This is a genomic window from Kribbella qitaiheensis (genome assembly GCF_042657745.1).
Taxonomy (GTDB): Bacteria; Actinomycetota; Actinomycetes; order Propionibacteriales; family Kribbellaceae; genus Kribbella; species Kribbella qitaiheensis.
The window spans coordinates 111,204-166,236 of sequence record NZ_JBHSKE010000054.1 but is presented as its reverse complement, the minus strand read 5'-3'; the positions used below and the strand labels follow the sequence as shown (position 1 = coordinate 166,236).

Annotated in this window: 60 protein-coding genes (2 of these 60 only partly in view); 31 read left to right on the top strand and 29 right to left on the bottom strand. The window is 68.6% G+C overall.

Features of this window, described 5'->3' with window-relative positions:
* Positions 1 to 51 carry the 3' portion of a mycoredoxin gene (locus tag ACFPJ1_RS33290; protein WP_132289931.1) on the top strand. The gene continues 189 nt to the left of window position 1, outside the view, so only the last 51 of its 240 coding nucleotides appear in the window; its start codon lies off the left edge, out of view; its stop codon occupies positions 49 to 51.
* A 65-nt stretch (positions 52 to 116) separates the two neighbouring features.
* Here ACFPJ1_RS33290 and nudC read toward each other — a convergent pair whose 3' ends face one another.
* Complete coding sequence (gene nudC, locus ACFPJ1_RS33285; protein WP_380110091.1) at positions 117 to 1,040, bottom strand: NAD(+) diphosphatase; 924 nt, start codon at positions 1,038 to 1,040, stop codon at positions 117 to 119.
* A gap of 80 nt (positions 1,041 to 1,120) precedes the next feature.
* Here nudC and deoD point away from each other — a divergent pair, with 80 nt between their 5' ends.
* Together deoD and ACFPJ1_RS33275 are read left to right on the top strand one after the other, a co-directional pair.
* Positions 1,121 to 1,834, top strand: a complete 714-nt coding sequence (deoD, locus tag ACFPJ1_RS33280) for a purine-nucleoside phosphorylase (RefSeq protein ID WP_380110089.1) — start codon at positions 1,121 to 1,123, stop codon at positions 1,832 to 1,834.
* 20 nt (positions 1,835 to 1,854) lie between these two features.
* Positions 1,855 to 2,400: a hypothetical protein gene (locus tag ACFPJ1_RS33275; protein WP_380110087.1), complete on the top strand. Its 546-nt coding sequence runs from the start codon at positions 1,855 to 1,857 to the stop codon at positions 2,398 to 2,400.
* A 47-nt stretch (positions 2,401 to 2,447) separates the two neighbouring features.
* Here ACFPJ1_RS33275 and ACFPJ1_RS33270 read toward each other — a convergent pair whose 3' ends face one another.
* Together ACFPJ1_RS33270 and ACFPJ1_RS33265 are read right to left on the bottom strand one after the other, a co-directional pair.
* Positions 2,448 to 3,128: a GOLPH3/VPS74 family protein gene (locus ACFPJ1_RS33270; protein WP_380110084.1), complete on the bottom strand. Its 681-nt coding sequence runs from the start codon at positions 3,126 to 3,128 to the stop codon at positions 2,448 to 2,450.
* 78 nt (positions 3,129 to 3,206) lie between these two features.
* Positions 3,207 to 4,136: a sigma-70 family RNA polymerase sigma factor gene (locus ACFPJ1_RS33265; protein ID WP_380110082.1), complete on the bottom strand. Its 930-nt coding sequence runs from the start codon at positions 4,134 to 4,136 to the stop codon at positions 3,207 to 3,209.
* 145 nt (positions 4,137 to 4,281) lie between these two features.
* On the opposite strand from ACFPJ1_RS33265, the gene ACFPJ1_RS33260 reads away from it, so the two are divergent.
* The 4 genes from ACFPJ1_RS33260 (at position 4,282) to ACFPJ1_RS33245 (ending at position 8,084) form a co-directional block, all read left to right on the top strand.
* On the top strand, positions 4,282 to 4,887 hold the full coding sequence (locus ACFPJ1_RS33260) for a GNAT family N-acetyltransferase (protein ID WP_380110081.1): 606 nt from the start codon (positions 4,282 to 4,284) through the stop codon (positions 4,885 to 4,887).
* A 2-nt stretch (positions 4,888 to 4,889) separates the two neighbouring features.
* Entirely contained in the window at positions 4,890 to 6,647 is a 1,758-nt protein-coding gene (locus ACFPJ1_RS33255; RefSeq protein ID WP_380110079.1) for an IucA/IucC family protein, read from the top strand.
* A 248-nt stretch (positions 6,648 to 6,895) separates the two neighbouring features.
* Complete coding sequence (locus ACFPJ1_RS33250) at positions 6,896 to 7,435, top strand: Uma2 family endonuclease (RefSeq protein WP_380110077.1); 540 nt, start codon at positions 6,896 to 6,898, stop codon at positions 7,433 to 7,435.
* A gap of 103 nt (positions 7,436 to 7,538) precedes the next feature.
* Positions 7,539 to 8,084 carry a Uma2 family endonuclease gene (locus ACFPJ1_RS33245; protein WP_380110076.1) on the top strand — a complete coding sequence of 182 codons (546 nt, stop codon included), beginning with the start codon at positions 7,539 to 7,541 and terminating at the stop codon, positions 8,082 to 8,084.
* Here ACFPJ1_RS33245 and ACFPJ1_RS33240 read toward each other — a convergent pair.
* From ACFPJ1_RS33240 to ACFPJ1_RS33210, 7 genes are all read right to left on the bottom strand, one after another.
* Positions 8,081 to 11,302 carry a UvrD-helicase domain-containing protein gene (locus tag ACFPJ1_RS33240; protein ID WP_380110074.1) on the bottom strand — a complete coding sequence of 1,074 codons (3,222 nt, stop codon included), beginning with the start codon at positions 11,300 to 11,302 and terminating at the stop codon, positions 8,081 to 8,083. The genes ACFPJ1_RS33245 and ACFPJ1_RS33240 overlap by 4 nt on opposite strands.
* A gap of 67 nt (positions 11,303 to 11,369) precedes the next feature.
* Positions 11,370 to 14,519, bottom strand: coding sequence for an ATP-dependent helicase (locus tag ACFPJ1_RS33235; protein WP_380110072.1), 3,150 nt, complete (start codon positions 14,517 to 14,519; stop codon positions 11,370 to 11,372).
* Between the two features lie 210 nt (positions 14,520 to 14,729).
* Entirely contained in the window at positions 14,730 to 15,230 is a 501-nt protein-coding gene (locus ACFPJ1_RS33230; RefSeq protein WP_380110071.1) for a GNAT family N-acetyltransferase, read from the bottom strand.
* A 28-nt stretch (positions 15,231 to 15,258) separates the two neighbouring features.
* Positions 15,259 to 15,564: an MGMT family protein gene (locus ACFPJ1_RS33225; protein WP_132289897.1), complete on the bottom strand. Its 306-nt coding sequence runs from the start codon at positions 15,562 to 15,564 to the stop codon at positions 15,259 to 15,261.
* Positions 15,565 to 15,607: 43 nt separating this feature from the next.
* Positions 15,608 to 16,447 carry a TIGR03560 family F420-dependent LLM class oxidoreductase gene (locus tag ACFPJ1_RS33220; protein WP_380110070.1) on the bottom strand — a complete coding sequence of 280 codons (840 nt, stop codon included), beginning with the start codon at positions 16,445 to 16,447 and terminating at the stop codon, positions 15,608 to 15,610.
* A gap of 69 nt (positions 16,448 to 16,516) precedes the next feature.
* Entirely contained in the window at positions 16,517 to 16,843 is a 327-nt protein-coding gene (locus ACFPJ1_RS33215) for a hypothetical protein (protein ID WP_380110069.1), read from the bottom strand.
* 13 nt (positions 16,844 to 16,856) lie between these two features.
* Positions 16,857 to 17,123 (bottom strand): DUF2277 domain-containing protein, encoded by a 267-nt coding sequence (locus ACFPJ1_RS33210; RefSeq protein WP_132193617.1) that lies wholly within the window; start codon positions 17,121 to 17,123, stop codon positions 16,857 to 16,859.
* Between ACFPJ1_RS33210 and ACFPJ1_RS33205 the strand changes: the two genes are divergently transcribed.
* Entirely contained in the window at positions 17,122 to 17,370 is a 249-nt protein-coding gene (locus tag ACFPJ1_RS33205) for a hypothetical protein (protein ID WP_380110066.1), read from the top strand. The genes ACFPJ1_RS33210 and ACFPJ1_RS33205 overlap by 2 nt on opposite strands.
* Positions 17,371 to 17,422: 52 nt before the next feature.
* Here ACFPJ1_RS33205 and moeZ read toward each other — a convergent pair whose 3' ends face one another.
* Both moeZ and ACFPJ1_RS33195 read right to left on the bottom strand, forming a co-directional pair.
* On the bottom strand, positions 17,423 to 18,613 hold the full coding sequence (moeZ, locus tag ACFPJ1_RS33200) for an adenylyltransferase/sulfurtransferase MoeZ (protein ID WP_132289888.1): 1,191 nt from the start codon (positions 18,611 to 18,613) through the stop codon (positions 17,423 to 17,425).
* A gap of 236 nt (positions 18,614 to 18,849) precedes the next feature.
* The gene (locus tag ACFPJ1_RS33195; RefSeq protein WP_380110064.1) at positions 18,850 to 19,767 is read right to left on the bottom strand and encodes an alpha/beta fold hydrolase; all 918 of its coding nucleotides are present in this window, start codon (positions 19,765 to 19,767) and stop codon (positions 18,850 to 18,852) included.
* Between the two features lie 18 nt (positions 19,768 to 19,785).
* On the opposite strand from ACFPJ1_RS33195, the gene ligD reads away from it, so the two are divergent.
* The 5 genes from ligD to ACFPJ1_RS33170 all read left to right on the top strand — a co-directional run bounded on the left by ligD (position 19,786) and on the right by ACFPJ1_RS33170 (position 22,455).
* Positions 19,786 to 20,712 (top strand): non-homologous end-joining DNA ligase, encoded by a 927-nt coding sequence (ligD, locus tag ACFPJ1_RS33190; RefSeq protein ID WP_380110062.1) that lies wholly within the window; start codon positions 19,786 to 19,788, stop codon positions 20,710 to 20,712.
* Between the two features lie 47 nt (positions 20,713 to 20,759).
* Positions 20,760 to 20,948, top strand: coding sequence for a hypothetical protein (locus ACFPJ1_RS33185; protein ID WP_380110061.1), 189 nt, complete (start codon positions 20,760 to 20,762; stop codon positions 20,946 to 20,948).
* Between the two features lie 65 nt (positions 20,949 to 21,013).
* A complete protein-coding gene (locus ACFPJ1_RS33180; RefSeq protein WP_380110059.1) occupies positions 21,014 to 21,643 on the top strand; it encodes a TetR/AcrR family transcriptional regulator in 630 nt (209 codons plus the stop codon).
* A 144-nt stretch (positions 21,644 to 21,787) separates the two neighbouring features.
* Positions 21,788 to 22,015, top strand: coding sequence for a DUF3107 domain-containing protein (locus ACFPJ1_RS33175; protein WP_132193603.1), 228 nt, complete (start codon positions 21,788 to 21,790; stop codon positions 22,013 to 22,015).
* A gap of 164 nt (positions 22,016 to 22,179) precedes the next feature.
* On the top strand, positions 22,180 to 22,455 hold the full coding sequence (locus tag ACFPJ1_RS33170; protein WP_380110057.1) for a GlsB/YeaQ/YmgE family stress response membrane protein: 276 nt from the start codon (positions 22,180 to 22,182) through the stop codon (positions 22,453 to 22,455).
* Positions 22,456 to 22,510: 55 nt separating this feature from the next.
* Here the strand turns inward: ACFPJ1_RS33170 and ACFPJ1_RS33165 are convergent, their stop codons facing one another.
* Positions 22,511 to 23,200 (bottom strand): ferritin-like fold-containing protein, encoded by a 690-nt coding sequence (locus tag ACFPJ1_RS33165; protein WP_380110054.1) that lies wholly within the window; start codon positions 23,198 to 23,200, stop codon positions 22,511 to 22,513.
* 384 nt (positions 23,201 to 23,584) lie between these two features.
* On the opposite strand from ACFPJ1_RS33165, the gene ACFPJ1_RS33160 reads away from it, so the two are divergent.
* A complete protein-coding gene (locus ACFPJ1_RS33160) occupies positions 23,585 to 25,369 on the top strand; it encodes a DEAD/DEAH box helicase (protein ID WP_380110051.1) in 1,785 nt (594 codons plus the stop codon).
* Positions 25,370 to 25,530: 161 nt separating this feature from the next.
* A complete protein-coding gene (locus tag ACFPJ1_RS33155) occupies positions 25,531 to 26,433 on the top strand; it encodes a DUF4349 domain-containing protein (RefSeq protein ID WP_380110050.1) in 903 nt (300 codons plus the stop codon).
* A gap of 1 nt (position 26,434) precedes the next feature.
* Here ACFPJ1_RS33155 and ACFPJ1_RS33150 read toward each other — a convergent pair whose 3' ends face one another.
* Positions 26,435 to 27,193, bottom strand: a complete 759-nt coding sequence (locus tag ACFPJ1_RS33150) for a ParA family protein (RefSeq protein ID WP_380110048.1) — start codon at positions 27,191 to 27,193, stop codon at positions 26,435 to 26,437.
* Between the two features lie 189 nt (positions 27,194 to 27,382).
* Here ACFPJ1_RS33150 and ACFPJ1_RS33145 point away from each other — a divergent pair, with 189 nt between their 5' ends.
* Positions 27,383 to 27,637, top strand: a complete 255-nt coding sequence (locus ACFPJ1_RS33145; protein ID WP_380110046.1) for a hypothetical protein — start codon at positions 27,383 to 27,385, stop codon at positions 27,635 to 27,637.
* On the top strand, positions 27,634 to 28,491 hold the full coding sequence (locus ACFPJ1_RS33140; protein ID WP_380110043.1) for an alpha/beta fold hydrolase: 858 nt from the start codon (positions 27,634 to 27,636) through the stop codon (positions 28,489 to 28,491). Before ACFPJ1_RS33145 ends, ACFPJ1_RS33140 begins: the two co-directional genes overlap by 4 nt.
* Positions 28,492 to 28,547: 56 nt before the next feature.
* On the opposite strand, the gene ACFPJ1_RS33135 is transcribed toward ACFPJ1_RS33140, so the two are convergent.
* Both ACFPJ1_RS33135 and ACFPJ1_RS33130 read right to left on the bottom strand, forming a co-directional pair.
* Complete coding sequence (locus ACFPJ1_RS33135) at positions 28,548 to 29,597, bottom strand: hypothetical protein (protein WP_380110041.1); 1,050 nt, start codon at positions 29,595 to 29,597, stop codon at positions 28,548 to 28,550.
* Positions 29,594 to 30,109, bottom strand: coding sequence for an RNA polymerase sigma factor (locus tag ACFPJ1_RS33130; protein WP_380110039.1), 516 nt, complete (start codon positions 30,107 to 30,109; stop codon positions 29,594 to 29,596). Before ACFPJ1_RS33130 ends, ACFPJ1_RS33135 begins: the two co-directional genes overlap by 4 nt.
* 201 nt (positions 30,110 to 30,310) lie before the next feature.
* On the opposite strand from ACFPJ1_RS33130, the gene ACFPJ1_RS33125 reads away from it, so the two are divergent.
* Genes ACFPJ1_RS33125 through ACFPJ1_RS33115 form a run of 3 tightly spaced genes read left to right on the top strand, consistent with a single transcriptional unit; the run spans position 30,311 to position 33,077 of the window.
* Positions 30,311 to 31,132, top strand: coding sequence for a nucleotidyltransferase family protein (locus ACFPJ1_RS33125; protein ID WP_380110038.1), 822 nt, complete (start codon positions 30,311 to 30,313; stop codon positions 31,130 to 31,132).
* A complete protein-coding gene (locus ACFPJ1_RS33120) occupies positions 31,129 to 31,440 on the top strand; it encodes a hypothetical protein (RefSeq protein WP_380110036.1) in 312 nt (103 codons plus the stop codon). The genes ACFPJ1_RS33125 and ACFPJ1_RS33120 overlap by 4 nt, the downstream gene beginning before the upstream one ends.
* A gap of 59 nt (positions 31,441 to 31,499) precedes the next feature.
* Positions 31,500 to 33,077 (top strand): hypothetical protein, encoded by a 1,578-nt coding sequence (locus tag ACFPJ1_RS33115; RefSeq protein WP_380110035.1) that lies wholly within the window; start codon positions 31,500 to 31,502, stop codon positions 33,075 to 33,077.
* Between the two features lie 94 nt (positions 33,078 to 33,171).
* Here ACFPJ1_RS33115 and ACFPJ1_RS33110 read toward each other — a convergent pair whose 3' ends face one another.
* The 7 genes from ACFPJ1_RS33110 to ACFPJ1_RS33080 all read right to left on the bottom strand — a co-directional run bounded on the left by ACFPJ1_RS33110 (position 33,172) and on the right by ACFPJ1_RS33080 (position 39,228).
* The gene (locus ACFPJ1_RS33110; RefSeq protein ID WP_380110034.1) at positions 33,172 to 34,062 is read right to left on the bottom strand and encodes an ABC transporter ATP-binding protein; all 891 of its coding nucleotides are present in this window, start codon (positions 34,060 to 34,062) and stop codon (positions 33,172 to 33,174) included.
* A gap of 4 nt (positions 34,063 to 34,066) precedes the next feature.
* Positions 34,067 to 34,897: an ABC transporter permease gene (locus ACFPJ1_RS33105; RefSeq protein WP_380110032.1), complete on the bottom strand. Its 831-nt coding sequence runs from the start codon at positions 34,895 to 34,897 to the stop codon at positions 34,067 to 34,069.
* Complete coding sequence (locus ACFPJ1_RS33100) at positions 34,890 to 35,687, bottom strand: ABC transporter permease (protein ID WP_380110031.1); 798 nt, start codon at positions 35,685 to 35,687, stop codon at positions 34,890 to 34,892. The genes ACFPJ1_RS33105 and ACFPJ1_RS33100 overlap by 8 nt, the downstream gene beginning before the upstream one ends.
* 217 nt (positions 35,688 to 35,904) lie before the next feature.
* Positions 35,905 to 36,744 (bottom strand): alpha/beta fold hydrolase, encoded by an 840-nt coding sequence (locus ACFPJ1_RS33095; RefSeq protein ID WP_380110030.1) that lies wholly within the window; start codon positions 36,742 to 36,744, stop codon positions 35,905 to 35,907.
* An 89-nt stretch (positions 36,745 to 36,833) separates the two neighbouring features.
* Positions 36,834 to 37,730, bottom strand: a complete 897-nt coding sequence (locus ACFPJ1_RS33090) for a RecB family exonuclease (RefSeq protein ID WP_380110029.1) — start codon at positions 37,728 to 37,730, stop codon at positions 36,834 to 36,836.
* Between the two features lie 2 nt (positions 37,731 to 37,732).
* Positions 37,733 to 38,350, bottom strand: coding sequence for a MarC family protein (locus tag ACFPJ1_RS33085; RefSeq protein WP_132193567.1), 618 nt, complete (start codon positions 38,348 to 38,350; stop codon positions 37,733 to 37,735).
* A complete protein-coding gene (locus ACFPJ1_RS33080) occupies positions 38,347 to 39,228 on the bottom strand; it encodes a PHP domain-containing protein (protein ID WP_380110027.1) in 882 nt (293 codons plus the stop codon). Before ACFPJ1_RS33080 ends, ACFPJ1_RS33085 begins: the two co-directional genes overlap by 4 nt.
* Positions 39,229 to 39,308: 80 nt before the next feature.
* Between ACFPJ1_RS33080 and ACFPJ1_RS33075 the strand changes: the two genes are divergently transcribed.
* Both ACFPJ1_RS33075 and ACFPJ1_RS33070 read left to right on the top strand, forming a co-directional pair.
* Complete coding sequence (locus ACFPJ1_RS33075; protein WP_380110025.1) at positions 39,309 to 39,713, top strand: NUDIX hydrolase; 405 nt, start codon at positions 39,309 to 39,311, stop codon at positions 39,711 to 39,713.
* A gap of 44 nt (positions 39,714 to 39,757) precedes the next feature.
* Positions 39,758 to 40,570 carry a GNAT family N-acetyltransferase gene (locus ACFPJ1_RS33070; RefSeq protein WP_380110024.1) on the top strand — a complete coding sequence of 271 codons (813 nt, stop codon included), beginning with the start codon at positions 39,758 to 39,760 and terminating at the stop codon, positions 40,568 to 40,570.
* Here ACFPJ1_RS33070 and ACFPJ1_RS33065 read toward each other — a convergent pair.
* A complete protein-coding gene (locus ACFPJ1_RS33065; RefSeq protein WP_380110022.1) occupies positions 40,540 to 40,992 on the bottom strand; it encodes a DUF4267 domain-containing protein in 453 nt (150 codons plus the stop codon). The genes ACFPJ1_RS33070 and ACFPJ1_RS33065 overlap by 31 nt on opposite strands.
* Positions 40,993 to 41,080: 88 nt before the next feature.
* Here ACFPJ1_RS33065 and ACFPJ1_RS33060 point away from each other — a divergent pair, with 88 nt between their 5' ends.
* Positions 41,081 to 41,680 (top strand): TetR/AcrR family transcriptional regulator, encoded by a 600-nt coding sequence (locus tag ACFPJ1_RS33060; protein WP_380110020.1) that lies wholly within the window; start codon positions 41,081 to 41,083, stop codon positions 41,678 to 41,680.
* On the opposite strand, the gene ACFPJ1_RS33055 is transcribed toward ACFPJ1_RS33060, so the two are convergent.
* Complete coding sequence (locus ACFPJ1_RS33055; RefSeq protein WP_380110018.1) at positions 41,677 to 42,264, bottom strand: histidine phosphatase family protein; 588 nt, start codon at positions 42,262 to 42,264, stop codon at positions 41,677 to 41,679. The two genes, ACFPJ1_RS33060 and ACFPJ1_RS33055, sit on opposite strands and share 4 nt — an antisense overlap.
* Positions 42,265 to 42,379: 115 nt before the next feature.
* Here ACFPJ1_RS33055 and ACFPJ1_RS33050 point away from each other — a divergent pair, with 115 nt between their 5' ends.
* The 7 genes from ACFPJ1_RS33050 (at position 42,380) to ACFPJ1_RS33020 (ending at position 51,042) form a co-directional block, all read left to right on the top strand.
* Positions 42,380 to 43,435, top strand: a complete 1,056-nt coding sequence (locus tag ACFPJ1_RS33050; RefSeq protein ID WP_380110015.1) for a LacI family DNA-binding transcriptional regulator — start codon at positions 42,380 to 42,382, stop codon at positions 43,433 to 43,435.
* Positions 43,436 to 43,444: 9 nt separating this feature from the next.
* Positions 43,445 to 44,740, top strand: a complete 1,296-nt coding sequence (locus ACFPJ1_RS33045) for a sugar ABC transporter substrate-binding protein (RefSeq protein WP_380110012.1) — start codon at positions 43,445 to 43,447, stop codon at positions 44,738 to 44,740.
* 6 nt (positions 44,741 to 44,746) lie between these two features.
* The gene (locus tag ACFPJ1_RS33040; RefSeq protein ID WP_380110010.1) at positions 44,747 to 45,697 is read left to right on the top strand and encodes a carbohydrate ABC transporter permease; all 951 of its coding nucleotides are present in this window, start codon (positions 44,747 to 44,749) and stop codon (positions 45,695 to 45,697) included.
* Entirely contained in the window at positions 45,697 to 46,509 is an 813-nt protein-coding gene (locus tag ACFPJ1_RS33035) for a carbohydrate ABC transporter permease (protein WP_380110009.1), read from the top strand. Before ACFPJ1_RS33040 ends, ACFPJ1_RS33035 begins: the two co-directional genes overlap by 1 nt.
* A gap of 35 nt (positions 46,510 to 46,544) precedes the next feature.
* Entirely contained in the window at positions 46,545 to 48,137 is a 1,593-nt protein-coding gene (locus ACFPJ1_RS33030) for a glucoamylase family protein (RefSeq protein WP_380110007.1), read from the top strand.
* Between the two features lie 92 nt (positions 48,138 to 48,229).
* Positions 48,230 to 50,059, top strand: coding sequence for a GH39 family glycosyl hydrolase (locus ACFPJ1_RS33025; RefSeq protein WP_380110005.1), 1,830 nt, complete (start codon positions 48,230 to 48,232; stop codon positions 50,057 to 50,059).
* Positions 50,060 to 50,202: 143 nt separating this feature from the next.
* Positions 50,203 to 51,042, top strand: a complete 840-nt coding sequence (locus ACFPJ1_RS33020) for a methyltransferase domain-containing protein (RefSeq protein WP_380110004.1) — start codon at positions 50,203 to 50,205, stop codon at positions 51,040 to 51,042.
* Here the strand turns inward: ACFPJ1_RS33020 and ACFPJ1_RS33015 are convergent, their stop codons facing one another.
* Positions 51,043 to 51,555 (bottom strand): MaoC family dehydratase, encoded by a 513-nt coding sequence (locus tag ACFPJ1_RS33015; RefSeq protein WP_380110002.1) that lies wholly within the window; start codon positions 51,553 to 51,555, stop codon positions 51,043 to 51,045.
* A gap of 179 nt (positions 51,556 to 51,734) precedes the next feature.
* Positions 51,735 to 52,250, bottom strand: coding sequence for a YflT domain-containing protein (locus tag ACFPJ1_RS33010; RefSeq protein ID WP_380110000.1), 516 nt, complete (start codon positions 52,248 to 52,250; stop codon positions 51,735 to 51,737).
* Positions 52,251 to 52,325: 75 nt separating this feature from the next.
* On the opposite strand from ACFPJ1_RS33010, the gene ACFPJ1_RS33005 reads away from it, so the two are divergent.
* Positions 52,326 to 53,435 (top strand): magnesium and cobalt transport protein CorA, encoded by a 1,110-nt coding sequence (locus ACFPJ1_RS33005; RefSeq protein ID WP_380109999.1) that lies wholly within the window; start codon positions 52,326 to 52,328, stop codon positions 53,433 to 53,435.
* 152 nt (positions 53,436 to 53,587) lie between these two features.
* Here the strand turns inward: ACFPJ1_RS33005 and ACFPJ1_RS33000 are convergent, their stop codons facing one another.
* Positions 53,588 to 54,781 (bottom strand): acyl-CoA dehydrogenase family protein, encoded by a 1,194-nt coding sequence (locus tag ACFPJ1_RS33000; RefSeq protein ID WP_380109997.1) that lies wholly within the window; start codon positions 54,779 to 54,781, stop codon positions 53,588 to 53,590.
* Between the two features lie 173 nt (positions 54,782 to 54,954).
* Positions 54,955 to 55,033, bottom strand: the final stretch of a protein-coding gene (locus ACFPJ1_RS32995) for a serine/threonine-protein kinase (protein WP_380109996.1). It continues 1,457 nt past the right edge of the window; 79 of the gene's 1,536 nt are visible here — the last part of the coding sequence; its start codon lies beyond the right edge, outside the window — the gene reads right to left on this strand; the stop codon is at positions 54,955 to 54,957.

Genomic DNA, 55,033 nt, shown 5'->3' with positions numbered 1-55,033 from the left:
GCGATGACGAACCCGTCGCTCGCCCAGGTCGCCGAGAAGCTGGCCGCCTGAGCCGCAGTACTACGAGACGCGGCGCCGCGCCCCTCAGGGCCGGCGCCGCGTCTTGCTGTTCTGAGTTACCAGCTGCTGGTCAGTTCTTGGCCGTACCAGCCTTCGATGAGGCGGCGGGAGATCGAGATGTTGCCGGGGAGGGCCATGGAGCCGGCTTCGATCAGGGCTCGGAGGTCGTCGCGGCTGAACCAGCGGGCGTCGACGATCTCGTCCTGGTCGACGCTGATGTCGTAGCCGGTGGCCGTGGCGTAGAAGCCGAGCATCAGGCTGGACGGCAGTGGCCACGGCTGGCTGCCGGCGTACTGGATGTCCTCGCCGATCACCACACCCGTCTCCTCGAACACCTCCCGGCGTACTGCGGCCTCTAGCGACTCCCCCGGCTCCACGAAGCCCGCGAGCGTCGAGTAGCGGCCTTCCGGCCAGGCCTCGTTCCGGCCGAGCAGTGCGCGGTCCTGGTCGTCGGTGACGAGCACGATGATCGCCGGGTCGCTCCGGGGGAAGTGGCTGGTCCCGCACACCGGGCAGCGCCGTACGTGACCTGCGTCGATCACCTCGCTGTGGGCGCCGCAGTTGGCGCAGTGGGTGTGCACGCGGTGCCAGTTGGCCAGACCGACCACGTTCACCGCGATCCCGGCCTCCCTGTCGTTCAGGACGCCACCGATCTCTCGCAGCCCGGCGTACGACTCGTCCGGCTCATCATCGAGCAGTACTGCGAACACGGCCCGCCCGTCGGCGGTCTGGCCGGCCCCAGCCTCGTGGTCGATCCCCAGGAAGATGCGCTGGCCGTCCGGCGCGGCAGAGGGCGACACCAGGCGCAGGGAGGTGCGGTCGGGCTCCACTGCGAGCTTGTCGCCGGCCACCAGCGCGACCTGCGTGTCGGGAGCGGCCCACGCCTTCTCCAACCACTCATCGTCCCGCCGTCGGTCGGCGGCTCGGTCGAGAACGGAACGGGACAGTGCGAGGGAACCTGGGGTGATGGAGTAGGCCACATCCTCAACGTATCTCGATCGGCCGCACGCCCGCACCGGCGTGCCGCGCCCTGCCCACCCCTCGTGAGAGCATCCCGTCCATGAGTATTCACATCGCCGCCGAGAAGGGGCAGATCGCGCCGCGCGTGCTGTTCCCCGGGGATCCGCTGAGGGCCAAGTGGATCGCCGAGACGTACCTGTCCGACGTGAGCCTCTACAACGAGGTCCGGAACATGTATGGGTTCACCGGCACCTACAAGGGTGAGCGGGTCTCCGTGCAGGGCTCCGGCATGGGCCAGCCGTCGGCCTCGATCTACGCGAACGAACTGTTCGCGGAGTACGACGTGCAGACGCTGATCCGGGTGGGGACCTGCGGCGCGCTGACCGAGAAGGTGAAGCTCCGCGACGTGATCGTGGCGATGTCGGCGAGCACCGACTCGCAGATGAACCGGCTGCGCTTCCACGGCATCGACTACGCGCCGACCGCGGACTACCAGTTGCTCCGCGCGGCCGTGGACAACGCGGAGGCCGCCGGGCTGAACGTGCACGTCGGCCAGGTGTTCTCCGGAGACCTGTTCTACAACGACCGCCCGGACCTCGTGGCGCGGACAGCGGAGTACGGCGTGCTGGGGATCGAGATGGAGGCTTCGGCGCTCTACACGCTGGCCGCGAAGTTCGGCCGCCGCGCGCTCGGCATCATGACCGTGTCGGACCACCTGATCACCAAGGAGGAGACGACCGCCGAGGAGCGGCAGACCACCTTCTCGGAGATGATCACGATCGCCCTGGACGCGGCGATCGAGGTACCGGTCTGAACCGGGTCGCCGTAGCCCTGGTGAGCACTGCCCTGCTCGTCGGCACCACGGCCTGTTCCAGCTCCGACGACAACTCCGGCGAGACGCCGGCCCCGGGTGGAGGCAGCCCGACGGCCGCGAGCTCGCCAGGTCAACCGACCGACCAGCCGACGGAAGAACTGCTGGCGGACCTCACCGCTGCGAACGTCGTCAAGGCGATGGCCGGCGCGGGTTACAAGTGCGCCAACGACGGCGTCTACGCCATCTGCACCCAGGGGCCAGTAGCGGTCTGGGTACTCACCGGGGACCACGAGCGGCCTCCGGTCGTCTCGCTGCACTCGACCGGCCCGGCAGCGGCCGCGACGGCCAACATCTCCACAGCGCTTCCGGCCGCGTTGGAGTACGCGCACATCAACCCGCGCAAGCAGATCACCGACTGGTTCGGACAGCAGACGGGCAAGACCACCGCCCAGCTGACCGCTGGGAACTGGCAGGTCGAGTGGTCGGTCGAGGTCGACACCGACGAGCCGGGCGCGCACCTGACGCTGACGGACAAGCTCTGCAAGGCGAACTGCCAGGCGGAGTGAGTGCTCGGAGGGACCGTCGTCGCGGGTCGACGCCGGTCCCTCTTCTGCTAGGAACCGCCCGCTGTGGCGGCGGTGGAGCTGGCGACGATGGCGGCCGTGACCGCGGCCTGCATCTCCTGGACCGCCCTGCGGACTGCTTCGGCCGCCCAGTCGGACTCGGAGATCTCCTTGGCCCGGCGCTTCAACGCCCTCTTGTCGACGGCATCCGTGACCACCTTCGGTACTACGTTCAGCGCGTTGAGCAGCGCGACCAGCGAGGCGGTGCGCTCGTCGGGCTGGGTGCCGAGCTTCAGCACGTTCTCCAGCGCGGCACGGACCTGCGCCTCGTGCTGCGCGTCCTTGGCCGGCCACCGCGTGACCGGGAACAACCCGAGCACCTTGCCCTTGTCCGCCTCGAGAACGCCGCGCTCGGCCAGCCGCTGGAGCAACTGGTCGCGCAGCTTCTTCGACAGCTTGCCCATCAGGTTCTTCGGCTTCTGCCCGGCCTTGTCCGCGAGCAGGGCGAGCCGCTCGTCGAGCACCGGGTCACCGGTCGGCGAGGTGTCGAGCACCTTCAGCCGACCCTCTTTGGCCGCCTCCCCCGCGCCGGCGATGTCCACCTTGCCGAGCAGCGTCAACTCGATCAGCACGGCCCCGGCCAGCGCGTAATCCAGCCCAGGCGACCCGGTGATGGGCTTCCCGCTCTCGTCGTCATACAGGAGCAACAAGAGATCCTCTGCGATCAACATGCTCCCAACCTAGGACCGCCCGCCTACGCCTGCATCCGCCTCACGGGCTACCTCCCGCATCCTCCGCCAGACTGTTGCTCAGTAGTGGTGGCCGTTGGTCAGGACCGGCTCGCCCAGGGTTTCGGCCAGCTCGGTGAGGAAGTTCGGGGAGAAGAAGTACCAGCGGATCGAGCGGACCTTGCCGTCCTCCGTGGTGAGGCGCATGAGGTCGTTCAGAGCCGAGGTGCCGTCCTGGACCCGGCGGATGACGAGCACCGGCTCGTCCCAGACAGTCTGGACCTGCGCTGTGTAGCGGTACGGCGTGGCCGGGTCGAGGGTGTGCTCGATCGAGCCGCGGCGGATCTGGTCGGCGCCGTACTCCGTGAGCATGCCGAGGATCTCGCTGTCAGCGTCCTCCAGCAGGAGCGCGGTCAGCCGCGGTACGTCGTACGCGGTGAAGGCGTCGGCCACGGCATCGAGCAAACGTCGATCCGGCTCCGGCCGCACCGCGAGCGACCTCGCCCGGTCCTCGGCCTCGAGGCGGCCCCGACCCCTATGCAGTGCGGCCTTCACCGCGCCGGTGGTGGTCCGCAGTACTTCGGCCACCTCGGCGAGGGTGAACCCGAACAGGTCCTTCAGCGCGAGCGCAGCACGCTCCTGTGGAGGTAGCAGCGTCACCAACTCCCTCCACGCGTCCCGCACCTCCGCGGGGTCCGCTGCGGCCGGAGCAGCCCGGTCCGGGAGTTCCGCGGGCACCGGGTGCTGCCTGCGGTAGCTGTCGACGTACGCGTTGGTGGCGACGCGGAACAGCCAGGCCCTGGGGTTCTCGATCGGGCTGTGCGCCTGGGCGGCCTGGTTGAAGGCGCGTGCGAGAGACTCCTGCACCAGGTCCTCGGCGTCGAAGGCGTTGCCGGTCAGCCGACGGCAGTAGGCGTACAGATCCTTCCGGAGCGGCTCGAGCCGGTCCAGGAACTCCGTCTGTGCCTGCCGGGCCGCTCTGATCGCGGGCAGATCCAGTGGTTCCGTCACGACTACATCCTGAAGCGTCATACCCGTTCCGACGGGCAGGGACGGCCCCGGGATACGGACCGGATTCGATGCAGGGTCAGCTATCTACTAAGGTAAGCCTTAGCTAACAGGCCCGCCCGACTGTGCAGCCACTGGAGAGTCCGCCATGACCCGTGCACTGCCCGAGCCGAGTTTCCGGCGTTTCGCCGCCGGGGTCGGCACCCTCAGCCTCCGCCCGTTCGACCTGTCCCTGGACGTGACCACCTTGCACAGCTGGGTCACCCAGCCGTACGCGCAGTACTGGGGCATGCTGACCGCCTCGGTCGCCGACGTGCGCGCGGAGTACGAGCGGATCCAGCAGACCGGCCACCACCAGGCCTTCCTCGGCGAGCACGACGGCCGACCGGCCTTCCTGATGGAGCGCTACGACCCCGCGTACGACGCGGTGGGCCGCGCCTACACGCCGGCGCCAGGTGACATCGGCATGCACGTCCTGGTCGCCCCGCCCGAGCCTGGGCAGCGCGCGCCCGGGTTCACCGGCGCGGTGTTCGAGACGATCCTCGATTACCTGTTCAGCGACCCGCTGGTGGACCGGGTGGTGGTCGAGCCGGACATCCGCAACACCAAGATCCAGGCCCTGAACGAGCGGATGGGCTTCCACAGGCACAGCATCGTCGCCCTGCCGGACAAGCAGGCCTGGCTGAGCTTCTGCACCCGTGACCAGTACGCCCACGCCGTCTACGCGACCGTCCCGATGACCGAGGCAGGGTGACCATGACCGATCTGACCGCACATCTCCACCCGGCCGGCTGGGCCGTCGCCAACCGCGCGCTGGTCCGCAAGGCGCTCGCCGAATTCACCCACGAGCGACTCCTCGAGCCAGTTGCCTCCGGCAAGGGCTATCGGGTCGCGGCCGGCCCGAGCGAGTACTACTTCGAGGCCAGGCTCTACCCGCTGAACCACTGGGAGGTGGACGCGGCGAGCATCACCCGCACCGTCGAGGGTATTGCCGCGGCCGTGGACGCGCTGGACTTCATCACCGAGTTCCACGAGCAGTTGAGCATCGGTGCGGAGATGCTGCCGGTGTACCTCGAGGAGATCAGCAGCACGCTGGCGAGTACGGCGTACAAGCTGTCCAAGCCGGACCTGACCGCCGAAGACCTGGCCGGGGCCGACTTCCAGACGATCGAGTCCGCGATGACCGAAGGACACCCGTGCTTCGTCGCGAACAACGGGCGGCTCGGGTTCGGCGTGACGGACTACCGCGCCTTCGCGCCCGAGGCGGAACAACCCGTCTGGCTGGTGTGGCTCGCCGTACGGAAGGAGCGCGCGACGGTCTCTCACAGCGAGACGATCACCTACGAGGGCATGCTCCGTGACGAACTCGGGGCGTCGGTGCTGCAGCGCTTCGCCGAGCGGATCCGGGCCGCCGGCGCCGATCCGGCCGACTACCACCTGATGCCCGTGCATCCGTGGCAGTGGGAGAACAAGACCTCGATCACGTTCGCCGCGGACATCGCGCAGCGGCACATCATCCACGTCGGCACCAGTGACGACGAGTACCAGGCGCAGCAATCGATCCGGACCTTCTTCAACCGGTCGCACCCGGAGCGCAACTACGTGAAGACGGCGCTGTCGGTGCTCAACATGGGCTTCATGCGCGGCCTGTCACCGACGTACATGGAGAAGACGCCGGCGATCAACGACTGGGTGCACGGCGTGGTGGAGAACGACGTCGTGCTCAAGCGGTACGGGTTCTCTGTACTCCGGGAGATCGCCGCCGTCGGCTATCACAACCTGTACTACGAAGCCGCGACGCCAAAGACCTCGCCGTACCGCAAGATGCTCTCGGCGTTGTGGCGGGAGAGTCCGGTGCCCGCGCTCGATGAGGGCGAACGGCTGGCGACGATGGCCAGCTTGCTGCACGTCGATCGGCACGGGAAGTCGCTCGCGGCCGTGTTGATCCGGTCTTCGGGGCTGGCTCCCGCGAACTGGCTGCGGTCCTACCTCGATGCGTACCTGGTGCCGTTGCTGCACTGCTTCTACGCCTACGAACTGGTGTTCATGCCACACGGCGAGAACCTGATCCTCGTACTGCGGGACGGCGTGCCGGTCCGGGTGATCATGAAGGACATCGCCGAGGAGATCGCCGTGATGAGCCCGGCGACCGAGATCCCGGCGGACGCCGAGCGGGTGCGTTTTGCCGACGTCCCGGACGACGAGAAACTGCTGTCCGTCTTCACCGACGTGTTCGACTGCATCTTCCGGTTCCTCTCGCCCCTGCTGGATGCGGAGGGTCTGCTGACTGCTGCGGAGTTCTGGGCCGTCGTGCGCTCAGCAGTGCGGGAGTATCAGGAGGCGACCCCCGAACTGGCGGAGGCATTCGCGAAGTACGACATGTTCGCCCCGGAGTTCGCCCTGTCCTGCCTGAACCGCCTGCAACTCCGCAACAACCAAAACATGGTCGACCTCACCGACGTCTCCAACTCCCTCCAGTTCGTCGGCACCCTGGAGAGCCCGATCGCCGGCTGAGGCTTCCACGCGAGGCACGCCAGGAGTGGGTCGGCGTACCGAGGGACAGGAAATGGTGGCCGCGCTGGCCTTCCGCCGCACGTAGACCCACCACGGGTCTGGCAAGGAACCCGTGTACTACCTGTCGGTCGGTACAGACCTCACCGATGGACGCCCTCGAGCGGCCGCCGCTAACTGGCGCGCGGAGACTGGCCCTCGGCTGTGGATAACTTCCGCACCGATTGGCAGGTTTCCGCGATGCTGGTCGAGTGATCGAAGGACTGGCGAATCTCGACGCCATGAGGGCGCCGGCGAGTGGCGAGCGAGGGCGGGACGGGCGGCGGTACGAGGTAGTGGACGGCCGTTTGCTGGTGACAGGGGTCCAGCCGCCTGCGCATCGGGCGGCCGTGGTCGCCTTGATGGTGCGGTTGAAGGAGGCGTGCCCGGCGGACCAGTTGGTTGCCGTCGGCTCCCTCGACTTCCGCCCGACCCGGCGGTTGTCCTTGCGCCCCGACCTCCTCGTCTGCCGCCGCGCCGACGCGGGCCCGCAGTACGTTCGACACGCTCTGCTCGCCGTCGAGGTGCTGTCCCCCACCACCCGGATCACCGACGTAGTCCTGAAACGCGACCTCTACGAACAGTCCGGCGTCCCGTCCTACTGGCTCCTCGACCCCACCCAACAAGAACTGACCGTCCTCCACCTAACCCCCACCGGCTACACCTGCGAGGCGGTCGTCCAGGGCGAAGAAACCTTCACCCCCGACTTCCCTTTTCCCATCCACCTGAGCCCAGCCGACCTGACGAGATGAAATCCAGGGCATCACGGGGCAGATGGTGGGGCAGTTGGACATCTGGCCTCTCCGACTCGGCCGGAGGTGGGAATCCTGGTCGAATGACCGACAAGGAGGCACCATGGAATACGTGCAGACACTTGAGCCAGGGCAGTTCACCATGGCCGACCTCGACGCACTGCCAGAGGACGGCATGCGATACGAACTCGTCGATGGAACACTGCTGGTGACCCCCGCTCCGCTGCCGATCCATCAGACCGCGGTGCTCGAACTCGGCTTCCGCCTGCGCCTCGTTTGCCCTACGGATCTGCAAGTCTTCGTCGCACCGCTCGACTTCCGTCCCAACGGGCGGCGGTCCCTGCAGCCGGATGTGCTGGTGTGCCGGAGAGAGGATGTCGGCGAGCGGGCGATCGAGCGTCCTCTCCTACTCGCCGTCGAGATTCTGTCGCCGGCCACCAGGGCGAAAGATCTGCTACTCAAGCGAGGGCTCTACGAAGAAGCCGGCGTGACCTCGTACTGGATCTTCGATCCAGAGAGCGTCGAGCTGACGGTGCTGGAGCTGTCCGCTGGACGGTATGCCGGGCAGGCGCTCGTTCGAGGGGACGAGGTGTTCGAGGCCAAGCTTCCGTTCTCTGTGCGGATTGTTCCTTCCGAGCTGGTGGGTTAGCCGTTCAGGAGGGTGATCAACTGGTCGCGGTTGGGGAGGCTTTCGGGGTGGATGATGTCGCCGGTGCGGACGTAGTAGAAGGCGGCGCCTACCTGGTCGACGGGGATGCCTAGGAGTTCGGCCCAGGCGACTCGGTAGATGGCCAACTGGAGGGGGTCGGCGGTCTCGGAGCGGCTGGTTTTCCAGTCGATCACGTCGTAGCCGCGGGAGCCGTCCGGCCGGATCACCTGGTAGACGGCGTCGATCCGGCCGCGGACCACCCGGCCGCCGATCGCGAGGGCGAAGGGCGCCTCGATCTCGTACGGCATCTTCTCGCCGTACGGCCCGACCCGGAACGCGTCCATCAGCTCGGTCAGGTCCGTGTCGTCGACGATCCCCTCGTCGGCCGCGCCGGGCAGGTCGTCGGGGTCGATCAGGAACTGCTGCCCGAAATAACTCTCCACCCAGGCGTGGAACCGGGTGCCGAAACGCGCCGCCCGGTTGGGTTTGCGCGGCATCGGCCGGGCCAGGTCGGCCGCCAGCCCGTCCGGGTCCTTCGCCAGCCGCATCACCTGGGTCGCGGACAGCGCGGCCGGCAGCTCGACGTCGTACGCCTTCCGGCTCCGGCTTTCCCTTGCCTCTGACAACAATCGTTCGAGCTCGGAGTCCCAGCGCGCCACTGTCGCCAGCTCGTCCATCAGCAGCGACTCCTCCGCGTCGAGCGACGGCCCTTCCGCGCGGGCCTGCTGCACCAGCGCGACCGACTCGAGCCGCCGCCGGTACGCCTCCTGGTCGTACGGCGCGGGCCACGGTGCCATGGTCTGCTCGGCGAGCTCCGGGTTCTCCTCGTTCAGCTCGGGCTGCGGCGCCCAGTCGACCACCCGGTCACCGGCGTGCTTCTTCAGCACCTCCAGGTACGCCGAGGGGCCGCGCGGGCGCTTCTGCGTCGGGCCCCACCAGTGCCCGGTGGCGACCAGGATCTCCTTCGCCCGGGTGAACGCGACGTACCCGAGCCGGCGTTCCTCCAGCGCGTTCACGTCCTTGCACTCATCGGCAAACGCCTTCAGCCCGGCGTTCGACAGGTCGTGGAAGTTCGGCAGGGTGTCCGCGTCACCCCGCAACGGCCAGGGCAGCACCTTCGCGTTGGTGGTCCACTTGTCCCGGCCGCGATCCGACGGGAACACCTTGTTCACCAGGGTCGGCACGAACACGATCGGCCACTCCAGGCCCTTCGACCGGTGGGTGGTCAGCAGCTTCACCGAGTCCGCCTCGCTCGGTACGGCCAGGTCGAGGCCGGCCGCATACTCCTCCTCCGCCGCCAAGTACGCGAGCAACCCGTCGAGGGATCCGTCCGACTCGGTGGAGACGAAGTTGCCGACGGCATCCAGGAACGCGGCCAGGTGATCGCGCCGGCCGGCGTCGACGTGATCCGGTGTCGCCGTGAGTTCCACGTCGAGGCCGATCGTGCTGATCACCCGGCGTACCAGATCGAGCAGCGGCTCCCCCGCGTGTGCGCGCAACTCCCGCAACTCGGTGGACAGTTCCTTGAAACGCTCGAGCGCCTCGGGCGAGTAGCCCCAGCCGGCCGGCCCCGGGTCGTCGACCGCTTCGGCGAGTGAGATCACCTCGGTGGAGTCCATCCCGGCGACGGCCGCGTCCAGCGCCGCGACCAGGTCGTCGACTGCCGGGCGATCGCCGGCATCGGCCAGGATGCGGGAGCGGTTGGCCAGCAGGGCCAGGTCGCGGTGACCGATCCGGTAGCGGGGGCCGGTCAGGATCCGCAGCATCGCCGCGTTCGCGGTCAGGTCATTGACCGCCTGCAGCGTCGCCACCACGTCGACCACCTCGGGCAGCGCGAGCAGGCCGCCGAGGCCGACCACCTCGACCGGGACCTTGCGGGCGATCAGCGCCTCGTGCACCGCGCTGAGGTCGACGTTCGTCCGCATCAGGATGCCGATGTCCTTCCACCGGCGGTTCGGGGTCTTGTGCGCGGCGACGATCGCGTCCGCGACCCACTCGATCTCCTTCGTGCGCGTCTCGAACAACCCGACCGTGATCGCTCCCTCGGGCGCCTCGGGCGGCGCCTCCAGCGGGATCACGCCCGGGTGCTGCTCGTACAACTCGGCGGCGTGCTGGTTCGCCGCGGCCAGGATCCTGCTGCCGCAGCGACGGTTCACGCTCAGCACGTACCGCGTGGCCGGCGTACCGTCCGCGTTCTTGAAGTGCTCGGGGAACTCGTCCAGGTTCGCGACGGACGCGCCGCGCCAGCCGTAGATCGCCTGGCACGGGTCGCCCACCGCGGTGACCGGGTGGCCGTGCTGCCCGAAGAGCGCCGTGAGCATCCGTCGCTGCGACACGGAGGTGTCCTGGTACTCGTCGAGCAGGACGACCTTGTACCGCGCGCGCTCGATCACCGGGACCTCGGGGCACTCCTCCGCCAACCGCGCGCCGAGCGCCATCTGGTCCGCGAAGTCGACCACGCCACGCTCGGTCTTGTAGGCCTGGTACTCCTCGACCAACTGCAGGATCTCGCCCCGTTTAAGCGCAGTCTCGGCGAGCTTCCTGACCTCGACGGTCTGCTTCCGCGCCGCGGCCACCTCAGCTCGTACCGCCTCGTCATGAGCCCGTACTTCGTCCGCCCCGAGCAGGTGGTCCGCGAGCTCACCATCCAGCGAGAGCAGGGAGTTCACCAGGGTGGGCACGTGGTGCGACGCGAATCGGATCGGCCCGCTGGACCGCCGCACGACGCGGCCCGCGAGCTGGAACCTGGTGGCGTCGGCGAGCACGCGCACGTCCGGTTCGAGGCCGAGGCGGAGTCCGTGCTCGGCGATCAACGTGCCGGCGAACGCGTGGTACGTCGAGACGACGGGTTCGCCTGGTTCCTCCGGCTCCCAGTTCGGGATGTTGCTGCGCAGGTGGGCCGCCAGGATCGGGTGCTGGTCGCGCGGCAGGCTGGAACCGAGCACGCCGGCCTTGGTGAGGTCGTCGCGGATCCGGACGTCGAGTTCGTTCGCCGCCTTCTTGGTGAAGGTGAGTCCGAGCACCTCCTCCGGCTGCACCTGTCCCGTGCAGATCAGCCAGACCACCCGGGCAGCCATAGCCGTCGTCTTCCCTGATCCGGCGCCTGCCACGATCACTCCAGGCGCCAACGGAGCGGTGATCGCCTGCAGTTGCTGGTCACTGAACGGGATCTCCAGCAACTCACACAACTCAGCCGTCGTGTTCAGCTGTGCCCGCATCAGACGACCCTCCTGAAAGCTGAGGGTCGTCGGTGGAGGTCGCTGGGATTGGTCGCGGTGGTGGGCATCAGACGATTTCCCGGCCTTCGGGTTGGATGGGACACAGGCCTCGGACGTCACACCGGTCGCAGCCGGAGTTGCGTTTGGCGACGAACTCCTCGGAGCGGACCATGGCCTCGGCATCCTCGACGGCCTCGTCCAGCCAGGTGCGGCCTTCCTCGTCGGCTTCGAGGGGTGCCTGGCCCTGGACCTTGGGGAGGCCGGTGTCGTCGTGGCGGAGCTGGACCAGTTCGGCGCCACCGCTGCGAGGATCGTCGCCGAGCTTCTTCATCTGGCGGGACTCGATGGCCCGCTGGTAGATGGCCAGCTGGACGTGCCGCTCGAGCGCGGGCTTGGTCGGAACTGTGCGGCCGGTCTTCAGGTCGACCACCCGCACCGCGCCGTCGCCGTCCTGCTCGAGCCGGTCCATCCGGCCCTTGACCCGCACGCCGGGCTTGTCCGTGTCGGGCAGCAGTACGTCGAACTCCACTTCCGTGCCGAGCAACGTGCGATCCGGGCGGCCCTTGTGCCAGGCGACGAACCGGCGCAGCGCCTGCTCCGCCTCGACCCGTTCGCGGTCGGAGATCCACGACGACTCGAACTCGAGCTGGGTCCACACTTTGTCGAGCCACCCGTTCAACTCGTCCGTGTCGGGCGGCAGCGTGCCAGTGGCAACCGCGTCCGCCAACGTGTGCAGGACCATGCCGAACCCGATGGCCGACGTACTCGGTGTCTCGCCGCCCGCGCGACGCTGCAGGAACCAGCGCAGCGGGCAGTCCACGATCGTCGTCAGCGCACTCCCCGACAACGGCACCGGCAGATCCGGGTCCGTAACCGGGCGCTCCGACTTGGTCCGCTCGCGCACTCCCCACCAGCGCTGTGGATCCGCGGTCGGGACCAACGGATACTCGCGATCGTCGACGGCGTCCGCGAGCTGCGCCAGCCGATCGGCGGCGACTCGCTTCAACGCGGGCGAGGACGCGGGATCGGCCAGCACACACCGAAGATCGGCGACCAGGCCGTGCAACGACAGAGGGCGCCGCGGCCGTCCGGCCACCAGCTTCAAAGGAATGTCGAGCTCGGCCAGCAACCGCGACGGCTGATCTCCGTCAGCCTCGGGCGCCTGCACGGCTGTCACGATCAACCGCTCACGTGCTCGCGTGATCGCGACATAGAAAAGACGTCTCTCCTCTGCCAGCAACGCGCCCGCCGACAGTGGCTCCACCAGACCGTCCGGTCCGAGCCGGTCGGGCTCGAGCAACGATCCCCGCCGCCGGAGGTCCGGCCATTGGCCTTCCTGGACACTTGCCACGACGACCAGCCGCCACTGCAGACCCTTGGACCGGTGCGCGGTCATCAGCTGAACGCCGGCCTCGCGATACGTCCCGTCGAACCGGTTGTCGCCGGCGATGTCCAACTGCTCCAGCTCGCTGAGGAACGCCGACACGCCCTTGAAGCCGACCTGCTCCTCGGCCCGGCTCGCCGCGTCGAACAACGCGCACAGGGAATCCAGATCACGATTCGCTGTGCGCGCCACCTCGCCGCCGCTGTTCGCCTGGCCGCGGAGTCTGCGCAACCAGGGCGACTCGGACCACAGCGACCACATCACCTCGTCCGGCGCGGCCCCGGCGGTCACGATATTCCTTGCCTTGAGCAACCTCTCACCGAGCGCGACGAACCGCGCTTCCGCCGGGGAGGCCTGTTCGTCGAGGAGCAACGGGTTCACCAGCGCCTCGCGGAGCAACTCGTCGGACGAGCGCGGCAGCCGCTGACCACCCGCGGCCTCGCGATCGCGCTTCCGCAGTACGCGGGCGAGGCGGCGCAGCTGCCCGGCGTCCATCGCACCCAGTGGGGACAGCGCCAGTGCCTTGACCACCTCGACCGTCAGCGTGACCGGATCCGCGACCGCCCGCAGCGCCAGCAGCATCGGCCGCACCGCGGGCTCGCGGGACAGCGGGAGCTCGTCGCCGGCCACGTCGACCGGGATACCCGCGGCCGCGAGAGCACGGCGCAAGGGCGGGATCGACCTGCTACCGGATCGGACCAGCACCGCCATCTCGTGCCAGCCGACGCCGTCCTGGACGTGGGCGCGGCGAAGGAGGTCCGCGATGTGCTCGAGCTCGGCTCCGCTGGTGGAGTAGAGGTTCGCCTCGACCTTGCCGTTGCCGTAGACGGAGGAGCTCGCGTCGGGATTGCGGAACCGCTCGAAGGTGTCGCGGTCGAGCGTGCCTGGCACGCCCAGGCGATTCACCACGTTCCGGGAGACGCGCTGCAGCGTAGTACCGAAGCGGCGGGTCGTCGCGAGGGCGATCTGCGCGGCCTCGGCGCCGTCCGCGGTACGGAACTCGTCGGTGAAGCGCAGCAGGCCGCGCACGTCGGCACCGCGGAACGTGTAGATCGACTGGTCCGGATCTCCGACCACGACGAGGTCGCGGCCGTCGCCGGCGATCGCCTGGAGCAGCTTGGTCTGACCGGGATCGGTGTCCTGGTACTCGTCGACGAAGACGACCTTGAACTCCTCGCGGAGCTTGGCCTGGACGTGCGGCTGCTGGGCGAGGATGACCGCGCGGTGGATCAGCTCGGAGTAGTCCAGCACCTGCTCGTGGTCGAGGATCTGCAGGTACTCCTCGAAGAAGTCGCCGACCGCGACCCACTCGGCCCGGCTCGCGGAATGCCCGATCGCCGACAGGTCCTCGGGGTCCAGTCCGAGCTGGCGCGCCTTGCCGATCACGGCCTGCACCTCGTCGGTGAACCCGCGGGTCTTGAGAGCGGGATGCAGGCTGCCCGGCCAGTGCACCACGCCGACCTCGCGACTCCCGGTGAGCGCCTCGCTCAACCGCAGCGACTGCTCGGGACCGGAAGGCAACCGCAGCGGTACGTCGAACGCGTCGGCCGGGGTGAACCTGCGCAGCAGCGCATAGCAGAACGAGTGGAACGTCATGGACGGCATCGCCCGCGTGGTCCGTCCGAGGCGGGCGGTGATCCGGTCCCGGAGCTCGGTCGCCGCCTTCCGTCCGAAGGTCAGCACGAGCACCTCGTCCGGGCTCAACCCGCGGTTGGCAACCCGATCGACGACGGCCTCGACCAGCGTCGTCGTCTTCCCCGTCCCCGGTCCGGCGAGCACGAGTAGAGGCCCGCCGGGATGATCCACCACAGCCCGCTGATCAGGGTCCAGCAACGGTGCCTGAGTGACCCTGGCTTCCCGCCCGTCACCCCGCACCAACCGATACCTGGACCCTGTTCGACTGACCACCGCCACATCCCATCAGACCCCACCGACAATCCCCTCCAGCACCCGCCGCAACCCCCGAACCGCCCGCACTGCGGACACCTCGAACGCCAGCTACCAAAGGCCTTTGAGCTCAAGGGGCTGTCGGAGTGGGCGGGGTCACACGAGGGCTTTGGAGTACCAGATCTCGGCGTACTTGTCCTGTTTGTAGGCGGGGATCTCCTGGTAGCCGGTCGTGGTGTAGAGGGTTCGGGCTTCGGTGAGATCCAGGCGGGTGTCGAGGATGATGCGGGTGGCGCCGAGGTTGCGGGCTGTCTGGTCGACGGCGGCCAGCAGGGCGCGGCCACCGCCCGTACCGCGGAAGGCCGGGCGGACGAAGACGCGGGTGAGCTCGACCGTGCGGTTCTCCTCGAGCCGCAGGCCGGCGCACCCCGCAAGCTGGGCGTCGTACCAGCCGAGGAGGAAGACACCTGTCGGTGGGGCGAGGTCGGCACTGGGGGAATCCACGAGTGCGGCCTCGACCTCCTCGGAAGTCGCCCGGCGGCCGTCGTGCAGCAGGAAGTACCGGTCGGCGACGTCGACGAAGTACTCGCGCAGCAACCCGAGGGCTTCCGGGGAGTTCACCGATGCGAGTTCGACGGACCACCTGTCGCTTGTCACACCTGGCAGTCTGTCAACCAACGCGCACCTAGTCCCCTGGATTTTCGGGATCCCAGCGCACCACGCGCAGATCCACCTTGCCGTTCGTGACTCGGACCCCGTCACCGCGCAACAGCTGGAGCTGCTCGTCGCCGACCTCGTCCGCGGGCACCCCGCTGGCGCGGATCACCCGCCACCACGGCACTCCCCCGCCGTACTCGCGCATGATAGCGCCGACCTGCCGCGGCCCGCCCTGCCCGACGTACGCCGCGATGTCCCCGTACGTCGCGACGCTGCCCGGCGGGATCGACTCGACCGCCAGCAACACGGCCTCGACGTACTCCTCCCGATCCACGCCGCTCACGCTATCCGTCCCCGCCGACAGTTCCCCGACGGGTTCAGGCGAGCGGCGCCAAGGCCTTCGCGAGGGGTTCGACAACCGACGGCGGAGCGTCGAGAGGGAGGTTGAAGATGACGAGGTCGACGCCTGCTTCGCCCCACACCGCGGCCTCGGCGACCGCCTGGTCGAGCGGCTGGTCCGGGTCGACGCGGACATTCACCGAGCAGGTGATCTCGGCCGGGTCGCGGCCGACGTCCTCGCAGTGACCGACCAGGATCTCCTTGAGCGGCTTCCACTCCTCCGGGCCCGGCACGATCACGTGCCACTGCTGGGCCCAGCGCGCCGCCGCTCGCAGGGTGCGCTTGGGTCCCTTGCCGCCGATGGTGATCGGCGGGTGCGGGGTCTGCACGGCCTTCGGTTCGCAGTACGCGTCAGTGAGCTTGACGTACTGGCCGTCGAAGTTCGCGACCGGCTCGGTGAGCAGCGCGATCAGCGCCTGCATGCCCTCGTCGAAACGGTCGAAGCGCTCCTTCAGCGGCGGCAGGTCGATGCCGTACGCGTCGCATTCCATCTGGTTCCAGCCGGCGCCGACGCCGAGCTCGAGCCGGCCGCCGGAGATGATGTCGGTGGTCGCCGCCATGTTCGCGAGCACGGCGGGGTGGCGATAGATCATCCCGGTCACTTGGCAGCCGACCCTGATCCGCTTGGTCGCCTGCGCGAGCGCCGCCAGCGACGTCCAGGCCTCCAGGTTCGGTCCGGTCATGTCGCCGCTCAACGGGTAGAAGTGGTCCCAGTGCCAGGCGGACTCGAAGATCTCGAACTCGTCCGCCGCGATCCACACGTCGCGCAACTGCTGCCAGGTGGTGTGCTCGGGCCGGGTCTTGATCGCGAACCGCATTCGCCGCCTCCTCGGTAAAGGTTTTCCACCTGGCAACCTACCGCCCAGGCTCCCCTGCTGCCCAGGGTTTCAGCCGCAGTCGGGGCGGCCTTCGAGGATCGCGGTGATCAGCACGAAGACCTCGAAGACGACGCCCGCCCCCGCGGTGATGAAGAGGACCACGGCGATCGCCTGAGGACCGCGGGCGAACCAGCGGACGAGCAGGACGAGAGCGACCAGTCCGATGATCAGGGCGATGACGCCGACCACGTAGGTGGCCGGCGGCAGCACGGCGGCGCACTCGTCCGCACGGCGGCGGACCGTGTTCACACACAGCAGCGCGAGGATCATGCCGGCGATCATCAGGGCGAAGACGAACCCCTGGCGTCGCCGGTCGTCCACCACGATGTGCCTCACAGGCTGCAGTCTGTCAGTCCAGACCGAGACGAGCCCGTACTTCGGGCCGGCGCAGCGGTGGCACCGTCTGCGGCGGCACCCGGCGCTCCGGCATCTCCTCGAGCAACGCCTCGGTGATCCTGGCGACCTCGGCGGCCGCGCGTTCGATCGGACCACGGGTGGTCGCGCTGAGCGAGCCGACGCCCGTCACCTTGCGCACATACTGCAGGGCCGCCGCATAGATCTCTTCCGAGGTCGCCGACGGCTCCAGTCCCCGGAGAACGGTGATATTTCTGCACATGCTCCGACAGTACGTGCCGGAGGGGACAACCACGCCGCTTCCTGAACCCGTTCCGCTTCACCATGGCGGGACGGATGCGCTTCCTGCCGGTCATACGTTCGCGACGGATGCGGCCGCCGGCCTCGAAGGCACCCTGCTGCACGTCGACACCAACAACCCGACCCCCGCCCTGGACCTCTACGAGTCCGTCGGAATGCACACAGTCCAAATCGCCGACCAGCGGGAACGGAAGGTGCCCAGCCTCTAGACGACAACGGCCCCGCCACGTACCGGAGTGCGGGCGGGGCTGTTGTGGGTGGTCAGTAGGAGGGCTGGGACGGGTCGATCTGGTCGACCCAGGCGACTACGCCGCCGCCCACGTGCACGGCGTCGGAGAAACCGGCGCCCTTGGCGATGGCGAGGACCTCGGCGGAGCGGACGCCGGACTTGCAGTGGAAGACCAGTTGCTTGTCCTGCGGGAGCTTCTCCAGGGCGACGCCGGTCTGGAAGTCGGCCTTCGGGATCAGCACCGAGCCCGGGATCCTGTTGATCTCGTACTCGTTGGGCTCGCGGACGTCGATCAGCACGAAGTCCTTCTCGCCGTTGTCCTTCAGCTTGATCCACTCGCTCAGCTGCTTCACCGAGATGGTGGAGCCGACGGCCGCGTCGGCCGCCTCCTCGGTGATCGCGCCGCAGAAGCTCTCGTAGTCGATCAGCTCGGTGACGGTCGGGTTCTCGCCGCAGATCGCGCAGTTCGGGTCCTTGCGGACCTTCAGCGCGCGCCAGTTCAGGTCGAGCGCCTCGTAGATGTTCAGCCGGCCCAGCGACGGGTCGCCGATCCCGGTGAGCAGCTTGATCGCCTCGGTCACCTGCGCGGCGCCGATCGACGCGCACAGCACACCGAGCACTCCACCCTCGGCGCAGGACGGAACCATGCCGGGCGGCGGCGGCTCGGGGTACAGGCAGCGGTAGCACGGGCCGTGCTCGGCCCAGAACACGCTGACCTGGCCGTCGAAGCGGAAGATCGAGCCCCAGACGTACGGCTTGCCGAGCAGTACCGCGGCGTCGTTCACCAGGTACCGGGTGGCGAAGTTGTCGGTGCCGTCGACGATCAGGTCGTACTGCTCGAAGATCTCGAACACGTTGTCGTTGTCCAGCCGGGTCTCGTGCAGGACGACGTTCGTGTACGGGTTCGCCTCGAGGATCGACTCCTTGGCCGACTGCGCCTTGGACTTCCCGATGTCGGACTGGCCGTGGATGATCTGGCGCTGCAGGTTCGACTCGTCGACGGTGTCGAACTCGACGATGCCGAGCGTGCCGACACCGGCCGCGGCCAGGTAGAGCAGCGCTGGGCTGCCGAGGCCGCCGGCGCCGATCACCAGCACCTTGGCGTTCTTCAGCCGCTTCTGACCGGCCATCCCGACCTCGGGGATGATCAGGTGCCGCGAATACCGGCGGACCTCGTCGATGGTCAGCTCGTCGGCCGGTTCGACCAGCGGGGGCAGTGACACTTGTCGCTCCTAGTCAGCGGGAAAATGGCGGATCTCCGGGTTTCAACCATCCATCCGCTCTCCATGTTCCCGCACCACACCAGCCCGACCCCGCGAGGTCCGCATCCCGGGACGTTTGTCTCACTTGTACTGCGTGAGGTCCGCGCACCTCGAATCCGGCGCAGGATCATCCGAGCGGATGACACCGCGCCCCACGACAGCTACCGAAGTCGGGTACCGCGTTCCTCCTACCGCTGCTAGCGGATCAGCTGACGGAACGCCTGCTCGACTTCCTGGGGATGCTCCATCTGGGCCACGTGGCCGGAGCTCGGCAGGTAGAGCAGGCGCGCATCGGGGAAGGTGCTCTGCGCCTTGGTGCGGATCCGGGAGTCGACCAGCCGGTCGCGACCGCCGTACACCAGGAGGACGGGGCAACGAACCTGCGCCGCGGCGGCCCACAACGACCTGCGCGGCGGGGTGAGGTACGCCCGCAGGATGCTGCGGGCGCCTTCCACCGTCGCCTGCGGGTACCAGGCCTCGGCGTCGCGCCGGCGCAGTTCGGCGGCGTGGGCTTCGAGCGTCTCCGGCGACAGTGCTGCCGGATCGCCGTAGATCATCACCAGCGACGCCCGCAGCCGCCGGTCGAACGGGATCCGCCGCGACCGGTCCAGCACGACCTCACCCAGACGCGGGGTCGCGAGTGCGAGGAACCACAGCGAGACGGCGGAGGCGCGCGGGTGCGGCAGCGCGGGAGAGATCAAGGTCAGCGACTTCACCCGGTCCGGCCGGCGTGCGGCGAAGGCGACCGCGACGGCTCCGCCCATCGAGTTGCCGAACAGATGCACCGGCTCGTCGATCTCGCGGTCCACCAACTCATCGAGGACGTCTACCTGGCGGGTGAGACCCCCGAGGCCGGGTACGGGCGGCGTACGCCCGAAGCCAGGCAGGTCGGGCGCGATACCGCGCACGGTGTCGCTCAGGAGCAGCCCGATCGTCGTCCAGTTCAGCGACGACCCGCCCAGCCCGTGCACGAACAGCGCAGGCGGCAGATCCTTGCTCGCTCCAGGCACGTCCCTCACCAGCAGGTCGACACCCGAGACCGGCACCGTCCGGGCCGGCCATTCCTGCGCCCCCAACGGCACCGAAGCGCCGGTTACTGCCCCGTAACTCTCCACTAGGCCATGCTAGGTCTCATGGCAGCGGGACCGAAGCAGCTGACGACCGAAGTTGATGGGCAGACGATGAAGCTCACCAACCTCGGCAAGGTGCTCTATCCGGAAGTCGGCTTCACCAAGGCCGAGGTGATCGACTACTACCTGCAGGTCGCTCCGCAGTTGCTGCCGCACCTGTCGGACCGGCCGCTCACCCGCAAGCGGTGGCCCGACGGCACCGGCGCGGCGTACTTCTTCGAGAAGAACGCACCCCGCGGTACGCCGGACTGGGTGCGCACGGTGACCCTGCCCACCCCGGGGAGCTCCACCGGCCGGGACGAGGCGGACTTCGTGATCGCCGACGACATCCAGACGATCGTTTGGCTCGCCAATCTGGCCGCGCTCGAGCTGCACGTCCCGCAGTGGCGGATCGGGCTGTCCGACACTGGGAGGGCCCCGCACGCCGACCTGGTCGTGTTCGACCTGGACCCGGGCCCGGGAGCCACCGTCGTGGACTGCTGCGACGTCGCTCTCGCCCTGCGGGAGTTGCTGAGCCACTATGGGATGGAGGGCTGGCCGAAGACCTCCGGCAACAAGGGCATGCACCTGTACGTGCCGATCGAGCCGGCCCCGTCCCGCGCCGCCAGTGCCTTCGCCAAGCAACTGGCGGAGCAACTCGCCGAGGCGCTGCCGGAGAACGTCACGGCGAACATGACAAAAGCGCTCCGCCCCGGCAAGGTCTTCATCGACTGGAGCCAGAACGCCAGCGCCAAGACCACCCTGGCGCCGTACTCGCTGCGGGGAGCGGAGGAGCCCAGGGTGTCCACACCGATCGACTGGGACGAGGTGGCCGCCGCGACCGATCCCGCCGAGCTGACCTTCCTGCCCGCCGACGTGCTCGCCCGGATCGAGGAGTACGGCGACGTGCTGGAGGGGATGTACGACGATCCGAAGCCGCTGCCTTCATAACCGCCACGACTCTGGGTACCGGAGGGTGGCCGCCCGAGAGGAGCGCGATGACCAGCAACGTGGAACTGCCCGACGAGGCCCCCGAGGCCGACGTGGTGGAGCAGCGCCTGCCATCGACCGGTGATGACCCCGAACCCGACGACGACAGCACCGACGTACCGCTCGAAGCCGACCCCGCCGATGTCGGGGAGCAGCGCCGACCGGTCGGCGGGTCCGACGAGGATGACTACCGCTAGGTAGGATTCGGTTCAACTACCGTCTGCCACCGGCAGCCGGATGCCGTACCACCGAAGGAGCCGACGTGTCGACGACACCGGAGACTGCGCCCAAGCGCGGCAGCCGCCTGCCGCGTCTGGCCCGCCGCGCGCAACTGCTCGAGGCGGCCCAGGAGGTCTTCGTCGCGAACGGCTACCACGCCGCCGCGATGGACGACATCGCCGATCGCGCCGGCGTCTCGAAGCCCGTGCTCTACCAGCACTTCCCGGGCAAGCTCGAGCTGTACCTCGCGCTGCTGGACACCTCCTGCGAGGCGATCGTGGCGTCGGTGCGGGACGCCCTGCGCTCGACCGAGGACAACAAGGAGCGGGTCGGAGCGACGATCCACGCCTTCTACGAGTACGTGGCGAACGCCCAGGGCGCCTTCCGGCTGGTGTTCGAGTCGGACCTGACCAACGAGCCGGCCGTCCGCGAGCGGGTCGACCGGGTCACCCACGCGTGCGCCGAGGCCTGTTCCGAGGTGATCAGCGCGGACGCCGGGCTGAGCAAGGAGCAGTCGATGGTGCTCGCGGTCAGCCTGGTCGGGATGGCCCAGGTGAGCGCGCGGTACTGGCTCAGCTCGGAGAACTCCTCCCTCGAGCAGCGGCAGGCCGCCGACCTGGTCGCCAGCCTCGCCTGGCGCGGCATCCGCGGCTTCCCCCGCACCGAGAGCTGACACATTCCCCCGTACTGCGTACCGCTGCGGGGCCCGGCGATGTTCTGCTCTGGGCGGACGGGTGAGAAGCCCGGGCCCGCAGCGGATAGGCTCGAATCGGGTACCGGCGAGAGCCGCCGGTCGGAACGTGCCCGGGAGGGTTTCGTGGAGGTCAAGATCGGCGTTCAGCACGCCAATCGCGAGTTGGTGCTCGAGAGCGAGCAGAGCCCCGAAGAGGTCGAGCAGGCCGTCGCGGACGCTCTCGCCGGCAAGTCCGGTCTGTTGCAGTTGACGGACGAGAAGGGCCGCAAGGTGCTCGTCCCGGCCGACCGGCTCGCCTACGTGGAGATCGGCGAGGTTTCGATCCGCAAGGTCGGTTTCGGCGCCATCTGAGCCGGTTCCCGGCTGGGTCGGGCATCGGTCCGGCAACTGTCGCGTGTCCTGGTTGCAGAGTGCGACGAAGCGAGGACCATGAGGGTTAGACCTGCACGTTCGGTGGTCTGTTGGGCCGCTGGGCACCAGATCGCCGCAGGTCAGCCATCCCTCAAGGAGGAATCGTGGGTTACTGGATCTGGATGATCATCGTCAGCCTCATCGCCGGAGTCATCTTCGGGCCGCTGGCCCGGCTGGTGCTCCCGGGCAAGCAGAACATCAGCCTCGGCTGGACCATTCTCGGCGGCGGCATCGGCGCCTTCCTCGGTGGCCTGATCGCCTACTTCCTGGGCGTCAAGGACACGTCAGGCCCGGACTGGATCCAGTACCTGATCCAGATCATCTGCGCCGCGATCGTCGTCGCGTTCATCTCCTCGCGCAACAGCAAGGCAAAAGTCTGAGCAGCACCACCACAGCGGCCGCCACCCCGATCGGGGCAGGCGGCCGCTCTGCTTTTCAGGCCTGCAGGCCGAGGGCGTTCATCCGGGCGGTATGGGCCTCGGTCAGCCGGGTGAACATCCGGCCGATCGCAGCCAGGTCGAGGCCCGGGCGGTCGACACTGCCGGCCAGCAGCGCCGCCAGCGGGTCTCGGTCCGCGGCGATCCGCTGTGCCTGGCTGAGCGCCTCGCCGACCAGCCGGCGGCCCCAGAGCGCGAGCCGGCCACCGAGCTTCGGGTCCTCCTCGATCGCGGCCCGCACCCGGTCCACCACGAACTCGGCCTGGCCGGAATCCGCGAACACCTCGAGCACCAGCGCCCGGGTCTCCGCGTCGACGTACGCCGCGACCTCGCGGTAGAAGTCGTTCGCCAGACCGTCGCCCACATACGCCTTCACCAGGCCCTCGAGCCAGTCCGACGGCGCCGTGTGGTCGTGGAACGCGTCCAGCGGGGTGACGAACGGCTGCATCGCGTCCATCGGGTCCACTCCGAGCGCGACCAGGCGGTCCCGCAACTGCACGAAATGGCCGAACTCGGTGGTCGCGAGCTGGGCCAACTGGGCCTTGTCATCGAGGGTCGGGGCGAGCTTGGCGTCCTCGGCGATCCGCTCGAACGCGGTCAGTTCGCCGTACGCGAGAACTCCGAGCAGATCCACCGCCGCGGCCCGGTAGGCGGGATCATCGAAGGCCGTCAATTCACTCACGAACATCCTCGCTTCGCTGCGGTGTTCGCGAGGCTCCAAGTCGGACTATTTTGTCTGATTCCCTCGCGATGCTCGGTCATGAGCGGCACACTATCTGTCGAGGGAAGCCGGACCGCGAAGCGACGAGGCGGTCGTGGCGGCCGTTCCGGCTACACTGGACGGTGTTTCGCCGGTGACGCGCCCAGATGGGCAGCTGGTGCGAGCCGCTTGCACAGTGTCCCGCGCCGTGAAAAGTAGGGCAGCCACGCCCACCCGGCCACTGTTGCAACTGTCCGCACAAGCATGTGAGAGGCGATCAGCCTGACCACCTTCCGAGAGCTCGGGGTCCTGCCCGAGATCTGCGACGCGCTCGATCGCGTCAACATCATCGAGCCTTTCCCGATCCAGGAGATGACACTCCCCGTCGCGCTGATGGGGACCGACCTGATCGGCCAGGCCCGGACCGGTACCGGTAAGACCCTCGGGTTCGGTATCCCGCTGCTGCAGCGCACCATCTCCCCCGGCGAGGCCGACTACGAGGAGCTGGCCGCGCCCGGCAAGCCGCAAGCGCTGGTCGTCACCCCGACCCGTGAGCTCACCATCCAGGTCGCCAAGGACCTCGAGACCGCCTCCACCGTGCGCACCGTGCGGATCCTGACCATCTACGGCGGGGTCGCCTACGACCCGCAGCTCGACGCCCTCAAGACCGGTGTCGACGTCGTCGTCGGTACGCCGGGCCGGCTGCTGGATCTGGCCAACCGCGGCGTGCTCGACCTCAGCCACATCAAGGTGCTGGTGCTGGACGAGGCCGACGAGATGCTGGACCTCGGCTTCCTGCCCGACGTCGAGCGGATCCTGCGCAAAACCCCCGAGCTGCGCCAGACCATGTTGTTCTCGGCAACCATGCCGTCGGCCGTGATCGGCCTGGCCCGCACCCACATGCGGCACCCGCTGAACATCCGGGCGGAGTCCCACGAGGACACCGAGATGGTGCCGACGACCGCGCAGTTCGTCTACCGCGCGCACGATCTGGACAAGCCCGAGGTGGTGGCCCGGATCCTGCAGGCCGACGACCGCGGCCGGGTGATGATCTTCTGCCGCACCAAGCGAGAGGCGTCCCGGCTCACCGACGACCTGATCGACCGGGGCTTCAAGGCCGCCGCGATCCACGGTGACCTGAACCAGCAGGCCCGCGAGCGGGCGCTGACCCGGTTCCGCGGCGACAAGATCGACGTGCTGATCTGTACCGACGTTGCCGCCCGCGGCATCGACGTCGAGGGCGTCACGCACGTCATCAACAACACCTGCCCCGAAGACGAGAAGGCCTACATCCACCGGATCGGCCGGACCGGCCGCGCGGGGGCGAGCGGCATCGCCGTGACGTTCGTCGACTGGCCGGACCTGGTCCGCTGGAAGACGATCAACAAGGCGCTCGACCTGCCCTACGACGAGCCGCAGGAGATCTACTCGACCTCGCCTGAGCTCTACCACGACCTCGGCATCCCGACCGGCGCGAAGGGCCGGATCAAACCGGCCCGCGAGCCGGAAGACAAGCCCGCCCGCGACAAGCCGGCCCGGCGTACCCGGTCCGGTGACGTCGAGGCGAAGTCCACCGGTGGGTCCACCGACGGCGAGGCCGGTGAGCGCAGCGAGCGTCCGGCCCGGAAGCGGCCCAACCGCAACCGGCGGCGGCTGCGGGCCGGCCAGCCGCTCGAAGGCGGCGGCGAGTCGGCCGAGGGCGGCCAAACGGTCGAGCAGAAGTCCGACGCCGACGTGACCGCCAAGACCGCGGTACCGCCGACGGCCGAGTCGTCGACCGAGGCAGCGGAGGCACCGGCAGAGCGCAAGCCTCGGCAGCGCACCCGTCGCCGTCGCACGACCGAGGACGCTGCGGAGCAGCAGGCGGACGTGTCCGTCAGCCAGCCCGCCGAGTCGCCAGTTGTCGAGAGGTCTGCCGAGCCGACGGCTGTCATCGAGCCGACGACCACCGCCGAGGCGGCGACCGAGGAGACGGCGCCGACCAAGCGGCGGGCCCGCAAGCGCACGTCGAGGGCGAAGGCTTCGGAAGAGGCCGCACCGCAGTCCGCGGAGAAGGCTGTCGAGAAGACCGCTGAGAAGCGCGTTGAGAAGGCGGCGAGCGACGAGCCTCAGCAGGCTCCGAGCGCGGTCATGCCGACGTTCACCGCGCCGGAGTGAACGGCGCGTAGTCGGCGCGTCACCGTCCGGGGATGCCGCGGATGGGCGAGACCAGTTCGTCGCCCGTCCGTGCCTGAACGGTGACCGTCGGCCCGCAACACCCGCCACCGCCGACCCGTCCTAGCCACGACGACAACCATCGTGGAGGGAAGGGTGTGGCGATGACGACGACACGTATCTCGGCCGCGGCAGCAGGAGTGATCCTGGCCGCGGCCGTTCTGCTGTCCGGCTGCAGCGGTTCCGGCAGCAGCGGCGAGTCCAGTACTGCGGCCGACGGTGCGGCGGCCCCTCGGCAGGCCGACTCGGGCGGGTCCGAGGGCTCCGCCGGCAAGGACGCCAAGCCCGCCCCCGCAGCGGAGCAGCCGACGGTCACCCGCGCGATCATCAAGACGGGCTCCCTCAGCGTCGAGGCCGAGGACGTGAACTCCACCCGGCAGAAGGCGATCGGCGTCATCACCGGCCTACGGGGCCAGGTGGCCTCCGAGGACACCGGCAGCAACGCCGAAGGCCGGATCACGCAGGCGAGCCTGGTCCTCAAGGTGCCCACCGCGTCGTACGAGACGGCCATCGACAGGTTGTCCGGACTGGGTACCCGGACCGCGATCCACCAGGAATCGAGCGACGTCACCGAGCAGGTGGTGGACGTCGAAAGCCGCATCGGCTCGCAGCGGGCCAGCCTGGAACGGATGCGGACGCTGCTGGCCAAGGCGAACACGATCGGCGAGATCGTCTCGGTAGAGACCGAACTGACCCGGCGCGAGGCCGATCTCGAGTCGCTGCTGGCGAAGCAGAAGAACCTGTCGCTGCAGACCGAACTCGCGACGCTCAGCCTGACCGTGGCCGAGAAGGGCAAGACTCCCGTGGTGGAGAAGGAGGATCGCGGCTTCCTGGCCGGTCTGCGCGGCGGGTGGGACGCCTTCACCGCGACGTTCTTCGCGCTGTCGGCCGTGCTCGGAGCCCTGCTGCCCTTCCTGATCGTGCTCGCGCTGATCGGCATCCCGCTGTGGAAGTTCCGCGGCCGCCTTCGCCGTACGCCGGCCGCCGTGCCGCCCGACCGGGGGTGAGTCAGCGCGACTCGAGCAGGGCGGCAGCCAGCGCGCGATAGGCGTTGGCTCCAGTCGAACGGGGTGCCGTGCTCAGGATGGTCTGCCCGATCGCGGGGGCCTCGGCGAACCGGATGGACTTCGGGATCGCCGGGGCGAGCACGGTCAGCGCGTAGGTGTCGGCGATCGTCTCGAGCACCGCCCGCGCGTGGTTGGTGCGCCCGTCGTACAGGGTTGGGAGGACGCCGAGCACCTCTAGCCCGGGGTTGGTCAGGCGCTGGACATCGTGGATGGTGTCCAGCAACTGGCCGACGCCGCGGTGCGCGAGAGTCTCGCACTGCAAGGGAATCAGGACCTCCGAGGCCGCCGACAACCCGTTCACCGTGAGCAGCCCCAGGGTCGGCGGACAGTCGATCAGGATCCAGTCGTACTGCGAGGTCACCGGCCTCAGGGCGGTCCGGACCAGGTGCTCGGGACCACTCTCGGCGGCGAGGTTGACCTCCGCGGTGGACAGGTCGATGGTGGCCGGCACCAGGTCGGGGCCTTCTTCGGACGCCACAATCACGTCCTGCACCTTCACCCCGCCGAGCAGCACGTGGTGGATCGACTTGTCCAGGTCCTCGGGATCGATGCCGACGGAGAAGGTCAGGCACGCCTGCGGGTCCAGGTCGACCAGCAGCACCCGCTGACCGAGCTCCACCAGGGCAGCGCCGAGCGAGGCAACCGTGGTCGTCTTGGCCACGCCGCCCTTCTGGTTGGCAACCGCGAGTGTGCGAGGCACGAGCACATTGTGCCGCACCGCGGCCCGGCGACCCCATCGGGGCGATCTTTGACTTCAAGTGTCGTTGAAGTTACAGAATGGTCGGCATGGACACCGACGAACAACTCCGGACCCCGCGGGCAGGCCGCCGCGAGTGGCTCGGGCGTCGCGGTGGCGGGCAGCTTGGTCACTGCGATCTACCGCGGCCAGGTGACCGAGCAGACCCTGCCCGTCGGGGTCCCAGGTGAGGCCCGGGACACGCTGGGCAGTGCGGTCGCGGTCGCCGAGCACCTGCCCGGTCCCCTCGCGCGGGAGCTGCTGGAACTCACCCGTGGCGCGTACACGGACGGAGTACAGGCTGCTGCTCTGGTCAGTGCCGGGATTCTCGCCGTGCTGGCTGTGACCACCGCAACCCTGCTCCGGAGCCCGAAGCAGGCCGAGGTACCCGTTACCGTGGACTCGTGAGTACGCCGCGCACGTTGACGCTGCCAGACGGGGTCCACCCCGTGACACTCGAGACCGAACGTGGCTCCTTCGCCACCCTGCAGGGCAAGCCGGACATCGGTACGCCGCTGGGCACGGTCCTGCTGGTCCCGGGCTGGACCGGCAGCAAGGAGGACTTCACCCCGCTCGTGGACCACCTCGCGCGGTACGGCTGGATCACCGTCGCGGTGGACCAGCGGGGCCAGTACGAGACGCCCGGCCCGGCCGACCCCGCGGCGTACACGCTGCCGGCGCTCGCGGCGGACGTGGTGGCGATGAGCAAGGCGCTCGGCGGCTACAGCCAGCTGGTCGGGCACTCGTTCGGCGGATTGGTCGCGCGCGAGGCGGTGCTGGCCGACCCGAGCGTGTTCTCCACCATCACCTTGATGTGCTCGGGGCCCGGCGCCTTCAGCGACGAGGCGAAGCGGCAGGGTCTGCAGATGCTCGCCTTCGGGCTGGACAACCTGCCGATCGAGCAGGTGTACGACCTCAAGCTCGAGCACGACAGCAAGGACCCCCGGTACGTCGCGCCGGCCGCGGACATCGCGGCCTTCCTGCGCAAGCGGTTCACCGGGAACGTGCCAACCAGCCTGGCCGCGATCACCCGGCGGCTGATGGACGCCGAGGACCGCACCGAGCATCTGGCCAAGTCGGGCGTGCGGGCCCAGGTGATGTACGGCGAGACCGACGACGGCTGGCCGATCCCGATCCAGGACAAGATGGCGGACATCCTCGGCGTGAACGCCCAGATGGTCGCCGACGCGGGCCACTCCCCCGCGATCGACCAGCCCGCGGCGACCGCCCGGATGCTGGTCGACTTCTTCCACGACCGCTGAGCTTGCGTCCGAAGAACCGAGCGCTATAGCCGTCAGTTCTTCGGACGTTCGGGCAGTCAGCGCAGGGGGATGACGGCCGGGTTGAGGGCGAATTTGTCCAGGCCGATCGGGGCGAGGGCGGCGCGGGTCTTGTCGTCGAACACGAGCAGGCTCAGGTGGATCTTGTCGCCACCTTCCAGGCCCGGGCCGGAGGAGCCGGTGAGGCCGAGCTTCTGGTCGTATGCCGACATCAGCGCGTTCTGGATGTTCTCGACGTCCTCCTGGCTGTACGTCGCCTGGACCACGCAGAGGTTGCCCTGGTAGACCTTCTCGAACTCCCGGCGGAAGGTGTCGAGGTCGCCGTGCGCGACGCCGATCCTGACCACCATCGGCTTCGTCCGGCCGGCCCCCTCGGGGTACAGCAGGGCCGGGTTGTCGATCTGGCCGGCCCGGGCTGCGAGCCACTGGCTCACCTCCGGACGGTCGATGTTGCTCGAGATCAACGGCCAGCCGCCGGACGGCCCCGGGCACGGCACCGCGTCCTTGCGCGGGCTCGGCGTCGCCTTCACCACCGTGGGGGCGGTCTGCTCCTGAACGGTGACGGTCCGGTCCTGCCAAATGCCGACCAGCCGCGCCTGCCCGCTCCGCACTCCCTTGATCGTCGACGCGTCGGTGAGCCGGTCAAGGTCGACACCGATCAGCCTGACCGAGATGTCGGCCGAGCAGGTCGGCGCCGGTTCCTTGCCCGGTGGATAGCCGATCGCGACTTCCGCGTGCGGAGCGCAGTAGATCGGCGACTTCCCCGGCACCGCGATCACCTCACCTGACATCTCCACCCTGTCGCCGTTGCGGACCAGCAGCGAGTCCGGGTCGCTATCGTTGCTTTTGGCAACTGCCGGCTTGTCGGTGGACGGCGCGACCGAGGGCTCGCTGCCGCCCGGCAGCACGATCAGCGCCGCCGTGGCGATCGCGGCGACACTCGCGGCCGCCAGTGCCGGTACCCACCGGCGGGGCCTTTTGTCATGCAGCATCCGGTCGAGATCCGGCTCCGGCGCGGACGGCTGGTCTGCGCGCCACTGCGCGCCGGCCTTCGCCAGCAGGTCGTCGACCTTGTCGGTCGGATTCATTCGCTGACCTCCAGCAAGGAGCGCAGGCGGGCCCGCGCATCGGAAAGAGTTGACTTGACGGTGCCCTCGGAGCAGCCCATCACCGCCGCGGTGTCGGCGATCGACAGGTCGGCGAAGTAGTAGCAGTCCACCGCGAGCCGCTGCCGCACCGACAACGCGGTGAGCGCCTGATCCACGTCCACCCGGGCCTCGACGTCAGGCCGGGCGTCCGCGGCGTCGTGCTCCTCCAGCTCGGCGACCGGCCGCAACCGCCTGGTCGCCTTTCGGGCCTGGTCCGCCGTGATCGCCAGCAACCACGCGGACGCCGTACCGCGCTTGCCGTCGTACTGGTGGCGCTTCATCCAGGCGCGCGCGAGTGACTCCTGCACGACATCGTCCCGGTCGACCCCGACCGCGAGCCGCGCCGCCAGCCGGGCCATCGCCGGCAAGTGCGGTCGCACCCACTCCACGAACCCCGCCCCGTCACCAGGCGGCGCCGGCGCAGGCATCGGCTCCCCGATCATCGTCGACATACCTTGTCTACCCTCCGAACCCCCATCCGGTTGGCCCCTTCCCGCAACTCAACGACCCCGCCCCCCCGACGTCCCACCCCGACCACCCCCACAATCCGATCACAATCCCGGCCCGCACTTATCCACAGATCCTGAAAACCCACCCCACAGACTCCACTCCGCTGACTACGGTCAAAGAACCCAACGCCCCAGGGGGACCGCATGCCGCCGCCCGGCCCAGAGCACCTGCCCGCCCCCTCCGAGCTACTTGCCCGCTTCTCGAGCGGGTCTACGCCGGTCCGCTGGGATCAGCAGTTGCCGTCCACAGCTGAGATCACCCAGCTGTACGGCGCCAAAGCGACCGCTGAGAGTCTGCGACTGCTGGAGCGGACGATCAGCACTGAGCCAAGAATCACTGCCCAATTCCTGGCGGCGATGCCACCAAGCGCCTCCGCCCACCGACTGGAATGCAGGATCAAGTCGCCTGACTCGCTGGCTCGGAAACTTCATGACCTGCAACGGTCGAAGCGGCGGCATCCACCGGACGATCTGCTGCGGTACACCGCATTCACGGAGGCCCCCGACACTCTCGTCGACGCTGCCCGTGAGACCTGCGACGAGTTGCGTCGAGCCGGCTGGCAGATCCGGTATGCCAAGCAGTCCTACACCGAAGGATCGCGCTACAAGGGAATCCACGGCTACTTCGTGACACCTTCCGACGATCAGGTCGAGGTCCAGTTCCACTCCGTCGCGTCGATGCAGGTCAAGGACGCCACCAGACCGTGGTACGAGATCGAGCGCGACGCCCGGTCGTCTCCCGAGGAGCGTTTGGCGGCACGGGAGGAATGTGTCCGGCTCTCGGCCACCTTGCAGGAGCCACCCGGCATCGGGACTCTCACCGAACTGGGAGGCCTGCGGGTCGCCGTGAGCAACTACAGTGACCACCGCAAGCCAGCGAACGCTCCGGACGGCGTCCGGAGCTCAGACAATCGGGGCGCGCCGCAGGCACCGACGCCCACGAGAAGCGACGGGATCGGCCGATGAAGCTCTACCTGGTCAAGGAAGACGAGCAGGTTGTCTGGGTGGCGGCGCTGGCCCACGAGACGATGTACGGGTATGTCCCCAACACCGGCAAGTTCCACGACAACAATGCCTTGCGCAACGACTTCTACCTGGAACGCCACTTCACGTACCAGGAGATCGGCAGCGCCGAAGCACGCAGGCTGATCGCGGACGGCATCGACCCCTTCGACGAGACCGAGGACGCCGAAGCCCTGTCCGAGTGGCGCGCCGACGACAAAGCCCTCGACCCCACTGAGGTTCTGTCCATGGCAGCCGGGTTCAATCCCTGACATCGCCCCGACGAGGGCGCTTACTCACTTGACAGCCCTACGAAGCCTGGCGTTTCCCCTTGTGGATAAGGAGATCCGCACACTTCGCGGTTTGCACTCCAGCTGTCAGCCACGGTAATATCGAACACATGTTCGACTGTGAAGTCAGTGAGCTCAGCGCGACCGAGACGCTCGCCTCGGCCGCGCGGTTGCACGCGATGAAGCTCGAGATCGAGGTCGATCTGCTGCGGCTTGCGCAGCGCTTCGCCGATCTGCATCCCGATCCGGCGATGATCTCGGGTGGCGAGACCGTTCCGGGTGGCGAACGTGGCCTTGTGTACGGCGGGCCGGGGTGTCCGGGGGTGGCGGAGTTCGCTCCGGCGGAGTTCGGGGCGGTGATCGGTCGGTCGAAGGGGTCCGCGGCGGCCTTGATGGGTCAAGCGCTGGCATTGCGGCATCGGTTCCCCCGGATTTGGGCCCAGGTCGAGTCCGAGCACGCGACCGCCTGGAAGGCCTGCACCATCGCCACGGCCTGTCTTCACCTTTCGATGGAGGCTGCCGCGATCGTGGACCGGAAGGTTGCCGGGATCGTCGACTCGATCCCGCCGCTGCGACTGGCCAACATCGTCAGGGCCGCACTGTGGCAGGCCGACCCCGAAGCCGCCCGCGCGGCCGCGGAGACGAAGGCCAGGGAACGGGGTGTGTGGGCCGGCCGCACCGATGAGCACGGCACCACCACCTTGTTCGTGAAGGCCGCCACCGGTGACGTGATCCATTTCAACGCCACCATCCGCCAGATCGCCGACGCCCTCGCCGAACTCGGCGACACCGACACCCTGGACCAGCGCCGCGCGAAGGCCATCGGCATCATCGCCGACCCCGAACTGACCCGGGAACTCCTCGCCGTCGCTCAACACCTCACCACCACCAGCGACCCTGACGACCCGTTCGACGACACCGGCTCGACCGGCTCGACCGGCCAGCATCCGTCCGGGATACACGATCAGGGCAGTGACCTCTCCCCGCATGCTCAGCCCGGGCGGGACTCCCAGCCTGGGCGCGGGATGGACGAGGCGGCACGGCGCGAACTGGCCGGCAGGCTGGCCGCGATCAAGCAGGCCGCCTACAACACCGGCAAGATCGGGGCCACCAGGCGGAAGCCTGCCCAGACGACGCTGTACGTGCACGTCACTGACGAGACCCTGCTCGCCGGGGGAGGCGTGACCCGCGTCGAACGCTTCGGCCCCGTTTACGCCGCCCACCTGCAAGAACTCCTCAGTCACGACCAGATCATCGTCAAGCCCGTCATCGATCTGAACGACAAGATCAACGTCGACGCCTACGAGATCCCGCGACGGATCCGCGAACGCGTCAAACTCACCCACCCGGTCGAGCAGTTCGTCTACGGCACCGCCGAAACCACTGACAGCACCGACCTCGACCACATCCGACCCTTCGACTTCAGAGGCACCGGACCACCGGGCCAAACCAGCACCACCAACCTCACCCCGCTGCGGCGCTACAGCCACCGGGTGAAGACCCACGGCGGTTGGAGGGTTCGCCGGTTGGACGACGGCGCCCTGGAATGGACCACCAAGTACGGCTTCAAGTTCCGCGTCGACCACACCGGAACTCACCCCCTCGGCGACCAACCATGAGGTCCTCGCCAGGGTCGCCGGCTTCAATCCGTGACGGGGGCTGGGCTCGCGTAGATGCGGGCTATGACCGATTCGATGGTGGGTTCGGCGATGGTCAGGTCTTGGAGGGGTAGGTGGCGGCTATCTGGGCTACCAGTGGGGCTGCGCTCGTGGTGGTGGGGAAGGTGAGGTACTGGCGGGGGCCGTCGACCTTGGTGACGGTGGCTCCGTCGATGGTGATGGGTGGGAGGGATGCGGCGAGGTCGACGACAAGGGTTCGGGGAGCCGACTGGCTGGAGCGGAGGCCGGTGAGGGTGCCGTCGTAGACCTTGTGGCCGTGGTCGATCACCATCACGCGGGAGCAGAGTGCCTCGATGTCGTCCAGGTCGTGGGTGGTCAGGATGATCGTGGTCTGCCGGTCCTTGTTGACCTGGGCAAGGAATTCCCGCAGCCGGGACTTGCTGATGATGTCGAGGCCGATCGTCGGCTCGTCCAGATACACGATCTCCGGGTCGTGCAGCAGCGCCGCCGCGATGTCGCCGCGCATCCGCTGGCCGAGCGACAACTGCCGGACCGGTACGTCGAGCAGATCCCCCAGGTCCAGCAGTTCCACGAAGGTGGCGAGGTTCTCGGCATGCCGCGCGCGCGGTACGCCGTACATCTTCTGCAGGACGGCGAAGGAGTCCTTCAGCGGCAGGTCCCACCAGAGGGTGGTGCGCTGGCCGAAGACGACGCCGATCCGCTTGGCCAGCTTCATCCGGTTCCGCGACGGGTCGACGCCGGCCACCCGGATCGTGCCGCCGGACGGGACCAGGATGCCGGTGAGCATCTTGATCGTGGTGGACTTGCCGGCGCCGTTCGGGCCGATGTAGCCGACCACCTCGCCCCGGCGGACGGTGAAGGACAGGTTGTCGACGGCGCGCACCTCCCGCTTGGTACGCCGCACGCCGGTGCGACTCGTCACGGTGAAGGCGCGAGACACGTTCTCCAGTTCGATGACGCTCATCTGCTCAACTCCCTGTACTGCGGTAACGACGGAGACCGCCCCGCCAGGCCAGCGACGCCAGCGCGATCATCGCGACGGCGACCGCCGGAGCCAGCAGGCCGATCCAGGACGGCAGCCCCAGCGGGGCGGGCTTGCCCAGCACGAAGAGCACCGGGTAATAGTTCACGAAGGCCAGCGGGACGATGAAGGTGACGGCGCGGACGATGTCCTTGCCGAAGATGGACAGCGGGTACTGCGTGAGCTGCTGCCCGCCGTAGGTGAACGAGTTGGCCAGTTCGGCCGAGTCGATCGAGATGAACTGGAAGGCGGCGCCCAGCACGAAGATCGCGCCGAAGATGATCGAGCCGGTCAGCATCGACAGCACCAGGACGATGCCCTTGGCAACGGTCCAGTCCAGCTCGATGTGGCCGAGAGCGATCACCAGCACGAGACCCGCCTGGAGCGGACGGCCCAGCCGGCGCAGCGCGAAGTTGTCCGCGACCGCCTGGATGAAGGCCGGCACCGGGCGGATCAGCCAGACGTCCAGCTCACCGGTCCGGATCCGCTGCCCGATCCGCTCGATCGACCCGGTGGCCAGATCCGCGAGTCCCAGCGTCATCGACGCGGTGCCGTAGAGCAGCCCCATCTCCCCGAGGCTGAAGCCACCGAACGACTCGATGTGGCTGAACATCAGCACCACCGCGGCGAAGTCGGTGGCGGTGATCAGCATGGTGCTCACCAGCGTCAACGCGAACGACGCCGGGTAGGCCAGCGACGACCGGATCCACATCATCACCAGCATCCCGTACTGCCCGGGCCAGGCCATTGCCCTGCGCAACGAAGTGGACTCAGCCACCCTGGATCACCACCTTCCGGGTCGCGAGCACGGTGGCCATCCGGCCGGCCAGCCCGAGGACGACGATCCAGACCAGCTGGAACGCCAGCGCCGATCCCACCCCGCCCGGATTCCGCCCGAGCCAGACGTCGATCGGCACCTGCAGGGTCGCCGCCCAGGGAGTCGCCCGGGCGACCTCGCCGACCCACCCCGGGAACACCACCAGCGGCAGGATCGCGCCGGAGAAGAACAGCGACAGCACCAGCGCCATGCTCTCCACCCCGCGCGAATCGGTGATCCAGAACCCTGACAGCGCCACGAGGTACCGGATGCCGAAGCTGACCAGGATGCCGAGCGCCACAGAGACGGCCACCGCCAGCCACTGCGTGGGCGAGGACGGGAAGTTCAGGTCGAACACCAGCGCGCCGACGATCAGCGGAGCACCGCCGCGCGCGAGCAACTGGAAGACGGCCCGGCCGGCGTCCACCGACAACCACCAGAGCATCAGGTGGGTCGGCCGGTAGAGATCGACCGCGATCTCCCCGCTGCGGACGCGCTCGCCCAGCTCGACGGTCGTGGTCGCGCCGAAGATGCCGACCGGCGCGAGCAACCCCTGCTGGAGCCAGACGAAGGTGAGCGCGTCGGACACGTCGTACCCGCCGAGGCCGGGCCGGGTGTGCCACAGCGTCAGGTAGACGCCGCAGAAGATGAAGCCGAACACCGTGTTGGTGAACGCGCCGGACAAGGTGGCGATCCGGTACGTCGAGAACCGGCGGAACGAACGCACCGCGATCGCCCAGTACACCCCCACCGCTACCTCCTTCGCACACTCGAGGTGGTGTCCGAAGGTCGCCGCGCCGGTCGTGGCGCACGCAAAACTACCCCGGATCCGTCAGGACCCGGGGGTTCGGACACCACTGTGGCGGCACGACGAACGTGCCGTTGTCAAGGGAAGGAGACGGACAGTACGCCGGTCCGCGGCCGGGCGTCAACCGCAATACCACCCGGCCGCCGCGAACGGGGAGAGCTCAGCTGATCTCGGCCTCGAGAACCCTGGCGAGCAGGGTCGCGAACTGGACCGGGTGGCTTGCGTAGCCGCCGTGACCGCCGGGGAAGCTGACCACCGGCCAGCCCAGGTAGTCGGCGATCACGCTGATCGGCTGCGCCGGCAGATGCGCCGCGGCGTCCACCCCAGCGGCCGGCACGATCTTGTGCGCGACTCGCTCCAGCGCGAGCAGATCCGGCTGGTACCGGGTGAACGGCAACAGTTTGTGCGTGAAGTAGACCTCCGCGTTCGCATCCATCCGCGCCATCACCTCGCGGAACTCCGGCCGCAGGTCCTCCGGCGCCGGCAGGTCGTCCTCGTCCAGCCCGGTGCCGATCTCGTACAGTCGCTGAGCCGTCTCCACGCCGTCCGCGGCGCAGGTGGCGTGCACGTCCTCGAAGTACGCCCGGGACGTCTCCGCGTCCGGCAGCACCTCCACACACGGCGGCTCGTGCGCGACGAGCATCCGCACCCGGTCGGGTTGGCGGGTGATCAGTTCCAGCCCAGCGATCGCCCCGGTCCCGCTGCCGAACACGTACGCCGGCTCGTCCCCCGCCACCTCGTCGAGCAGAGTCAGCGCGTCCCCCGCAGCACGATCCACTCGCTCGTCGACGGGCGCACCGTCGTACGGGCTTCGGGAGCTGCCGCGGGGGTCGTACGAGACCACGGTGTACTCCGCGGCGAGCTGGCCGACGATCCCGTCGAACACTCCGCAGTCGGCATATCCACCCGCGATCAGCAGCAGGACGGGACCGGATCCGGTCACCTCGTAGTGCAGCGTCGCGCCCGGCACGGCCAGTTTGTTCACGGTCTTCGCGGTCATCGGTCACCCCTGGTCCTCAAACGACGTTCGGTGACCTCAGCTTGGTCTCCCCCGCTGGTACGCCGCGCACATACCGCTGGTACGCCCGGTCAGCCGGCCTCGGCGACGTCGGGGTCGGTGAAGGCCTGGGGGTCTTCGAGGGCGGCCCAGGGGTCGCGGGGTGGGGCGACCCGGCGGCCTTGGGGGCAGATCCGGGCGAAGTCGCACCAGCCGCACAGCGCGGACGGCTCCGGCGGGAAGACCTCGTCGGCTTCAGCTGGGGTGAGCCCCTCGTGCCAGCGGGCCTCGGCGGCAGCCGCGTCGTCCGCGATCGACTCGGCCCGGCGCTGGTGCCGCGCCAGGGAGGCGTCGTCGTGGTCCGCGGCGGCGATGGTGTTGGTGGGCAGGTGGTGCAGCTCGACCCGGGTGCACGGCCGGTGCAGCACTCGGCGGGCGCCAAGCACGTAGAGCGCCATCGCGAGCGACGACCTGGCGTCCGTGCTGGTCAGCGGCCGCCGCCCCGTCTTGTAGTCGACGATGGCAAGCTCGGTCCCGCCGTTACCGTCCCGGGCCGGGCGCTCGTCGATACGGTCCACCCGGCCGCGCAGGCTAGCCCGTTCTGTGGTGAACGCGACTGTGCGCTCCACCCCGCGCGGTTCGAAGTACGGGTCGATCTGGTCCAGGTAGGTGCTCAGCATCTCGACCGAGCGCTCCCGCCAGTCGAGTGACTGCCGCTCGTCGCGGAATCCCTCGTGCCGCCAACTGGTGCGCAGCTTGCCGATCGCCTCGACCGTCGTACGCCGGGAAGCCGGCCACCGCCAGAACTCGGCCAGCGACTCGTGCAGCACGGCACCTACCGTGTTGTGCGCCCACGGCGGGCCCTTCGGCGGGCGCGGCGTCTCCAGGTAGGTGTAGCGGTACTTGCGCTTGCAGTCGGTGAAGTTGAGCAGCTTCGTCGGCGTCGCGACGAACAACCTCGTCGGCATCCCGGGCAGCATGTCGTTCATTCTCAACTCGCCTCGATGAAGTCCGTGACCGCATCCGCGACCAGCTGTACGGCGATGGCGCTCAGCAGCAGACCGGCGATCCGGGTGACCAGGAGCACACCGTTCTCCCCGAGGATGCGCATGATCACGCCGGAGAAGCGCAGTGTCAGCCACATCACCAGGTGGATCAGCACGATGCCGATGGAGATCGCGACCACGTCCGGCAGCGACCCGTCGGCGCGCTGCACGAACACCATGGTGGCCACGATCGCACCCGGGCCGGCCAGCAGCGGAGTACCGAGCGGGACGAAGGCGATGTTCACGTTCTTAGTCTGGACCGGGTCCTCGGCGGTGTCGGTCAGCAACTGCAACGCGATCAGCAGGAGCAGCAGACCACCCGCGGCCTGCAGGGCGGGCAAGGTGATCCCGAGGTGGCTCAGGATCTGCTGACCGAAGGCGGCGAACACCACGATCACGCCGAACGCGACCAGCACCGCCTGCCAGGCGGCCTTCTTCCGGACCGCCCGCGACTGCCCGGCCGTCAGCGAGATGAACACCGGCACGGTGCCCGGCGGGTCCATGATCACGAACAGTGTGACGAAGACCGAGCTGAGCAGTGACAGGTTGATGACATCGTTCACGGCAGGTAGGCCTCGGGCACGTTCGCCGAGCTGGCCGCGGCATTGAGCTTCGCGACCTCGAGGAGGCGGGCGAACTGCTCGGGCTCGGTGGTGTTCACACCGAGGTCGTGGTCGATCTTGCCGATCCCGTGGTGGTCGCTGGAGCCGGTGTAGATGATGCCGAGCTCGTTGGCGATCCCGCGCAGCGCGACCCGGGACTGCGGCGAGTGGTCCTGGTGGTCGACCTCGATCCCGGCCAGGCCGTGCTCGGCGACCAGCCGGGCGATCATCTCCTCGGTCATCACCCTGTAGCTGGAGCGGCCCCACGGGTGCGCGATCACCGGCACTCCCCCGGCCGCGCGAACGATGTCGATCGCCCGGCCCGGCTCGATCGCGTAGTGCGACACGTGCCCGGGGCGGCCGTCGGCCAGGAACCGGTCGAACGCCTCACCGCGGTTCGCGACCGTGCCGTTGGCGACCAGCGCGTCGGCGACATGCGGGCGGCCCACGGACGGCGTCCCGGTGGCCTGCGCCAGCACCTCGTCGACGGTCAGGGCGACGCCCATGCCGTTCAGCCGGGCCACGATCGACGGGATCCGGTCGGTGCGGCCGTCGCGGACGGTGGCGAGCTCGGCGGCCAGCGGCTGGTAGGACGGGTCGAGGAGGTAGCCGAGCAGGTGCACGCTGATGCCGTTCAGCTTGCAGGAGATCTCGATCCCGGGCACGAAGCCGATCCCGAGGTCCTCGGCGGCCCGCCGGCCCTCGCCCCAGCCGTCGGCCGTGTCGTGATCGGTGAGCGCGATCACGTCCAGGCCGTCCCGCTTCGCATGTGCGATCAGGACGTCGACCGGATCGGTGCCGTCCGAGCGGTTCGAGTGGGTGTGCAGGTCGATGAGCACGAGTGATCGGGATCCCTTCTCTGGACAACTGTCAGCGCTGATGCTATCCGTGCGCACTCCCGGTCCTTATCGTTCTCCACATGGATGTGGACCGCGTCGACTGTGTCGGAGCTCTCGTGTACGACGAACAGCACCGGCTGCTGGTGGTTCAGCGGGCCAACGAGCCGGGTCGTGGGCTCTGGTCGCTGCCGGGCGGCCGGGTCGAGCCGGGCGAGGACGATCCGGCCGCGGTGGCCCGCGAGGTGGCCGAGGAGACCGGGCTCGAGGTGATCGTCGGGCGGTTCGTCGGCGAGGTCGAGCGCGACGGCCCGAACGGCAAGCTCTACGTGATCCGCGACTACCAGGCGGCCCAGGTCGGCGGCGTCCTGGCGGCCGGTGACGACGCCTCGGATGCCCGGTTCGTCAACCACGACGAGTTCAACAACCTCCCGACCGCCACCCTGCTCGCCTCCACCCTGGCCCAGTGGAACGCCCTGCCCGGGTGAGCAAATGAGTCGTGCGAGCAGCGGGTCGGCGGGAGACTGCAGGGATGGACAACGCTGAACTGGTGCGGGTGATCGAGCAGAACGTGGCCGAACTGCTGATGGCGATGGGCGCGGCCGGCGGTGGACGGCAACGGGACGATGCCGGGGTCCGTTGGACGATCGGTGGATCGCCGATCGACTACCACAACGCCGTCGTCGCGGCTGATCTCACCGCTCGGACAGCGGACGCGATCATCGCCGAATCGCTGCAGAAGCTGAAGAACCACGACGTCCCCGGCAGCTGGCACGTCGGCCCCTCGATGCGCCCGGCGGACCTCGGCGAGCGCTTGCTCGCGGCCGGCTTCACCCACGGCGGTAGCGAGCCAGGCATGGCCGTCGACCTCGCCGAACTCGCCGATCCCGCCCGTACGACGGGCCTGCGGGTCGATCGGGTGCGGACGGAGCAGGACCTCGGGATCTGGGTGGACACGTTGGGCCGGGGGTTCGGGGAAGGCGTCAAGGAGGCCCGCTGGGTCGGTGAGGTCTATCGGCGCCTCGGCCTCGAGGATCCGTGGCGGCACTACCTCGGCCGGCTAGACGGTGAACCGGTAGCGACGACCACGATCTACCTCGCCGCCGGAGTCGCCGGAGTCTACTTCGTGATGACCGTCCCCAAGGCGCGGCGACGCGGTATCGGCGCCACGATCACCCGCGCCGCGCTGCAGGACGCCCTCGAGGCCCGCGACACCGGCAGCACCGGCGTTCGGTACGGCGTACTGGGGTCGTCGCCGGCAGGACGCTCCGTGTACGCCGGACTCGGGTTCCGCGAGTACTGCACGATCGACCTCTACGAGTGGTCCCCGACTCGGACCGGCTGATCGGCGGGTGCAACCAGGGCGGGCTGATCGGCGGGTGCTTCCGGGCGCTCGCGCAGCAGCACGACCGCGGCGATGGCGACGATCACCGCAGTGAGGCCGTGGATGCCCAGCGCGGTGGCCACCGAACCGCCGTGGGTGAGCACGGCCACCATGTCGACGACCGGGATGATCGCGGCCAGGCCCATCACCACCCCGGTCGCGCGACGCTGCCCCAGCGCCAGCAGGACCAGGATGTTGAGGCCGCATACGATGTCGCGGACGGCCTTGACGATGAAGTAGCCGGCCTCGTTGCCGGTCGGCCAGGGATCGATGCCGAAACCACTCGCGGCGCCGTGCGGATCCAGCAGGAACCGCAGGCCGAAGGAGATCGGCGCGAGGCCGAGGACGACGGTGAAGACGGTGGTCAGGCGGCGCTTGGTCATCAGATTGCTCCAGTTCTAGCGTTGCTAGGGTTTTTAGCGACGCTAGCACTGCTGCCGCTAGATTGTCTAGCAGTGCTAGTGTCGGGTCATGCCAGTCCAGGAGCGGAAACAGAAGGCTCGTGAGCAGCGCAGCCAGTTGATCGTCAGCGCGGCGCGCGAGCTCGCCGAAGCCGAGGGCTGGGACGCGGTGACGACGCGCAAGCTCGCCGACCGGGTCGAGTACAGCCAGCCCGTCCTCTACAGCCACTTCAAGAACATGGACGCCATCGCCGCCGCGGTCGCGCTCGAAGGTTTCGGAGAGTTGACGACTGCCCTGACGGAGGCCCGATCGGCTGCCAAAGCCGCGGCTAGGGCTGGAGAGAAGTCAGCTTCGGAGGGGCTGCGCGCGGTGGCTGAGGCCTACCTGGATTTCGCGGCCGAGCACCCCGCGCTCTATCAGGCGATGTTCGTGCGACCGACCCAACTGACCTTCGCCACCGGAGAGATCCCAGCCAGCCTGCGGGAGGCGTTCGCCGCGTTCCGTGAAGCTGTCGAGCCCTTCGCCCGGGCCGGCACAGACGGCGAGACCCTCACCGAGCTGTTCTGGAGTTCGCTCCACGGCTTGGCGACCCTGCAGGCAGGAGCGCGTCTCCGGCAGGCCCACCAGCAGGAGCGCGTGGAGGTCCTGGTGGGGCTGATCGTGGGTTAGGTGTTCCAGTTCAGGATTGCTGGGGAGCCGCGTTCCCAGCCGAGGGTGGAGATGGTGGCTGTGTTGAGGACGAAGTGGCGACCCTCCGTGACTTCGAGCTCCAGCCAACGGGCGGTCAGACCGCGGAGGGCGTGGGAGTGGCCGAAGACCAGGACGTCGCCGTCGACCGCCGCGATCCGGGCGACGACGCGGTCGAGGCGGGTGGTCACCTTGGCGGGGGTTTCGCCGTTGGGCACTGGGAAGTCCCAGACAGTCCAGCCGGGCACCGTCTCGCGGATCTCCGCTGTCGTCACGCCTTCGTAGTCGCCGTAGTTCCACTCGACCAGGTCCTCGTCGACGACAGCGTCCGGCAAGCCGGCCAGCTCGGCGGTCCGGCGCGCCCGTTGGCGGGGGCTGGTCAGCACCAGGTCGAACTGGTGACCGGCCAGCCGCTCCTTCAACGACGCGGCCGTCCGCTCACCGTCGCCGGTCAGCGGAAGATCCGTCCAGGAGGTGTGCTTGCCGGACTTGCTCCACTCGGTCTCGCCGTGGCGGATCAGCCAAAGCTGGTCCTCGCGTTCCGCTGACTGTCCGTGGGTGGTCACGGTTTCATCGTCGCAGATCGTGGCCGAAGGTGCGCGAGCCCTTGACCGATCGGGTCCGGACAAGGCAGGGTCGCAAACTGTAAGCGCTTCCATTTTGACCGGAAAGGACCTCCCGATGCCGTCCGGACCGACCGGCAGGCCCGCGACGATCTACGACGTCGCGGCGCTGGCGAAGCTGTCGATCGCGACGGTTTCGCGTGTCCTGCAAGGGACCGGTCCGGTGTCGGCAAAGGCACGGGCCCGGGTCGACCAGGCGGCGCACGAGCTGAACTACGTGCCACTGCGAGCCGCCCGAAGCCTCGCGGTGCAACGTCACGAGGCGCACGGGCTCGTGCTGCCCGACCTGGCCGGCCCGTTCTACGGCGACCTGCTGATGGGCTACGAGCGCTGGGCCGGCGAGCACGGCCAGAGCGTGATCCTGACCGTCACGCACGGGAACCCGGAGCCCCAGCGGAGTCTGCGCGACCTGGCCGGCCGGGTCGACGGGATCGTTGTCCATGGCAACGCCCTGGACCTGCCAGCGGTGCTCGACCTGCGCCGCGCGAACGTGCCCGTGGTGCTGGTCGCCCATCCCCCGGTGACCGGCTGCGACTCGGTCCGAAGTGAGAGTGCGGCCAGCGCGGAGCAACTCACCAGCCGGCTGCTCGACCACGGACGGACCAACCTGCTGTTCGTCGGCGACCCCGCCAGCTCGTACGACGTCTCCGAGCGCTACGCCGGCTTCTCGGCCGCCGTGAAGGCGCACAAGCTCAAGGTGCCGGAGCCCGAGCGGGTCCCCCTCACCGAGGACGCCGGAACGACCTTCGCCACAAAGTTGCTAGACGCAACCAAGACCGGAGGGGCACGGCCGGACGGGCTGGTGTGTGCCAACGACGAGTTGGCGTTGGCGGTGTTGAAGGCGCTGGCGAAGGGCGGCGTCGCAGTACCGGGGGACATCGTGGTGACGGGGTGGGATGACGTGATGGCGGCGCGGTATGTGTCGCCAGGACTCAGCACCGTGCGGCAGCCGATGGCCGAGCTCGGCCGGCTGGCCGCCCAGAGACTGCACGAACGCATCACCGGGGAACGTACCCGGGCCAGGAACGACGTTCTGGCGACACAGCTTGTACTGCGCGAGAGCTGCGGTACAGGACCGGGGGAAGCAGAGACAACGGCAACAAGAACCGGTTGAGGAGAAACAATGATCACCCAGACCACCCGACGACGCCGACTGGTGATCGGCGGCGCGGCCGTCCTGGCCACCGCACTCGCGCTGAGCGGCTGCGGCCGCTCGGAGGACTCCACCGACGCGGCGCCGCAGGCCTCCACCAGCGTCGACAGCGGCCCAGCGACCGGCGAGATCACCGTCTGGGCCATGGGCACCGAGGGCGAGAACCTGCCCAAGCTGACCAAGGAGTTCGAGCAGGCCAACCCCGGCGTCACGGTGAAGATCACGCCGATCCCGTGGGACGCCGCGCACAACAAGTTCACCACCGCGATCACGGCCCGGTCGACGCCCGACGCGGCCATGGTCGGCACCACCTGGATGGGTGAGTTCGCCGACCTCGACGCGCTCGACCCGACCCCGTCCGGCCTCGACACGTCCGGCTTCTTCGAGGGCGCGAACGAGACCACCAAGGTGGGCGACACCAACTACGGCGTCCCCTGGTACGTCGAGACGCGGGTGGTGTACTACCGCAAGGACCTGGCCGCCAAGGCCGGGATTACCACGCCCCCGACCGACTGGGATGGCCTGAAGGCGATGGCCAAGGCGATGCAGGACAAGGCCGGCGCGCAGTACGGGATCAATCTGCAGCCGGGTGGCACGGGCTCCTGGCAGACCGTGATGCCGTTCTCCTGGTCCGCGGGCGCCGCGATCACCGGTGAGGACCAGAAGGCGTTCACCTTCGACACCCCGGAGATGCAGGAGGGGCTGAAGTACTATCAGAGCTTCTTCACCGAGAAGCTGGCCGGCACCGACCTGCCGCCGAACCAGACCGAGGCGCAGTTCGTCAGCGGCAAGGTGCCGATGTTCATCTCCGGTCCGTGGATGGCGGGTTCGATCGCCAAGCTCGGCGGCGAGAAGATCAAGCCGAACATCGGCGTCTTCCAGCTGCCGAAGAACAAGACCGCGACCTCCTTCGTCGGCGGCAGCAACTTCGTCGTGTTCAAGGACAGCAAGAACAAGGACAGCGCCTGGAAGCTGGTCAAGTGGCTGTCCGACGCGAAGACTCAGGCCAGCTGGTTCAAGCTGTCCACCGACCTGCCCGCGGTGAAGAGCGCGTGGGAGGACCCGAGCATCGCCTCGGACCCGCTGCTGCCGGTCTTCGGCAAGCAGCTCGAGGACGCCAAGGCGCCGCCCGCGATCGTGAACTGGGAGCAGGTCGCGACCGCTTTCGACGCCGAGGTGGAGAAGATGGTCAAGGCCGGCCAGTCCCCCGCCGACACCGCGAAGGCGATCCAGACCAAGGCCACGTCGATCGGGACCGGCGGCTGATCGTCGATGTCGTCCGCCACTCTGCAGGAACCGGCCGGGCGCACTCGCCCGGCCGGTCCCCCGGCACCGCGGTCGCGCAGTCGCTCGGTCAACCGCCAGACCGCCGCCGCCTGGCTGCTGGCGCTGCCGTTCGTCGCGCTCTTCCTCGCCTTCACGGCCGGGCCGGTGCTCGGTTCGCTCGCGATGAGTTTCACCGACATGAAGCAGCGCGATCTGCGCACCCCGTTCGCGGTGAACGGGGTCGGGATCGACAACTACGTGAGGGCGCTGTCCGACGAGACCTTCCAGAAGGCCGCGTTCAACACGGCGTACTTCGTGATCGTCGGGGTGCCGTTGGCTCTGATCGCGGCGCTGGCGGCGGCGGTCCTGCTGGACCGGGGCGTGAAGAAGTTCCAGAGCCTGTTCAAGGTCGCGTACTACCTGCCGGTGATCACCTCGATCGTCGCGATCGCGGTGATCTGGCGGTTCGTGCTGGCGCCTGACTCCGGGCTGCTGAACACGGTGCTGTCCTGGGTCGGCATCGACGGGCCGAACTGGCTGGCGTCGAAGACCTGGGCGATGCCGTCGCTGATCGTGATGGCGATGTGGCGCAACTTCGGCGCCGCGATGATCATCTTCCTGGCCGGTCTGCAGGGCATCCCGCACACCGTCGAGGAGGCCGGCCAGATCGACGGCGCGAGCTCCTGGCAGCGGTTCCGGTACCTGATCCTGCCGCTGCTGCGCCCGACCATCCTGTTCACCAGCGTCACCACCGGGATCGGCTACCTGCAGTTCTTCGAGGAGCCGCTGGTGATGACGCAGGGCGGTCCGCTGAACTCGACCATCTCGGTGTCGATGTACACGTACCAGCAGTTCGGCTTCGGCAACTACGGGCTGGCCACCTCGATGAGCTACATCCTGTTCGTCGTCATCGCCGTGGTCACCTTCATCCAGTTCCGGCTGCTGAGGGAGAAGTGATGCGCCGCACCTGGTGGATCTACCTGATCGCCGTCCTCGGCCTGATCGCCGTGGCGGCACCGTTCGCCTGGATGCTCCTCGGCAGCTTCAAGACCCAGGGCGAGCTGCTCCGGGTCCCGCCGACCTGGTTGCCCGAGGCACCTACCTCGCAGAACTACGACGACCTGTTCAGCAAGGCGAACTTCCCGCAGTACTTCCTCAACTCGGCGATCGTCGCGATCGCGGTGACCGCGGGCAACCTGATCTTCTGCTCGATGGTCGGCTACTCGCTGGCGAAGTTGCGCTTCCGCGGCCGCAACGCGTTGTTCGTGCTGGTGCTGGCCACCCTGATGATCCCGGGCGTCGTCACGTTCGTGCCGCTGTTCGTGCTCGTCACCAACGCCGGGCTGGCGAACAGCTATCCGGGCCTGATCCTGCCGTTCCTGGTGTCGCCGTTCGGCGTCTTCCTGATGCGGCAGTTCTTCGCCGGGCTGCCGGACGACCTGATGGACGCCGGCCGGGTGGACGGCACCAGCGAGCTCGGCATCTTCGCCCGGATCATGCTGCCGCTGACCAGGCCTGCCCTGGCCACCCTCGGCATCCTCACCTTCCTCGGCTCCTGGAACAACTTCCTCTGGCCGCTGGTGATCGCCCAGACCGAGGAGATGTACACCCTGCCCGTCGCCCTGGCGCTGTACTCGACCGGACAGAACGCGCAGAACTACGGCCTGCTGATGGCCGGCGCGGTCGTGGTCGTCGTACCGGTGCTGGTGATCTTCCTGGTCTTCCAGCGCCACGTCACACGAGGCATCGCCATCACCGGACTCAAGTAGCCGGTACCGGATTCAAATAACCCCTGGAGGCTCAGATGACCGCCAACATCAGCCGACGCACGTTACTGGCCGCAACCGGCTCCGCCGCCCTGATCGGTACCACGACCGCCGCCACCACCTCGTACGCCGGAACGCCCGATCCGGGTGCGCTGCTGAAGGGAGGGTGGAAGCCGAGCCGGCAGGAGAAGGCGCTGGTCGGCCGCTGGGCCCGGGACACCTGGCGCAGCCTGGTCGCGATGACGGACGAGCACACCGGCCTGCCCGCCGACAACATCGGGGAATCCGTCACCAACCCGGTGCGCAGCAACTACACCTCGCCGACCAACATCGGCGGCTACCTCTGGAGCACGGTGGTCGCCCGCCGGCTCGGCATCATCTCGCCGCAGGAGTCGCTGCGCCGGATCACCCAGACGCTCACCACGATGTCCCGGGTGGACCACCACGACCCGAGCGGCATGTACTTCAACTGGTACGACGAGGCCACTGGTGAGGTCCGCAAGGTCGACCCGGATGGGACCCGGGCGATCACACCGTTCGTGTCGAGCGTCGACAACGGGTGGTTCGCTGCCGCGCTGATGGTGGTCCGCAACGCCGAGCCGCGGGCGCGCCACCTGGCCGATTCGCTGCTGGACAAGATGAACTTCGCCTACTACTACAACCCCGACGCCCGGCCCGGGGTCGGCGCGGGACTGATGCGCGGTGGCTTCTTCGAGACCCCGCCACCGGACGAGGAGACCGACAAGGGCAACCACGCCGGTACCGGTCCGGACGTGTACTACCGCAAGTTCCACTACGACACCTGCAACACCGAGGCTCGGATCGCGCCGTACATCGGCATCGCCCGCGGCGAGGTCCCGCCGGAGCAGTACTTCGCCACCTATCGAACTTTCCCGGACTCGTGCGACTGGTCCTGGGTGGAGCAGAAGCCGGTCGGCGTGCACCGGACCTACCTGGGCATCGACGTGTTCGAGGGCGCCTACACCTACCGCGGGATGCGGCTGGTGCCGTCGTGGGGTGGCGACATGTTCGAGTCGCTGATGCCCGACCTGTTCATCCCGGAGTCGAGCTGGGCTCCGCGCAGCTGGGGGATCAACCACCCGCTCACCGTGCGCGCGCACATCGAGCACGGGCTGGACGACGCGAAGTACGGGTACTGGGGCTTCTCCCCCGCGAGCAATCCGCGCGGCGGGTACTCCGTCTACGGCGTCGACGCGATCGGGATGGACCCGGGTGGTTACCCCTCCGACCTGGAGGCGACCAACTACGACATCGGCTTCGAGGGCTGCCGCGAGGGCACCAACCCGAACCCGACCTTCGGCGACGGGGTGGTCACGCCGCACGCGGCCTTCCTGGCAATGCAGTACGCGCCGCGGCAGGCGATCCAGAACCTGGCCGGGATCGAGTCGAAGCTGCACGCGTACGGCGGTGGCGGGTTCTTCGACTCCGTGGCGGTCAAGTCCGGGTTGATCGCCCGGCGCTACCTGTCGCTGGACCAGGCGATGGTGATGGGCGCCATCGGCAACGTCTTCGGCGACGACGTGATCCGGCGCAACTTCAGCGTCGGCGACGTCGCCCGGCACGTCCGCCCCCTGATCGCGATGGAGCAGTTCTCCGCCGGCCTCGACTGATCCCCCCCCTCAAAATCCCGTTGCGTCCGAAGAAGTGCGGAGACGTCTCAACACTTCTTCGGACGCAACGCAACCGACCTGGAGACTCCTGTATGCAGAGCGATGCTAAGACCGACTGGGACGAGCGGATCTCGGTCCGCAGCGACGAGACCCGTGAGCTGCGGTTGCCGGACCTCGATCCGCCGGCGGAGGTGACGGCCGTCGGCGGGATCGGGCAGGTGACGATCGACTGGACCCCGGTCCGGGGAGCCGTGGGTTACCTGATCCTGCGCGGCCCGGACGACGCGTGGCTCGAGTCGGTGGACCACCACAGCGGGGACGTCCTGTCGGTCCCGGCGCCGCCGTACGTCGACACCACCGGTACGCCGGGCACGGAGTACAGGTATGCGGTGGCGAGTGTGCCCGAGGTGACCGTGCACTGTCGTCCGAGTGCCTCGGTGGCCGCCAAGGCGTTGGTTGCCGACGGCAAGGTGCCGGATGTGCGGGTGATTGTCGATGCTGTTGCCGAGGGCACCGAGCTGCCTCGGCCATGGGCACCGATGATCGGCAGCGAGCGGCTCAGTCAGCTGCTCTGCAAGGATCTCAGCGGCGGCCGGGAGATCGGCGTCGAGCTCGAGCAGGCGTTGCGCCGGATGCACGACGAGATCGGCGTCCGGACGGTCCGTGCGCACGCGATCTTCCACGACGACACCCGCGTCTACACCGAGGTCGGCGGCGAACCCGTCTACGACTTCAGCGTCGTCGACGCGATCTACGACAAGCTGCTCGGGATCGGGCTGCGGCCGGTGGTCGAGCTCGGTTTCATGCCGCACGACCTGGCGTCCGACCCGAAGAAGACGGTCTTCGAGTACGGCGCGATTATCTCGCCGCCCCACTCCTGGGACCGCTGGGGCGAACTGGTCCACCGGCTGGTCTCACACCTGGTCGACCGCTACGGCCTCGACGAGGTGCTCGGCTGGGACTTCGAGGTGTGGAACGAGGCCAACCTCGAGGTCTTCTGGTCCGGCACCAAGGCCGAGTGGATGCGCCTGTACGACGTGTCCGCCGCCGCGGTGAAGGCCGTCGATCGCCGGCTGGCCGTGGGCGGGCCGTCGTCGGCGGCAGCCGGGTGGGTCGACGATCTGCTCGCGCACGCCGCCGCCGTCGGATCACCGGTGGATTTCGTCTCCACCCACACCTACGGGAGCCCGCCCCTCGACGTACAGGCGTCGCTCGATCGGTACGGGTTCAGCGACGCGCGGATCCTGTGGACCGAGTGGGGCGTCACCCCGACGCATTTCAACCCGATCAACGACTCGGTCTTCTCAGGGGTGTTCCTGCTCCGCGGGATGCGCTCGGCGGCCGGGCGGGTGGATGCCCTTGCCTACTGGGTCGCCTCCGACCACTTCGAGGAGCTCGGCCGACCGCCTCGCCTGCTGCATGGCGGCTTCGGCCTGCAGACCGTGGGCGGACTCCCCAAGCCCCGGTTTCATGCCCTCTCGCTGCTCAACCGCCTAGGGTCGGACGAGCTCCCGGTGTCCATCGAGGGCGATGGCGGCGGCAGCCTGATCGAGGCCTGGGCATCCCGCGACCGCGACCGGATCGCCGTGCTGCTGTGGAACCTGACCCTCGACCAGACCAAGGCGGACGGATCCGCCGACCTCACCCGCACGGTGAAGCTGGCACTCCCCGGCGTGGACCCGAGCTGGCAGGTGACAGCCACCTCTTTGACGCCCGGGCTCCGCAGCAACGGTGGCTCAGGCGACCTCGCAGCGGAAGCGGCCGCCCTCGAGGTCGGCGACTGGCCAACTGACGAGCAGTGGGTGGAACTGGCCGACGGCAGCAGGCTCAGGACGGAGCCACTGGCTCGTGACGGCGACGAGGTCACCTTGACGCTGACGATGCCCTCCGCAGCACTGGTCGAGCTGCGTCCGGGTCACTGACGGTGCTCTGACGGCCCCCGGAGGTCTACCCTCGACGCGTGAGCGGCGGATCGCTCCCTGGGTCAGGCCGTGCCGAAGGACCGGGTCGCGGACCTGCTCTGGGGTGATCTGCTGCCGAAGGTGCGGGCACAAGACTCGGGAGCATGACTACCATGACCAATCCCCGGACCGGGTCGCGCGACATGTACTCGCACATCACCGAGCTGGACGGACCCGAGGTGGCGGCGATCGCCGAACGACTCGACATCCGGGCCGCGGATCCCAGCCAGCGCAGACTACGGGACGAGTACCTGGCCAGACCGTCGTACACCGCGGGTTCGGTCGTGCTGGAGATCGGCTCGGGCACGGGTGCCGTCACCGCGCAGATCGCCGGACTGCCCGGCGTCGCCCGGGCGGTCGGCATCGATCCCAGCCCGTACTTCGTCGACCTGGCCGCCGGCCGGTATCCGGAGCTGCGGTTCGAGGTGGGCGACGGGCGTGCGTTGCCGTTCGAGGACGAGTCGTTCGACGGGATCGTGTTCGCCACGACGCTTTGCCACATCCCGCGCCCGGAGCAGGCGCTCGCCGAGGCGTTCCGGGTCCTCGAACCGGGCGGCTCCCTGCTGATCTTCGACGGCGACTACGCCACCGTCACGGTCGCAGTCGCGCCGAACGATCCGCTGCAGACCTGTGTCGACGCGACAGTCGACCAACTGGTCCACGATCCGTGGATCATGCGGCGCCTGGGGCAGCTGGTCTCCGCGGCCGGGTTCGAGCCGGGCGAACTGCACAGCCACGGGCACGTCGAACTGGACTCACCCACCTACATGCTGGCCCTGGTGGCCATAGGTGCCGACGCACTCGCCGATGCCGGCACCATCAGTGCTGTCACCGCCGAGGCTCTCCGTGCCGAGGCCCGTGATCGGGCCGCGACGGGCCGGTTCTTCGGCCACATCGCCTATGCCAGTCTGCTGGCCCGCAAACCGTCCGGCGGATCCGTCTGATCAGTCGGCGGACGCGGCCGGCGTGGGGCGGCCCGGCTGGTCGCCGCCTCGCGCCTCGAGGTAGGCGTTCTTCGGGACCATCACCTTGCGCTTGAAGAGGCAGACGACGGTGCCGTCCTGCTTGTAGCCCTTGGTCTCCACGTAGACGACGCCCCGGTCGTCCTTGGACTTCGACTCCCACTTGTCCAGCACGGTGGTCTCGCCGTAGATGGTGTCACCGTGGAAGGTGGGGGCGATGTGGCGCAGTGACTCGATCTCCAGGTTGGCGATCGCCTTGCCGCTCACGTCGGGGACCGACATGCCGAGCAGGATCGAGTAGATGTAGTTGCCGACCACAACGTTCTGGCCGAACTGGGTGGTCTGCTCGGCGTAGTTCGCGTCCAGGTGCAGCGGATGGTGGTTCATGGTGAGCAGGCAGAACAGGTGGTCGTCCGACTCGGTGACCGTCTTGCCGGGCCAGTGCTTGTAGACGGCACCGACCTCGAACTCCTCGTAGCTGCGCCCGAACTGCATCCCGGCTCCTTCCGATCCGCCCCGTCCGGCCCCATGCTGCCGAATCCAGGCCTGTCACGGCAGTACCTCGCCGCGTGGCCTACCTCTCAACCTCGCATCGGGGACCGCGGGGCGAGACGCACGTCACCCGGAGGTGCCGCCGAGGTGGGGGCAACTCCGGGAGGTCGCCTGCTCCACCGCTAGTTGGACTGCTCCGGCAGGCGCGGGGCGACCTCGCCCTTCAGGGCCAGCTTGGCCAGGTGATTCCGGGCCTCCTCGGCGTACTTGAAGTCGCACAGTACGTCGTACGTGGTGGCCACCACCGAGGTCCGCGAGGTGAAGTCGCGGCTGCCGCGCAGTTGGCCGTAGCCGATCGCGCCGAACGCCATCCCGAACAGTCCACCCAGCACCAGGCCGGTCAGCAGGGCGGCCAGCCAGCCGCCGTCGGGGGCGAAGATGCCGAGCAGCACGCCGACGAACAGGCCGAACCAGGCGCCGCTGGCCAGGCCCGCGGTGAGCGCCCGACCCCAGGTCAGCCGGCCGGTGATCTTCTCGACCTGGCGAAGGTTGTTGCCGACGATGGTCGTGTGCTCGACCGGGAACTTCTCGTCCGAGAGGTAGTCGACGGCTCGCTGCGCCTCCCGGTACGTGTCGTAGGTCCCGATCGTCAAACCGGTCGGCCGGGGGTCCATCGAGGGCATGCCCTGGGTGGTCATCGTCGTTCCTCTCCGCTTGCTTCCAACCCCATCATTGCCGACGGCTGGTGACGGCACATTGATAGCCTCGCCGTGATGGCCGGGCGGAGGTGGGACATGGGCGCGACACGCCGGGTCGGACGCGTCTTCGCCCGGCGGTCCCAGGCCGGTCCGGCACCGGTCGATCTGGTCGGCAGCGGCAAGCTCGACGGCAGCCTGATCGACTGGGCGTACTACCGCGACGGCCGCCGCGACAGCCAGATCGGCTCTTACGTCGAGGCGCTGAAGCGGGCCCGCCGGGGTGAGGGATTCGTCTGGATCGGCCTGTTCGAGCCGAACGCGCAGCAACTGGAGCTGATCGGCCGGCAGTTCGGCCTGCACCCGCTGGCCGTCGAGGACGCCACCGAGGCCCACCAGCGGCCGAAGCTGGAGCGGTACGGCGACGACACCCTGTTCGCCGTCCTCAAGACCGTCCAGTACGTCCCGCACGGCGAGCTGACCGCCACCAGCGAGGTGGTGGAGTCCGGCGAGGTGATGGTCTTCTGCGGCCCCGGCTTCGTGATCACCGTGCGGCACGGCGACCACGGCGAGCTGTCCGGCCTGCGGCAACGGCTCGAGCAGCAGGCGAAGCGGTTGAGGGCCGGCCCGGGTGGTGTCCTGCACGCCATCGCCGACCACGTGGTGGACCGCTACCTGGAGGTCGCGCAGGCGGTCCAGAACGACATCGACCAGATCGAGATCGAGATCTTCAGCCCGCGCGGCTGGCGCAACATCGAGCGGGTCTACCAGCTCAAGCGCGAGGTGCTGGAGCTGAAGCGGGCGGTGGCTCCGCTGACCGGGCCGATGCGGGCCCTGTCGACCCATGCGCATCCGCTGATCACCGAGGAGACCAGGAACTACTTCCGCGACGTCGACGACCACCTGCTGCGGGTGAAGGAGCAGGTGATCTCGTTCGACGAGCTGCTCAGCTCGATCCTGCAGGCCGGACTGGCCCAGGTGCAGGTGTCGGAGAACGAGGACATGCGGCGGATCTCGGCCTGGGTGGCGATCATCGCCGTACCGACGCTGATCGCCGGGATCTACGGGATGAACTTCGAGAACATGCCCGAGACGAAGTGGAAGTACGGCTACTTCATCGTGCTCGGGTTGATGGCACTGGCCTGCACCGGGCTCTTCCGGCTGTTCAAGCGCAACCGGTGGCTCTGACTCTGCCCCACGGGGTGACCCGAACGGTTGTGCCGCGTCCGAGCCGGCTGGTTCAATCCCACCATCGCGTACGGTCAGCAGTCCGCCACAGCCTGCGACCGGCGGAATCGGGACGTCGAGGCGCGGGCGGAGCACCCGGCCGTCCGTGTCGATCAGCTGAGCTTGTAGTCCTCGAGGAGCCGGCGGCCGATGATCATTCGCTGGATGTCGGCCGTGCCCTCGCCGATCAGCAGCATCGGGGCCTCGCGGTACAGGCGCTCGATCTCGTACTCCTTGGAGAAGCCGTAGCCGCCGTGGATCCGGAACGAGTCCTCGACCACCTGTGAGCAGTACTCGCTGGCCAGGTACTTCGCGACGCCGGCCTCGAAGTCGTTGCGGGAGCCGGCGTCCTTCTTCCGCGCCGCCTTCACCATCAGCTCGTGCGCGGCCTCGACCTTGACCGCCATGTCGGCCAGCCGGAACAGCACCGCCTGGTGGTCGGCGATCTTCTTGCCGAAGGTCTCGCGCTGCTGGGCGTAGGAGATGCCGAGCTCGAACGCGCGCCGGGCCACCCCGCAGCCACGCGCGGCCACGTTCACCCGGCCGACCTCGACGCCGTCCATCATCTGGTAGAAACCCTTGCCCGGTTGGCCGCCGAGGATCTGCCCGGCGTCGATCCGGTAGCCGTCGAAGATCAGCTCGGTGGTGTCGACCCCCTTGTAACCCATCTTCTCGATCTTGCCGGGCACGGTCAGGCCCTTGTCGACCTCACCGAAGCCCGGCTCCTTCTCGACCAGGAAGGTGGTCATGTTCTTGTAGACCGAGTCGGCACCTTCGTCGGTCTTGACCAGCACCGCGACCAGGTTGGCCGTGCCGCCGTTCGTCAGCCACATCTTCTGGCCGTTGATCGTGTAGGTGTCACCGTCTTTCACGGCCTTGGTCTTGATCGCGGCGACGTCGGAGCCGCAGCCGGGCTCGGACATCGAGAACGCGCCTCGCACCTCGCCGGTCGCCATCCGCGGCAGGTACCGCTGCTTCTGCTCGTCGGTGCCATGCTGCAGCAGCATGTAGGCGACGATGAAGTGGGTGTTGATGATGCCCGACACACTCATCCAGCCCCGGGCGATCTCCTCGACGCAGAGCGCATAGGTGAGCAGCGACTCCCCCAGCCCGCCGTACTCCTCCGGGATCATCAGGCCGAACAGCCCGAGCTCCTTGAGGCCCTCGACGATCTCGGTCGGGTACTCGTCCTTGTGCTCCAGCTCGGTGGCGACCGGCAGGATCTCGGACTCGACGAAGGAGCGAACCGTCTTCAGGATCTCCTCCTGGATGTCGGTGAGTCCCTCGGTCTGCTGCAACCTGCTCATCTGCGGTGCTCCTTCCGTCGCCCACGACGCTTACTCGTGAGTATCGCGGGTCCCAGCATCGCGGTACCGACCCGACACCCGCTGTGACACCGGCCACCCCCACACCGTCGCCTGCCCCACACCGCGCCCTTCCCACACCGCGGCCTGCACTCCGCCGCGGCTCGGGTCCCGCGCTATTCCTCCGAGTTGCGGTTGTCGCCGTCTCCGTTGCCCGTGGGGAGGGTGCCGCCGATGCTCGCGAACAGGGCGGCG

Excerpts from the sequence above, each read along its gene's own strand:
- ACFPJ1_RS33210 (WP_132193617.1), bottom strand. The coding sequence starts at position 17,123 with ATGTGCAGAAATATCACCGTTCTCCGGGGACTGGAGCCGTCGGCGACC.
- ACFPJ1_RS33160 (WP_380110051.1), top strand. The coding sequence starts at position 23,585 with ATGACACTCCCCGTCGCGCTGATGGGGACCGACCTGATCGGCCAGGCC.
- ACFPJ1_RS33040 (WP_380110010.1), top strand. The coding sequence starts at position 44,747 with ATGTCGTCCGCCACTCTGCAGGAACCGGCCGGGCGCACTCGCCCGGCC.
- ACFPJ1_RS33260 (WP_380110081.1), top strand. The coding sequence starts at position 4,282 with ATGACCCGTGCACTGCCCGAGCCGAGTTTCCGGCGTTTCGCCGCCGGG.
- ACFPJ1_RS33095 (WP_380110030.1), bottom strand. The coding sequence starts at position 36,744 with ATGACCGCGAAGACCGTGAACAAACTGGCCGTGCCGGGCGCGACGCTG.
- ACFPJ1_RS33245 (WP_380110076.1), top strand. The coding sequence starts at position 7,539 with ATGGAATACGTGCAGACACTTGAGCCAGGGCAGTTCACCATGGCCGAC.
- ACFPJ1_RS33110 (WP_380110034.1), bottom strand. The coding sequence starts at position 34,062 with ATGAGCGTCATCGAACTGGAGAACGTGTCTCGCGCCTTCACCGTGACG.
- ACFPJ1_RS33010 (WP_380110000.1), bottom strand. The coding sequence starts at position 52,250 with ATGACCACCCAGGGCATGCCCTCGATGGACCCCCGGCCGACCGGTTTG.
- ACFPJ1_RS33130 (WP_380110039.1), bottom strand. The coding sequence starts at position 30,109 with ATGTCGACGATGATCGGGGAGCCGATGCCTGCGCCGGCGCCGCCTGGT.
- ACFPJ1_RS33025 (WP_380110005.1), top strand. The coding sequence starts at position 48,230 with ATGCAGAGCGATGCTAAGACCGACTGGGACGAGCGGATCTCGGTCCGC.
- ACFPJ1_RS33240 (WP_380110074.1), bottom strand. The coding sequence starts at position 11,302 with ATGCGGGCACAGCTGAACACGACGGCTGAGTTGTGTGAGTTGCTGGAG.
- ACFPJ1_RS33070 (WP_380110024.1), top strand. The coding sequence starts at position 39,758 with ATGGACAACGCTGAACTGGTGCGGGTGATCGAGCAGAACGTGGCCGAA.
- ACFPJ1_RS33135 (WP_380110041.1), bottom strand. The coding sequence starts at position 29,597 with ATGAATCCGACCGACAAGGTCGACGACCTGCTGGCGAAGGCCGGCGCG.
- ACFPJ1_RS33185 (WP_380110061.1), top strand. The coding sequence starts at position 20,760 with ATGACCAGCAACGTGGAACTGCCCGACGAGGCCCCCGAGGCCGACGTG.
- ACFPJ1_RS33065 (WP_380110022.1), bottom strand. The coding sequence starts at position 40,992 with ATGACCAAGCGCCGCCTGACCACCGTCTTCACCGTCGTCCTCGGCCTC.
- ACFPJ1_RS33090 (WP_380110029.1), bottom strand. The coding sequence starts at position 37,730 with ATGAACGACATGCTGCCCGGGATGCCGACGAGGTTGTTCGTCGCGACG.
- ACFPJ1_RS33270 (WP_380110084.1), bottom strand. The coding sequence starts at position 3,128 with ATGTTGATCGCAGAGGATCTCTTGTTGCTCCTGTATGACGACGAGAGC.
- ACFPJ1_RS33005 (WP_380109999.1), top strand. The coding sequence starts at position 52,326 with ATGGCCGGGCGGAGGTGGGACATGGGCGCGACACGCCGGGTCGGACGC.
- ACFPJ1_RS33015 (WP_380110002.1), bottom strand. The coding sequence starts at position 51,555 with ATGCAGTTCGGGCGCAGCTACGAGGAGTTCGAGGTCGGTGCCGTCTAC.
- ACFPJ1_RS33000 (WP_380109997.1), bottom strand. The coding sequence starts at position 54,781 with ATGAGCAGGTTGCAGCAGACCGAGGGACTCACCGACATCCAGGAGGAG.
- ACFPJ1_RS33060 (WP_380110020.1), top strand. The coding sequence starts at position 41,081 with ATGCCAGTCCAGGAGCGGAAACAGAAGGCTCGTGAGCAGCGCAGCCAG.
- ACFPJ1_RS33165 (WP_380110054.1), bottom strand. The coding sequence starts at position 23,200 with ATGTTCGTGAGTGAATTGACGGCCTTCGATGATCCCGCCTACCGGGCC.
- ACFPJ1_RS33030 (WP_380110007.1), top strand. The coding sequence starts at position 46,545 with ATGACCGCCAACATCAGCCGACGCACGTTACTGGCCGCAACCGGCTCC.
- ACFPJ1_RS33255 (WP_380110079.1), top strand. The coding sequence starts at position 4,890 with ATGACCGATCTGACCGCACATCTCCACCCGGCCGGCTGGGCCGTCGCC.
- ACFPJ1_RS33075 (WP_380110025.1), top strand. The coding sequence starts at position 39,309 with ATGGATGTGGACCGCGTCGACTGTGTCGGAGCTCTCGTGTACGACGAA.
- ACFPJ1_RS33045 (WP_380110012.1), top strand. The coding sequence starts at position 43,445 with ATGATCACCCAGACCACCCGACGACGCCGACTGGTGATCGGCGGCGCG.
- ACFPJ1_RS33125 (WP_380110038.1), top strand. The coding sequence starts at position 30,311 with ATGCCGCCGCCCGGCCCAGAGCACCTGCCCGCCCCCTCCGAGCTACTT.
- ACFPJ1_RS33220 (WP_380110070.1), bottom strand. The coding sequence starts at position 16,447 with ATGCGGTTCGCGATCAAGACCCGGCCCGAGCACACCACCTGGCAGCAG.
- ACFPJ1_RS33120 (WP_380110036.1), top strand. The coding sequence starts at position 31,129 with ATGAAGCTCTACCTGGTCAAGGAAGACGAGCAGGTTGTCTGGGTGGCG.
- ACFPJ1_RS33050 (WP_380110015.1), top strand. The coding sequence starts at position 42,380 with ATGCCGTCCGGACCGACCGGCAGGCCCGCGACGATCTACGACGTCGCG.
- ACFPJ1_RS33020 (WP_380110004.1), top strand. The coding sequence starts at position 50,203 with ATGACTACCATGACCAATCCCCGGACCGGGTCGCGCGACATGTACTCG.
- ACFPJ1_RS33205 (WP_380110066.1), top strand. The coding sequence starts at position 17,122 with ATGCTCCGACAGTACGTGCCGGAGGGGACAACCACGCCGCTTCCTGAA.
- ACFPJ1_RS33035 (WP_380110009.1), top strand. The coding sequence starts at position 45,697 with ATGCGCCGCACCTGGTGGATCTACCTGATCGCCGTCCTCGGCCTGATC.
- ACFPJ1_RS33155 (WP_380110050.1), top strand. The coding sequence starts at position 25,531 with ATGACGACGACACGTATCTCGGCCGCGGCAGCAGGAGTGATCCTGGCC.
- deoD (WP_380110089.1), top strand. The coding sequence starts at position 1,121 with ATGAGTATTCACATCGCCGCCGAGAAGGGGCAGATCGCGCCGCGCGTG.
- ligD (WP_380110062.1), top strand. The coding sequence starts at position 19,786 with ATGGCAGCGGGACCGAAGCAGCTGACGACCGAAGTTGATGGGCAGACG.